Genomic DNA, 55205 nt, shown 5'->3' with positions numbered 1-55205 from the left:
CGGCGGTGAAGAACGGGCGCGTCATCTATGTCGGCGACGAATGGGTGGAAACCAACGGCCCGATCGCCCGGGAACTCGTGCTGCGCGAGGCCGCCCATTACCTCTACCCGCAGACCTTCCCGGCCGTCGACATCAGGGCCGAGGCGAGCAAGCTCATTCCCGCCAGCCTGCAGCAATGACAGCCATGTCCGGCGTCGGCCCCTTGAGGGCCGACAGCGCGCGCGCGGTGGTGCTGATATCGGCCCTCCTGGCCGTCTCCGCCGCCGTCATCGCCGCCGGCCTGACCTTCGGCACAAAGCCGCTTTCGACCGAGGCAGCGCTTGCTGCGCTGCTTCGGCCTGATGGCAAGCTCGACTCCATCCTGGTCTGGACGCTGCGGCTGCCGCGCAGCCTTGCAGCCTTCACCGGCGGCGCCGGCCTGGCTGTCTCGGGCTATCTGCTGCAAACCCTGACGCGCAACCCGTTGGCCGGCCCCGGCCTGACCGGCGTCAGTGCCGGCGCGGTCGCGCCCATCGTGGCCTGTTTCGTCTTCCTGCCGGCGCTCTCCTCCGTCTTCTATCCGCTGATCGGGCTTGCCGGCGGTCTGTCTGCCGCCGCCGTCACGTTCTGGATCGCCCGTGGCGGCACTGTCCGGCTCTTGCATCTGGCGCTGGCCGGCATCAGCGTGTCGTTGTTTCTCGGCGCGATCACCACCTACATCCTTCTCTTAAGCGGGCCGCAGGTGCCCTCCCTGCTGTTCTGGCTTTCGGGCGGCTTCCAGGGCCGAAGCTGGCCACAGCTCCTGCAGATGTTGCCCTGGGTTCTGGGCGGAACGGTCCTGGCGCTCTGCTGTCATCGCGTGCTGCAGATCATGGCGCTCAGCGATCAGGCCGCCAGCGGCATGGGCCTCAATCTGGCGCTGTGGAAACCGCTGCTGCTCATCATCGCCGCCCTGCCCGTGGCCGGGGTCGCGCCCGTTGCGGGCCCGGTCGCTTTTGTCGGACTGGCAACCCCGCATATCGTGCGCCTCATGCGGCCCGTTGGGCCGGCATGGTCGATCGCGCTCAACCTCGCCATGGGCGGGTTGATCACCGTCACGGCCGATCTTGTGGCCCGCAGCATCGCGCTGCCCAAGGAAATTCCGGTGGGCATTGTCACCGCGCTGATCGGCGGACCGATCTTCATCTATCTCGTCCAGCGGCGCACATCGGCCTTTGCGGGGGAAGCATGAGCACGGTTCCAAGCAGGCCCGGCACGGCGCGGCAGGCCTATCTGCTGCCGCTTCTCGCAGCGCTCGTCCTCCTCTCGCTGGCGCTTGCCATTTTCCTCGGCGTGGTCGATCTCGACCCGTCAGACACGCTATCTGCGCTTCTGGGCCACGGTTCGCCGGAAGCGCGCGCCATCATCCTCGATATCCGCCTGCCGCGCATCCTGACCGGCATGCTGGCGGGCATCCACTTCGCGCTGGCTGGCCTGCTCCTGCAGTCGATCACCCGCAATCCGCTGGCCGATCCCTCGCTGATGGGCGTGTCGCAGGGCGCGATGTTGGCCGTCAGCGCGTTCCTGGTATTCTCGGTCTATATCCATGACACCGGCTCCACAACCTTGCAGGAACTGCCTGTGCATTGGCTGCCTCTGGTCGGGACCGCAGGCGGCCTTGCGGCTGGCGGTTTCATCTATCTCATCGCCTTCCGCCGCGATCTCGGGCCGCTGCGGATCACGCTCTGCGGCATTGCTGTCGGTGCGGTCTTGCATGCCATCGGCATCGGCCTCATGGCCGGCTGGGGCTCCGGCCGCCTCGAAGTGCTGCTCGAATGGTTCGCCGGTAGCCTTTATGCCAGAGGCTGGCAGCATGCGCTGTTCCTGGCGCCCTTCACTGTGGCGGGGCTAGCCATCCTGCCGGTCATCCGCCGGCCGCTCGAACTGCTGCGCTTTGATGCGACCGTCGCCCGCTCCTTCGGACTTTCCTACCGGACGCAGTTTTCCGTCGTGCTGCTGATTGCCTGCGCGCTGGCCGCCAGTGCCGTGGGCGTTGTCGGGCCTGTCGTCTTCGTCGGCCTGATCGTGCCGCATATGGCGCGGTTTCTGGCCGGGCGGCATACCCCTCTCGTCCTGCCGCTGACCATCGCGCTCGGGGCAATCACCATGACGCTTGCCGATCTCGCTGGTCGTCTGGCGGGCGGAGCGGAAGAAATTCCGATCGGCGTCGTCACCGCGATCTGCGGCGTTCCCCTTCTCGTTGCGCTGTTGCGCAAAACGCCATGAGGCCCGCCATGCTTTCCTGTTCCAACCTGTCGATCGCCTATGGCTCGCGCAAGGCGCTCGATGGCTTCAATATTTCGCTTGCCCCCGGCGAGATCCGCGCCCTGATCGGCCCCAACGGTTCCGGCAAGAGCACGGCGCTGCAAGGCCTTTCCGGCCTCGTTAAGCCCATCGAAGGGACCGTGCTGATCGACGGGGCGCCGATCTCCGCCATGACGCGGCGCGAGATTGCCCATCGTCTATCCTTCCTGCCGCAGCAGCCCACGGCGCCGGACGAAATGACGGTGGAGCAACTGGTGCGGCAGGGCCGCTTTGCCCATGTCGGGCTGTTTCGCCGCTATGTCCGGCGCGACGAAGAGGCAATCGGCTGGGCGCTGGAAAGCACCGGCCTGGCGGGACTGGCCCAGCGCAGCCTCAGCGCGCTCTCAGGCGGCGAACGCCAGCGAGCCTGGATTTCGGCAGCGCTGGCGCAGGAAGCGAAGATCCTGCTGCTCGACGAGCCGACGACCTTTCTCGATATCGGCTACCAGATCGAGGTGCTCGATCTCGTCCACATCTTGAGCCGCGAACGCGGAGTCACCGTGATCATGGCGATCCACGACCTCAACCAGGCCATGTCGATTTGCGACCGCATCTCGCTGCTGGAAAAGGGCCGCGTGGTGTTCGACGGCGTCGCTGCCGATCTGGCCGCAAGCGGCCTGATCGAGCGGGTGTTCCGGGTGGAAGGACAGTTCGTGCAGATCTCTCCCGATGGCCCTCCGCATTTCGACGTGCACCTGCAGCGCCGTCAGGAGCGGCACACGTCCACCGCTACGGCCTGACCAGCCGGAAGACGATCTTCGTCTGCGTGTAATAGTCGAGCGCAGTGGCATAGTCAGGCGTCCAGCCGCCCGGCTGATAGGGAACGAAGCCGTCGAATTCGAGCTTGCGGGCGGAGACGGAGAAACCGGCCTGGGCAAAGACGCGGGCATAATCCGTCACCGAGCGGTCCTGAACCACGGTATTCGTGCGCTCGGCCACCAGCTTGCGCCAGGCCGGCCACAGCGGATTGTCGGTATGGCAACCCGTGACCGCATAATAGACGCCACCGGGCTTCAGCACCCGCATCATATCGGCGGCATGGCCGGCAATATCCTCGACGAGATAGACCACCTCATGGCTGAATGCGATGTCGAACTCGTCCGCCCAGCCGACAAGGGCCGTATCGGTCTGATACTGGATCGGCAGATTGCCCTTCAGCGCATTGGCCTTGTCGATCGATTGGCGCGCTATATCCACGCCCAGCGCCTTCCGGAATGGACGCAGCGCATGAAGATGGCGCAGGAAGCCGCCCTGGTTGCAGCCGAAATCGAGCACGGCCTGGCGGGAGAGATCGATCTCCGGGACGAGCCCGATCAGATGCCGCCAGATCGGGGCATGGCCATCGGCCATCGCATCCTCGGCATCCGGATCGATATACCAGGTGGAAATGGTGGCTGCCTGCTTCATTTCGGAAACACTCATCACGACGCCTTTTCATGAGTGGAAAATCAAGTTTGTAGGGTTTAGCCTGTCTTGCTGATGGTTTCCATCCCAAAGAGATATGCCGCAGCAATCCATTTGATCCTCCCTGTTGATTTTCCGTTGGCCTTCTCCGCAGACAGCGACATGAACTGATAGGGTGGAGGCGACCTCGCATCTTGACACGGCGAGCGAATCCCATGTGCGGGCGGCCTTCGACGAGCTTATCGTCGACCGCACCACTCTCATCATTGCTGACCGCCTCTCGACCATCCGGCCTGCAGACCAGATCCTCGTCATGCGGGATGGGCGGATCGTCGAACGGGAATACACCGTGATCCGATGAGCCTGGGCGGATTTTTCGCTGAGTTGATTGGTCATCAATCGGCAGGAGCGGCTCCGGCCGAACAAACTATGGTAGCGGGCCAATGACATCTTTGAGAGATCCTGCGCCCAGCTACGGGGGTAGTTCACACACAGCGGGAAACCAGCTTAAGATTTGATCTGGAGCGTTACTCCCTTGAGGAGCCAACCCCACGTCCGATCGAAATGTGCATCGACAGCCTCCCTCGTGTCGAAGTCGCCGCTACCCATCATTGCTGATGACGTCGGCAGCGCGACCAGACAGTGGATCAGATGGCTGGCGATTGCGTCAGCGTCACCATCGGCAATCATTCGCGCATCTTGTGCCTCACCTACTGCGTGGACCAATCGGGACATGATCGGATCCGGTTGGGGTGGGATTGGTGCATTCTTCTCGAACACTACAGCTTCGCTGAACGTGATGCGCTTCAAGGCGATCAGATCGGCCTCCATGTTGATGTGCAGGAGTTCCCGCAAGAGGGCCTGCAGGCGCTCTAGTGCATCTCCTTCCATGGGTGGCAAGTCCTCAAGCCGCGCCACCGCGCGCTTGTGTGCGTGTTCAACAACGGCCTCGAACAAAGCGACTTTTGAGGGAAAGCGCCTGTAGACCGTGTCCTTTCCTGCCCCGCATTGCGAAGCGACCTGCTCCATCGATGTGCCGGCAAACCCCCTGCTGGCAAAAAGCACCGTCGCTGTCTCTATGATCCGTTCAGCCGCCGCATTCTGCATTTCTTTGGGAGGGCGGCCTGATCTGGCGAGCGTCTCCGATTTCCGCAATGTCATTGTTTCTCCCTTACCGTTCTCCCGGCGACTCCTTTGGAGTTTGTCGCCGAAATTACCAATATAAAAGTCGAGAATCCTACTCATATTATCTAGACAGGACGGTCCCGTTTGATTTAATAGCCTACTAGATACTGCAAGCTTCGACCATGGGGGCGTTTCGTGAAGCACAGCATTTCTTTAAAACAGATACTGACAGCATCGACCTTTCTCCTCGTCGTCAACCAAGCCTGGGCTCAAGACCAGAGCACACAGTTGGCGCCTATTACAATCTACGGTGATCGAGCGGCCGACAACACGTCTGGTAGCATTGTCGTAAAGTCGGCCCGGTCCGCGACCAAGACCGTGACACCTGTCGCAGAGACACCGCAATCCATAACGACCATCACGCGCAAGCAGATCGACGACCAGAACCCTCAAACAGTCAGCGAGGCGCTGCGTTATACGGCCGGCGTCCTTTCCGATCGAGATACAGTTTCCCGCTATGATTCCGTGTTTCTTCGCGGTTTCGGCGGTTTTGGTACAGCTACCAACGCCGTCAACTACCTAGATGGCCTGAAATTGCCGCGCGGACAGGGTTTCGCTATACCGTCCATCGATCCGTTCTTTCTCGATCATATTGACGTGCTGAAGGGACCAGCGGCGCTTCTCTACGGTCAAATCAGCCCTGGAGGTCTCGTCAATCAGGTGAGCCGAGAACCATCAGACGTCCAATCAAACGAGGTGAGGCTTGAGGCTGGAACCCACGGGCGGCTTCAGAGCGGTATTTACTCGACCGGGCCGATTACAACCGATGGAACATGGCAATATGGCATCGGGGTCGTTGGCCGCTCCTCCGGCACGCGCTATGATGATGTCGATGAGAAACGTATCGGAATTGCACCCTCTTTGAAGTGGCAGCCGGATGCAGATACATCGCTCGTCATGTCCGGCTATTACCAGCGGGACCCGGATGGCGGCTATTTCAACTCTCTTTATCCGAAATTCCTGGCACCCGCAGGCTATGCAAGTTATTTGAGCCGTCATCTCAATGTCGGCGATCCGAATTACGACGCTTACGAGAGCATCCAATATGGCGTCGGTTATCGGTTCGAGCATAGGTTCGATGAACAGATAACGATTAGATCGAACTTCCGTTACTCCGGTATGGATCTCGACATGCAATCACTTCAAATGAACGGCGCGATGTCGAGCACCGGCATCATTCCCCGCTGGGCCGTTCATTCGATCGAAGACGTTTCAGGTTTTTCCTTCGACAACCAGGCCGAGTTCAAGTTCGAAACAGGTGCTGTCCAACATACACTCCTCACAGGCCTGGACATTCAGCATTCAGATAGCAGTTGGCAATATCTGATTGGTAGCGCTTCCTCTCTCGACGTCACGAACCCAGTTTATGATGGTGGGTCCGTGGGTTCATTCGTAACTTACTATAATAACGACCAATCCCTTCGCCAAACTGGCGTCTATGTGCAGGATCAGATCGAGTTCGGTGCTCTTCGAGGCGTTTTTGGGGTACGTCATGACTGGGCAGACCAGGACACCCACAGTTTCGTCTCCGGAACGTCGGCTGAACGGTCTGACAACGCAACGAGCTATCGCGCAGGGCTGCTATATCTGTTCGATAACGGTATCGCTCCCTACGCCAGTTACTCCACCTCGTTCGAGCCGTCCACCACCACGAGCGCGGATGGTAATCCGTTCAAGCCAACGGAAGCGCAGCAATATGAAATTGGCATCAAGTACCAGCCACCTGGGCTGGATGTACTCCTGACCCTCTCAGCCTTCGATATTCGCCAACAGAACGTGGTCTATTACGATTCCACGCTGGTCTCGTATACACAGCAGGGAGAAATTCATTCTCGTGGGATAGAATTCGAAGCGAGAGGAAATCTCACCAGCAATCTTGAACTTATTGGCGCAATCTCTCTGCTCGACACGGAAGTTTCTAAATCCAGCGATGCGTCGATCATTGGCAACCGTCCGCAGGCCGTCCCGCGCTACTACGGTTCGCTCTGGGCAAACTACACCATCGACACCGGCGCGCTGGATGGTTTGAGCATTGGCGGGGGGCTACGCTTCGTCGGATCCAGCTACAGCAATGACGCGAATACGGTGAAGGCGGATGGCTACACGCTGCTCGACGCAGCGCTCCGCTACGATTTTGGAGCGAGGAACCCAAGCCTGAAAGGGCTTCAGGCAACGCTCAACGTCACCAACCTGCTCGATAAGGAATATTATTCCTCCTGCAGTTCCGAATATTATTGCCAGTACGGGAACGGCAGGACGGTGCTGGCCGGCCTGAGATACAAGTGGTGAGGCGACAGTGACTTTAACAAGACGCCGTTTTTGTACCTCCATCGCGGCGGCCGGCATCCTTTCGGGGACCCGGCCGGCGGCAGCGGAGCAACCACTGACAGTGACGGATATGGCTGGGCGCGAAGTGCGCCTTCCGGCGTTGCCAAGACGGATCATCCTTCTTGAGGCACACGATCTCCTCACCATGTCCCTCCTGCATGCTGATCCCGCCTCGCTCGTCGTCGGCTGGGCGGCTGTCGATCGGATCGACAGCGAGCGGCTGCAAGAGCGCCTGCTGAACGGCCATCCGGTGAGCACCGTCGGCAAGCAGTCTCCCGATACCGTTTCACTTGAAGGGTTGATTGGCCTCGCGCCAGACCTCATTGTCACGACCGCCTTTATGACGCCGCAGGGTGGCGCCGACCCAATGGTAGAAAGGCTGAAGCAAGTCGGCATTCCCGTGGTCTTCAGTGATGCATCGAGCAATACCATTGCCGGCGCGCAGACCGCCGATCCTGCTTCCGAACTCAAGAACTCGATGAAAATGTGGAGCGTACTCCTCGGCGCATCGGCAAAGGCAGATGCGTTTGTCTCGTTCTTTGAACGAGAATTGGCAGGGATAACGGCACGCTTTGCAGGCACGACACCGGTCACGACCTATCTGGAGGTCCAGTCCACCCTTGACGATTGCTGCTGGGCGGCAGGGCGGAAGGTCTGGAGCGATCTTCTGGCACTTGCCGGCGGGCAACCCTTGCCAGGCGTGACCGCGCCCTGGTTCGAAAAGCTCTCGCTCGAATATCTGCTGTCCACGCCCCACGACGTCTACATCGCATCCGGCGGTGGATGGGCCTCGGGAAGCCGCCCCGCGATCGGGCCTGGTATCGACCCCGCCCTGGGCCGGCAAGGCTTACAGCGCCTGATCGACGGAAGGCCTGCGTTCGACCATTTGCCAAGCGTTCGCGCGAAGCGCGTTCATGGGATATGGACCGGGCTGATCACCAATCTTCCGCTCAACATCCTGTTCGTAGCCCAAACCGCAAAATGGCTGCACCCCGAGCAATGCGTCGATCTCGACCCTGCGGCCATCCTCGACCGCATAAACCGCGAATTCGCGGCATTCCCCATCGAGGGACCGTTATGGGCCTCGATCTGAGTTCAACGAGCAATCCGGATGTCACTGGTCATGAACACACGATATCGCGCAAGCGCAACGGTACAATTTGCGAACATCAGCAAATACGTGGAGCCGATCGTCGAATCGATCGCGACCCACGACATGACTGTTGAAGAAGCCGCTGGAGTTCATCATATCCGCTCACCGTTCGGCACTGCCACGTTCGAAGCGACCGGAAACGGCTTCAAACTGACGGCCGAAGCAACGGATCCAGGCGGTCTCAATCGGCTAAAGCATGCGCTCGTCGGGCCGATTGGCTTCATCGCCGCCCGTGAAAAGCTGGAAATTCAGTGGGAAGGGGATCATGCCGAACCGGCCCTACCCGCCGATCTGCGCATCCTGAATGTGAAATCCGTCGAAGACATTGCTCCCCGCTTCCGCCGCATCGTGTTCCGGGGGGAGAACCTCGAGCGGTACGATCGAAACGACCAGTTCCACTGTCGACTCATATTCCAGCCGCGTGGCACAGCCAAACCCCGATGGCCGATGCTCGATCATCGCGGCCATGTCATCTGGCCGGATGACAAAGCTGTTCCGACACGGGTCTACACGATCCGGCATATCGATGCAGCAGCCCAAGAAATCACAATCGACTTTGCCCTTCACGCCAACCCCGGCCCAGCAACCCGTTGGGCCATTAACGCGCGGCCGGGTGATCTTGCCGGCATCCTCGGTCCCGCCGCCAATGGTCCCAAACACGCAGAATTCTATGTTTTGGTCGGAGATGAAACCGCTTTGCCGGGTATCGCCAGGATCCTTCAAACCCTGCCCGCCACCGCGACCGGTCATGCGTTCATTGAGGTGGACACGAAAACAGACGAGTTACCACTTCACTGTCCGGCAGGCATGGCGGTCGTCTGGCTGCACCGCAACGGCGCTGACGCCGGCACGACGGCGTTGCTGGAGGATAGCATCCGCACGATAAAATGGCCCGAGGCGCTCGATACGGTCTTTGTCTGGGGCGGATGCGAGCACCGGGCGTTCAGCGCTATTCATCGGCACCTGAAGAAGGATATCGCGCTTTCCCGCGATCGCTTCGTGCTCTACTCGCACTGGCATAGGCACCTCAGCGAAGAAGAAATCATCGCCACGGGGGCGAACGCATATCTGCCGCAATGAAGATCATGCGGTGGCGCATCGGCCTGACAGCATGGGGATAGCGCGTATTTCGTTCTTACGATCCAGACGGACATGCAGTTGAGGTTGGAGACCCCGCAAAGTACAATGCTGATGAGCACGGCGCTGATGTTCTGATGCTTGTATTCGATCGAGCCGCGAGGCCGATCGATCACCGGCTGGAGGAGGCGGTTATGCTCAGACTTGCTGTAGGGTCGCCCGGCGATGTCGTCAGCGAGCATCGCGAAATAATCCGCCACGATCGCGTCGTTCTGCTCGTCGGACCAGTCACTGGCCATGGCGGCTCCCCAACGGACTGGCCAAGCTGGAGAAGGCCCGGATCATGCCCGCAACTGCGCGGGGACACCAAGCACTGGCCCGGCCTCAGCCAGCCGCTGGTCAAGCGTATACACTGTGGCGCCCTGCTCCGACGCGATGGCGAGATGCAGCGCGTCTCCCGCACGCAGCCCAAGAGCATGCTGATCAGCGAACCTCGCCGCCGCCCGGAACTGACCGCCCGTCACGGGCAGCATGGTGAAACTCTCGGCGACGAGCTTGTTGAACATGGCGAGCGCCGCGGCGCGCGGCTCGAGGGCGATCTGTCCGGTCCGCAGCTTGATTGCCAAAGCCGACGACATCTCGGTAAAGGTCCAGTCGCTGTTCAGGAGCCGCGCCGGGTCCTGTTCCGCCAGCCAGGCCTGAACGCGCGGCGTCATTGCTTCGTTGGAGAGCGCCGCAACGATCAGCGACGTATCGAGATAAAGCTTCAGTAGCGATCAACATCCCGCATCGAACGCACGAGATCGGCAGCACTCTGGGATTGGGGCGGCATCGCTGCCGTCAGCAACTGAAGCAGTGCCGCATCGATCGGCTTGCGGGGCCTTTCCACCGCAGTGAGCCGAGCGACTGGCTTACCGCGACGGGTGATGTCGATCGAATCGCCCGCTTCGACCAGTTCGACCAGTTCGACCAGTTCGCTCAGATGGGCTTTGGCATCCGCCAGATTGATCACATGCCTGTCACACTCCTGACCATGTAGATAGTCATGTAGCAGATCGAGCTTAAGAATTCCAGCAGGAGGTTTGCCGATGCGGCATATTGATTTCGTCGATTTTGACGGTACTTTATCAGGTGAAAAAAGATGCGAGGTTTGAGGTCTATGTCTCACCGCGAAGCGGTCGATAGATACCGATAGCTCACAGAATTTTTTCCACACTGAGCTTCCAAAAAAATCCAACAAAATCAACATGATATATTTGGACGACCCCGGTCACGGCGCTGCGGACCGAAACGGAATCTTTCCGCAGTAAAATCAATTCCTTACGACGGAAAAATATCCAATAACAACGGGGCTGTCCAAGGCAGCCTCATTGTCGCTTGACCTTCAGCTTTCCACAGGCTCGCCAGAATTCTTCGCCAGCCTGACCGCCAACAGTTCCGGCCCGAGCGCTTCCAACAGCGGCGAAGAGGCAAGGATACGGGCCCGTAGCGCTTCGCCCTCGGGATGATCGGCCAGGATGGCCGCGGCGGCTTCGTCCAGAACCAGGAGATCTGCGGAATAGACGACGGTCCGCTTGCGCGTGGCGATCGTCTCCACCTGCAGGCGGCTGGCCCAGCCGAAGGCATCACCGGGCGAGATATGGCGGAGCGGACGGTCGGGCGCGTTGGAGAGGAAGCGCTGCCGGTCGAGCGCATCGGGAATGCGCGAGGCGAGCGCGTGGTAGAGCAGGTAGGGATCCGTCGTCAGGCTGCCATAGTGATCAGCGAGCGTGAAGGCGACGGGGCCAAGGAACAGCGCAGCCTGCCGGGCGATGTGGCGGATCGCAGTGGGCGGAATGAGCGGTAGCCGGTTGGGTCCAAAAACCGCACCCAGGATTGGCGCCAGTTCCGCATCGAGATCGATCTCGTGGCTCAGCACCTCCTCATGGAGGCCCCCGTCGACGACGAAGCCAGCCAGTTGCGGCGGCACGGTTTCGCCGGGGCCGAAGCGCAGAAGCCGGCCAAGTCCGGCCAGGTTGCCAAGGAAGGCCGGCGACTGCGGCAGCGCGGGTGCGATCGCGTCACGGCTCTCGCCGGTCATCGGGATGTCCTGGCGGTCGAAGGCGTACCACAGCGCCGTCAGAACCCGGGAGGCAAGCGATGTCGTATCGATGGGCTTCGTCGTGTAGCACCGCAGTGCGTAACGCATCGTGCCGGTCTCCGGCTCCGGGCCGATCAAGACGACGGACGACAGCGGATCCTCGGCGACGCCGGGAACGCCGCGGTCGAGCACCTCCTCCGCCACCTTGAACACGCGCATCGGCGGGATCCGGTCCGGCACCAGGAAGGATACCGCCGTGCGCACCGACTGGCCGCGCCGGACCACCTCCACCGCATCCGTCGCCAAGGTGCTGTTGGGCAAGACAATGGAACTGCCATTGGGCGTGCGCAGGAAGATCGAGCGCCATTTGAGCGCCACCACCTCGCCCTCGACCGTGCCCTTACGGATGAAGTCTCCTACCCGGAGCGGCCGCTCCAGCTCCAGCGACAATCCGGAAAACAGGTTTCCGAGCGTGTTCTGCAGGGCAAAGCCGAGCACGAGGGAGACGATGGCCGATGTGGCCAGCAGGCTGGTGATGTCGAAGGCCATGCCGTAATGCAGCCAGACCAGCATGGCGGCAATGTAGATCACGATCGAACTCATGACCTTGACGAGATCCGTCGTACGGCTGTTGCCGTCGGAATCGTCGACCAGGGTGCTGACCAGCACTTCGACAAAGCGTGCGACGCTGAGCGCCGTTAGGAAAGAGGCGGCGTCGCGCAGCACCGGCGCCCAATCGGCGCTGTCGGGCGCCAGCGTGACGAAGAGCAGCCAGACCAGGGCGGTCGCGGCGACCAGCAGCGCCGAAAGGAGATAGCTCATGGCTCTTTCTTCCTGCCGCCGAGATCCGGGAAAAGCCGCAGGGCCTCGTTGAGGCTGATGCGCAGGCGCGAGATCGACTGCTCCAGATCATAGAACTGGCCGTTCATCCGAACGCGCGGTTCGGCACCTTGCCAATCGGCACCGAGGCTGGTCTCTATGGTCTGGCGGGTGATGGATTCAAGCGGATGGGTGACATAGCGCCGCAGAAGCAGGAGGAAGATCGCCAGCGACAGGGTAAAGACGCAGGTGAGCGCACCGATGGTGACCGCCAGGCTCTTGGCCGCCTGGCCGTTCGGTCCCGCCACCGGTACCTCGATCAGCTGCATGCCGATCACATCGCCCATCTTCCAGCCGAAACCGTTGTTGCCGTATTTGGCCACCATCGAGGCAGGAGCCACCTCCGGCGTGGAATGACATTGCAGGCAGGCTTCGTTCGGCATGCGCAGGGGCCTTGCGAGATAAAAGCGGCGTTCACCCGCCTGGCCCACTTCGCCGGACAGTTCCTTCAGCTCGGCATCGTCCTGGAAATTCTGCAGCAGTGTGACTTCCCAATCATTGGCCCGGTCATCGATATTGGTCGGGTTGAGCGAGGCCTCGCGGTAGCGATAATCGGGGAACCTCTCCCGCAGAATGCCAAGCGTGGTCTGAGCGCCGTAGGAAGGCACCATCTGCGGGTGGAACTCATCGTATCCCAGCGCCTTGACCAGCGGCGCCACCTGGCTGCTCGTGTAGTTGCGCATGGCGATGCCCATTTCCAAGAGGACACGGGATTTTTCGTTCACCTCGCTGCGCGCCTGGCGAAATTCCAGCGTGTAGGAGATATAGCCGGCAATCAGCAGGCCGAAAACGAAACAGACGGCCAGGATCAGGCCGAGACGAAATTCTATGCGCATTGTGCCTCCGGAAGCCGCGCGTGCGACTGGCATACCGACAAGACATGTCGTTGCGATGCAGCATAGCTGTTGACTGGCCCGTGGCAATCTGTGGCGCCGTCCAAATGTGGGCATTTTTAAAAGAGGCAGGCGGTCCGCAAACCAGGTTCAAGGAAACCCCACGTTCGATGCGCCAATCCTTCACTTTCGGACGCGGCGGACACCACCGTGACAGTGTGCCGCTTGCGAACATTCCGTGGTTTGATATTTCAGTCTCTGTGCGTCGGAGCTTCCCGCCGCGTTATCCGCCCCGTATCGACAAGGACCGATCCCATGGCCGCCATGATCTACGGCATTAAGAATTGCGACACGATGAAGAAGGCCTTGGCGTGGCTGAACGATCATGGGGTCGCCTACCGGTTTCATGACTACAAGGCGTCGGGCATCGACCGCGCGCATCTGGAAGCCTGGACCGCCAAGGCCGGCTGGGAAACGGTGCTGAACCGCGCCGGCACGACCTTCAAGAAACTGCCCGATGAGGCGAAGGTCGACCTCGACCAGGCCAAAGCGATCGAGCTGATGCTGGCCCAGCCGTCGATGATCAAGCGTCCGGTGCTCGAGGCAGACGGCACGCTGCTGATCGGCTTCAAGCCGGAGATCTATGCCGCCGAGTTCGGGGCGTAGCGATGTCGAAGACCACGCGCGCCACGCAAGCTCTCACCAAAGCCGGTATTGCCTTCACCGTCCATACCTATGACTACGATCCCCATGCCGAGCGGATCGGCATGCAGGCGGCGGAAGCGCTTGGCGAAGATCCGGCCCGGGTGCTGAAGACGCTGATGGCCGAACTGGACGGCAAGCCGGTCTGCGTCGTGCTGCCTTCGGACCAAGAGGTCAGCATGAAGAAGCTGGCGGCGGCGCTCGGCGGCAAATCGGCGGCGATGATGAAACCGGCGCTGGCCGAGAAGCTGACCGGCTTCGTGGTCGGCGGCATCAGCCCGTTCGGCCAGAAGAAACAGGTGCCCACAGTTATCGAGATCGCCGCGCTCAGCGAAGAGTATGTCTACATGAACGGCGGGCAGCGCGGCCTGCAGGTGCGGCTCGATCCCAAGGATGCATTGAAGGCACTAGGGGCTATTGCCACGGCAATCGTCGCCTGAACAGTTACGGCGGTGTTTTCCCGTCTTCAATCTTCATTTTCGCCGCAAAGCCCATTAAGTCTATGCGCACCATAACCAAGATAGTGGCAGATCCCCATGACAATTGCGCCCGATTTCTCCAAGATCGTCGATCCCGTCAAACTCGAAAAACTCGGTGAAGTGGCCGTGAAGGTCGGACTGCAATTGCAGAAGGGCCAGGATCTGGTGATCACCGCGCCGCTGGCCGCCTTGCCGCTGGTTCGTCACATCACCAAACATGCCTATATGGCCGGTGCCGGCATCGTCACCACCTTCTATTCCGACGAGGAAACAACGCTGTCGCGGTATGCCCATGCGCCGGACGAGAGTTTCGACAAGGCATCCGGCTGGCTCTACGAGGGCATGGCGAAGGCCTATGCCGGCGGGGCGGCGCGGCTGGCGATTGCCGGCGATAATCCGATGCTGCTGGCCGGCCAGGACGCAGCCAAGGTGGCGCGCGCCAACAAGGCCAACTCGATCGCCTACAAGCCGGCGCTCGAATATATCTCCAACTTCGACATCAACTGGAACATCTGCTCCTATCCCAATCCGTCCTGGGCAAAGCTGGTCTTCCCGGATGTGCCGGTGGAGATGGCTGTCGCCAAGCTCGCCGATGCGATCTTTGCGGCCTCGCGCGTCGACCGGGCCGATCCGATCGCTGCCTGGCAAGAGCACAATGCCAATCTGCGCAAACGCTCCAGCTGGTTGAATGGCGAGCGCTTCGAGGCCCTGCATTTCACCGGCCCCGGCACCGATCTGACGGTGGGGCTCGCCGACGGCCACGAATGGCATGGCGGCGCGTCGATGGCCAAGAACGGCGTGACCTGCAATCCGAATATCCCGACCGAAGAGGTTTTTACAACGCCGCATGCTCTGCGGGTCGAAGGCACGGTCTCCAGCACCAAGCCGCTGTCGCACCAGGGCACGCTGATCGACAATATCCAGGTGCGGTTCGAAGCCGGCCGGATCGTCCAGGCCAAGGCATCGCGCGGCGAGGAAGTGCTGCTGAAGGTTCTCGACACGGATGAGGGCGCACGGCGGCTCGGCGAAGTGGCGCTGGTGCCGCATTCCTCCCCGATCTCGGCGTCCGGCATCCTGTTCTACAACACGCTGTTTGACGAAAATGCCTCGTGCCACATCGCGCTCGGCCAGTGCTATTCGAAATGCTTCCTGGACGGGGCATCGCTCAGCCAGGAGCAGATTGCCGCGCAGGGCGGCAATTCCAGCCTGATCCATATCGACTGGATGATCGGCTCCGACAAGGTGGATATCGACGGCGTGCGGGCCGACGGGTCAAAGGTGCCGGTGATGCGCAAGGGTGAATGGGCCTGACTGCTGTCGAGGTGGCCGGCGGATATCCGCCGGCGTCGGAGCACGCTTCAAGGTCGGATCAACGATAGTAGACGACCTTGCCCCCGCTTGCGGCCGTCTGCACCCAGATGACATTGTGGATGGCGATCTTGCGCTGAGCAAGCGCTTCGCGCAGGGACGGATCCTGGCTTGCTTCGGCTTGAGCCTGCGTGATGCGGGCCGTCGACGGATAGAGAGCGGCCGACGGCAAGACACCGTCGTCATCATGGCGCGACATGCGGATCTGATGGGTCGTGACATTGTCGTTGTAGATCTTGCCGAACAGGATGGTCGACAGCTGCGACTGCTCGGCAAGGACAGGCGCAGCGGTAAACGTTGCCGTCAGAACGCCGGCCATCACCGCAATGGTGGTTCGTCTCATGATGAAATCTCCTTCATAGGGTGGGCAAGGCCCGCACGCCTTCACATGACATGGGAATTGGGTCCAAACTTTGAAAGGGCGGATCCTTCAACTGTCGATGATGAGAAATGCGCGCAAACAACCCGGCCAGATCATCAGTAGGCCGAGCGACCGGTTGCTGCCTACCTATTTTGCGCATTTCCAACAGGTCAGCGACAAGCCATTCCTCGTCACAAGGACGTGGCGCCCGCCCGTCAGAACAGGCTCCCCTGCCCGGCCGGCGGATCGGCTTTTTTCGGAGGTCTTGCGGCTGTGAAGGCCTTGGCAGCGCTGGGCATGCTGCCGGCAAGTTGAGCGCCATCGCCCGCCCCCGTTACGGCCGCGATGCGTCCGTCGGCGAATTCGATGGCGACGGCCGCGCCACTCTCCAAGGCGGCGGCGCGCGATACCGGACGATCCTCGGCATCGCGCACCACGGCATAGCCGCGCATCAGCACATTCTTGTAGGACAGCGACTGCAGCATGCGGTCATGGGCCGTCACCATCTGGCGGCGCTGGCGGGTTTCGCCGGCCATGGCGGCATCGGCGCGTTGCGCCAGGCTCGACAGCCGGTCGCGGGCCCGGCCAAGCTGCGAGGAAAGCCGCGACGGCAGGGCGCGAAGGGCTGCATCGGCGCCGTCGACGCGGGCGCGAAGCCGGCCGATCTGCCGTTCGATGATGCGCTCGGCCGTCGCCGCACGCTCGTTCAGCCTTTGGCGACGCTCGATGATACGTCTCGCCAGCATGTCGGGCGAGAGGCGCGCTGACGCCCGCTCGAAGCTGCGGCGCTTGTTCATGGTGTTGAGTTCGAGGCTGCGCCCGAGTCCGCCGGCCGCCTCATCGAAGCGACGGCGGGGCAAAGCCAGCAACTGGTCGAGCGACGGCAAGGCGCGGGCCAGCGCCCGCAGATTCTGGCGGCGCTGATCCATCTGCCGGTTTGAGGCACCCGACAGGCGGGCCGACAGATTGGCAATCTGCGCTTCGAGGTCGGCTTTGACCGGCACCGCCATTTCGGCTGCCCCCGTCGGCGTCGGAGCGCGCACATCGGCGGCGTAGTCGATCAGCGTCCAGTCGGTCTCGTGGCCGACGGCCGAGATCAGCGGAATGGCGCTGGCCGCTGCTGCCCTCACCACAGCTTCGTCGTTGAAGCTCCACAGGTCTTCGAGACTGCCGCCGCCGCGCGCCACGATCAGCACATCCGGACGGGCGATCGGACCGCCCGGCTGAAGCGCATTGAAGCCGTTGATGGCATTGGCCACCTCATCGCCCGAGCCCTCGCCCTGCACCTTGACCGGCCAGACCACGACATGCACGGGAAAACGATCGGCGATGCGGTGCAGGATGTCGCGGATGACGGCGCCGGTCGGCGAGGTTACGACGCCGATGACGCGGGGCATGAAAGGCAGCAATTGCTTGCGCGCCGGATCGAACAGGCCCTCGGCGGTGAAGCGGCGCTTGCGCTCCTCGATCAGCGCCATCAGCGCGCCGGCGCCGGCCGGCTCGATGGTGTCGATGACGATCTGGTATTTCGAAGATCCTGGGAAGGTGGTGATACGGCCTGTGGCGATCACCTCCATGCCCTCTTCCGGGCGATGCTTCAGCTTGGAGAAGCTGCCCTTCCAGATCACCGCGTCAATGCGCGACTTGTCGTCCTTCAGCGCAAAATAGGCATGGCCCGAGGAATGCGGACCGCGATAGCCGGAGATTTCGCCGCGCACCCGCACATGGTCGAACGCCGTCTCGATCGTCCGCTTGATGGAGCCGGACAGTTCCGAGACGGTGAATTCGGCGACATTGGTGGGCGAATCATCGCTGAAGAAATTAGCCATGGGAGTTTGTAGCCGATCCATCGCATTCGTGCAGCAGGGGGCTCGCCGTTCGGAAAATTTTCAACGGGGTTTTCCCCCTTGACTTGGGCTGCGCGATAATCGGCGGATGCAGACGTTCACCCCCAATGGAGTTGTCCATGACAGACCGATTTTCCAATGTTCAGCCATCGCTTGCCGGCCCGGCCTTTTCCGGCTTTCCGATCACGCCTGACGATGATCTCGACCTGGCGGAAACCACGCGCGCCATCTATGTCGGCCAGGGCGGTGACCTCGCCGTCACGATGGTGTCCGGCGCATCCCTGATTTTCAGCGATGTTCCGTCCGGCAGCCTGCTGCCGCTTCGGGTCAGCCGCGTGCTTTCGATCGGCACGACCGCCAGTTCTCTGGCAGGTCTGGTGTGAGCCTAAAGGCGTGTCATTGCGGGACAGTCGCGGGTCCGCCAGGCTGGCCGGACTGTCCCAAAGGCCCTCGCCGAATAAGCGATGCGTTAATAAAAGTGGCCTATTGTGCACGCTCAAGGTTACAGAGGAGCCGATCGAGTGGTTTTTGTTACGGCTATGACAATTGGAATTGCTGCGGCATCGATGCGCAGCGCTCTCGCCATTGCCCTCGTTGCGGTGCTGATCGGCGCGACCTTTGCGCTGGCGGCCTTCCTGTCGACCGGACCTATAAGCTTCTCGCCCCTGCTGATCGCCATTGCCGGCTATAATGTCGGATTGCTCGACCTCGTCGTGGCACTGTATTTCTTCGAGCGGCAGCGCATGGCCTGACAGGCCAGAACCACAGCCCAAACTCCCAAGACCGCTCCCGCCGCCCAGCCTATTGGCTTGCCGGCGGCTTGACCGTGAAGAGTGTCAGGCCGGAATCATCGACCGCCGGCAATGGCTGGAGATAGGCAGGCACCTCTCCCCGCTTCAAGGTCGCATAAAGCCCATCCGGCTTCAGATTGACGAGACGGCCGGTCTGCGGATCCGACGGGCAGAAGGCGATGATCGACACGCCACCGCCGCGGATGAAGGCCTCGGCCTCCGTAGGCGTGGCCAGGCCGATATGCAGTTCGGTCAGCATGCCGCCCTGGTTGCGGTGATATGGGGCAGACAGGACACGATGACCTGTAAAGCGCAGGATCGGTGAACCGCTGCCGGAGGGAGCCGCCACCGTTCCGGGCGGCAGGAGAGCCAGTTGCCGAAGCGCCTGCCCCGAGATGCAGTCGGCCTTGGTGGAACCGGAACCAAGAACCCGACTTTCGCGGGCCCGATTGGTAAGACCGGCCGTGCCTTCCGACAGGAAGACCCCACCCAGCGCCCAGACCGCGGGGACCGCCAGCAGCACGCTCATCACATAGGTAAACCCGGCGCTCAGATCGTCGGGATCCTCGGCCGCGCGTCCCCTGAGGTCGATGATCAGCAAGGACAGCGGCAGGACGGCCAGTAGATTGGCAAATACCGCGCCGCGGACCTGGACAAGGGCGATGATCCAGCACACCGAAATCAGCGCCAGCAGAATGGCATGCAGTTCGGCGCGATCCTTGCTAAGGGCGCGAAACAGGCAGATCGCCATGGCAAACAATCCGACCGCATAAAAGCCGCCGAGCGAACCGGGATCACGGTGGGCCTGACCGGCAATGTTCTGCGCTTCGGTGACACCGTTCAGCCACAGGGACACCAGCATCGGATCGAGATCGCTGAGCGGATTGCGCAGGCAATGCGGGGCAAGGACCAAAGCGGAAACGACGAGCACCGCGCCATCCGCCAGCAGAATGGCAAACCGCATGTTGCGCCCGAGGCGGCTGGCGAAGATCGACGAGAGAAACAGCAGCGAACCGCCGATCGCCGTCATGCCGTAATAGCCAAGAGAGAGGCTGTCGCAGGTGATGAAGGTGTAGAGCCGCGGCGGCACGGTTGAAAAGAAGATCAACGAGACGACCAGCGACACCGTCAGCGCAAAGGCGGCGGCGGCGGCGCGGAATGTCTCGCCATGCCAGGCCCATAACACGGCAACGACCAGGCAGACGGCTGCCACCAGCGGCGTCGTCTCCGCGCCGATGGCCAGCGCCAGGGCACAGGCCGCCCCGGCCAGCGCAAAACTGGCAACGCGATAGGCAGTGTCAACCAGCATGGCCGCGATGAAGGCGACCAGCACGAGCTGCACATTGTGATGATCGATGGCGCCCGGCAGAAAGCGATTGCTGGTGAGGATCAACAGCGCCGTCATGCCCAGCGAGACATGCATGACCTTGGGCCCGCCGATGCGAAACCCAGCCAGCGCCATGCTGGCCATGAGCGGCACGATGAGGAACAATGGCCAGACCAGCAGCGCCGCCGCTTCGGCGCGCTCGGGCGGCAGGACAAGGCCGAAGCCTGTAATCAAGCCGGCAATCGGCAGGTCGATCAGCCGCGACCAGTGCATCAGCACGCCGCCGTCGAGGCCAAGCCGATACTGGGTCATATCGAACCAGTTCTGGCCGGCCAGGAAGTCGCGCACCTCCACCAGCCGCATCGCATCGTCGTTGTCGGCTCCGACATAGTCGGTTGCAAAGGGCAGGTTGAAGAGCGCAATCGCCAGGATGACGGCAAGGCAATAGAGCGGCACGGCCAGTTGCGGGCGCGACCACAGGGGCTTGCTGCGCATCGGATGCGCCAGTTGTTCCACCATAGACCCAGCTCCCGAACGTCACGCGGATAGTGCCGAAACATCCCGTGGCGATATTTTTTCCAATCCGGTCGGCCCCCGAAACCTAGCCTTAACCTTATCAAGAAATAGTAAAGCCTCTCCGGCTTACGTGATGGGTCGGCCTGTCACCATTGTTTCGAGTAAAGATCATGAGCGCAGCTGACTATCCTGATGTGGCCGTACTTCTGCCGTGCTTCAACGAAGCTTCGACGGTCGGTGCGGTGGTGCGCAGCTTTCGTGAAACGCTGCCGAATGCGCGGGTCTATGTCTATGACAACAACTCCACGGACGGAACGGCGCTGCAGGCCATGCTGGCTGGCGCAACGGTGGTGCGCGAACGCCGCCAGGGCAAGGGTCATGTGGTGCGTCGGATGTTTGCCGATATCGAGGCCGACATCTACCTGATGGCCGATGGCGACGGCACCTATGCGCCGGAGGACGCCGAAGACCTGATCCGCACATTGCTGACCGAGCGGGCCGACATGGTGGTGGGCACGCGGCGCGGCGTGCGCGACGATGCCGGACGCAACGGCCACGCCTTTGGAAACCGGCTGTTCAATCGACTCTATCGCTTTCTGTTCGGTGCCGATTTCACCGATATCCTGTCCGGCTACCGCGCCTTTTCCCGTCGCTTCGTGAAGAGCTTTCCGGCCGTGTCCGGCGGTTTCGAGATCGAGACGGAAATGTCGGTGCATGCCTCGCGCCTCAAGCTTCCGGTCTGCGAGCTGGAACTCGATTACGGACGGCGGCCGGAAGGCTCCCATTCCAAGCTTTCGACCTTCAAGGATGGCGCAAAGATCTTGTGGATGTTCGCCATGCTGATGAAGGAAACACGGCCTTTCGCATTTTTTGGCGTGTTCGCAGCCGGCCTTCTTGCCGCCAGCCTGGTCTTCATGGCGCCGGTGCTGTTTGAATATTTCACCACGGGCCTCGTCAGCCGCATGCCGACATGGGTGTTCTCGATGGCGCTGATGATGATGTCGTTCCTGTTCTTCACGGCGGGAACGATTCTTGATTCGGTGGCGCGCTCGCGGGCCGAGCAGCTTCGCATTCACTATATGGCCCAGGCGCCGGCCAAAAAGCCCGTCGCGGCCAGAACTGCCGTCAGCAAATCGCCAAAGCGCCCCAAGGCTGACGCCGCCTGAGAGCATTTCCGATGCTGCGGTTCGCACTCTTTCTGTGCTTCGGCTTTGCCCTTGATGCAGGGCTGCTCCGCGGCCTGCTGTCGCTGAAACCTTTCGGGCCGATCACCGCCTGCCTTTTGTCGATGGCGGCCACGGTCGGCCTTTGCTGGCTGTTCTTTGGCCTGCTGCGCGCCGGACAGGTCGCCGCCATCAGGGGGCAGGGCTTTCGCTACGCATCGGCGGGGTCGATCTCGGCGATCGTCAGCGTGCTGCTGTCGGTCGCACTGCTGACATCGCTGCCGACGATAAACCCGCTGACGGCCCAGGCCCTGTCGGGCCTGGCGGCGATTGCGTTCGGCCTGTTTGCCTATTCGCGCTTTCTGCGCAACCGCTGAAAGCGCACGATCTCAGACCGGCTCCCAGCCGTCCTTGTCGCTCGCCCTGTAGATGGCGTCGATGAAAGCCTGGTTGGCCTTGGAGTTTTCCAGCGTGACGATCTCCTGCACTTCCCCCTGCGCCGCGCGCGCAAAGGCCTCGGCCTCGCGCTTGTACTGGCGGCTGTCCTGGAAGCGGAAAATCTGCGATTCCGTATGGGAGCGGTTGGACAGTTCCAGCTCTTCCGCACCCCAGCGGTCGGCATTGAAGGGCGAGCGCACCTCAATGAAACCTTCGGTGCCGTGGAACACCATGGACTGGCGGTTGGCCATCTGGGTGGAGATGTAGAAGCTCATTTCGAAATCGCCGAAATCCGCCTTGACGCTCGAATAGATGTCCGTGCCGAATTCCGGATCGCGCTCGGTGACGGCCTGAACCCGCAGCGGCTCCTGGCCGGTGGCAAAACGCGTTGTGATGGCCGGGTAGACGCCGATATCCGGCAGTCCGCCGCCGCCCAGTTCCGGCACATTGCGCATATTGCCGGGATCGCGGTTGAAATAGGTAAAGACGCCCTGCACATGGCGCAAACGGCCAACGGCACCGGCCTGCAGCAATTCCCGCACCTTGTGCCAGACGGGGGTGTAGGTGACCATAAAGGCCTCCGAGACCAGCACCTTGTTGCGGTCGCGTGCCGCGATCACCTGGTCGATATCGGAAGCCTTGAGCGCAATCGGCTTTTCGCAGAGCACATGCTTGCCGGCATCGGCGGCCTTGATCGACCACTCGATATGCTGCGAGGTCGGCAGCGGGATATAGACAGCGTCGATCAGATCGGACGCCAGCATGTCCTCGTAGGAGCCGAAGGCATGCGGCACGCCGAAGCGGTCGGCCATGGCGCGGGCCTTGGCGATGTCGCGGCTGGCCACGGCGGTGACGACGCAGTTCTCCGCATCCTGAATGGCCGGAACGACGAGTTCACGACCGATCTTGGCGGTCGACAGAATTCCAAAACGCAGCATTGGCTTCCTCCTACAGATTTTGGCCGGACATTAGGCGAAGGAATTGAGGCGTGCAATGCGCCGCCGTTCCGGCACTTTACGAATGCTGCCTCGTGTTTGGCCTAAAATGTCCTCTCTTCGTCCGAAGACCTGCTTTTGCGCTTTGAATGAAGGGATACATTGCGATATCGTTCCAACCCAACGGAGAGCTCAAAATGTCCGCAGACAAATCCGCACTGATCGTCATCGACGTGCAGGAATCCTTTCGCCAATGCCCGTTCTGGACCAATGACGACCTTTCAGGCTTCGTCGAGAAACAGCAGGCGCTGATCGACGGGGCACGGGCCGCCGGCATCCCGGTCGTGCAGGTCTTCCATGTCGACAGTGACGGTCCCTTCACGCTGGAAAGTGGTTTCGTGCGCACCCTGGCTGAACTTTCGGTGCCGGCGGATGTCACCTTCCAGAAGAACGTGCACTCGGCCCTGATCGGCACCGGCCTTGAGGACTGGCTGCGCGAAAGAGGTATCGGCCACCTGATCATCTCCGGGATCCGCACCGAACAATGCTGCGAGACAACCACCCGCAATGCGGCGGATATCGGCTTTAGCGTGGATTTCGTCAGCGAGGCCATGCTGACCTTCCCGATGACCCACGCGTCGGGCGTGACATTTTCGCCGAGCGACATCCGCACCCGGACAGAGCTGGTGCTGGAGGGCCGCTTTGCCCGCATCGCCACCGTCGAGGAGGCACTGGCCGCCGGAAAGCTGGCCGCTTGACGAAACCGGATGACCCCATGCCGGAGGTCATTCCGGTCTATACCCTCCTACCTCCGCAGACCCTGCTGATCGACGTGGCGGGGCCGATGGAAGTGTTGCGCTATGCCAATGCCGAGCAGCAGGCGATCCGGTTCGAGTGCCGCTACATTTCCGCGCAACCCCGCCAGACAACCTCGATCGGGCTGATGCTGGACGGTCTGGAGCCGCTGCCGGATACCCTGCCGCACGGCGCCATGCTGGTGATATCCGGCAGCCTGTCGGTGGGAGAAAAGGAACTCGGCACCGATCCGGAATTGCGCGGCCTCACCGCCTGGCTGTCGCGAGCGGTGACGGCGGACATGCGGCTGGTGACGATCTGCTCGGGCGCGCTGCTGGCGGGTGCGGCCGGTCTGCTGGAGGGGCATGCCTGCACCACCCATGCCGAATGCATCGACGAGTTGAAGGCGCTCGCCCCGACCGCGCAGGTTCTGGAAAACCGGCTCTATGTCGAGGACGGCAATCGGCTGTCCAGCGCCGGCATCTCTACCGGCATCGACCTGATGCTGCACATCGTCGCGCGGCTGACCAGCGCCCAAGTGGCGCTGGCGATCGCCCGCAAGATGGTCATCTATCTGAGGCGCAGCGGTTCCGATCCGCAACTGTCGCCCTGGCTGTCGGGCCGCAACCATATCCATCCGGCCATCCACCGGGTGCAGGATGCCGTGATGGGCGATCCGGCGCGCGACTGGAGCCTTGGCGAACTGTCGCGCATCGCTGCACTCAGCGAGCGGCACATGACGCGGCTGTTCCGCGAGCATAGCGGCTTTGCGGTGACGGCCTATATCAACACGATCCGGATTGCGCTTGCCCGCGATCTGTTGTCGCAGAGCCGTTTTGACATGGAGAGTGTGGCCGAGCGCGCAGGCTTTTCGTCAACCCGGCATTTGCGACGCGTGTGGTCCGAGCATCATGCGGCACCGCCGAGCCAGTACCGGCGCGACCATCGCCATGAGGCCTGAACCTATTCAAGGATTTGAATGGTCTATCACGAAACGGATTGCTAGGGTCGGCCATCAATCGTCCCGTGACAGGCATTGCAAAAAGGAAACAATCCCATGCAGATGCGCGCCCTTGGCCGGACCGGCCTTTCCATTTCGCCTGTCGTGTTCGGCGGCAATGTGTTCGGCTGGACCGCCGACGAGAAGACCTCGTTTGCGTTGCTCGACGCGTTTTTCGATGCCGGCTACAACGCCATCGATACGGCAGACGTCTATTCGGCCTGGGTCGACGGCCATGAAGGCGGCGAAAGCGAAACGATCATCGGCAAATGGCTGAAGCAGGGTTCGGTGGCGCGCGACAAGGCGGTGATCGTCACCAAGGTCGGCTTCGACAACAGAGGCAAGGTGACCGGGCTTGGCAAGGACTGGGTCGCCACGGCGGTCGAAGCGTCGCTGCGCCGCCTGCAGACCGACTATATCGACCTTTACCTGGCTCACAAGCCCGACCCGAATACGCCGCATGAGGACACGCTGGCCGCCTTTGCCAAGCTCAAAGAACAGGGCAAGGTGCGCGCCGTCGGCTGCTCCAACTACGGGGCCGACCTTTTAGCCGACAGTTTGACCGCCGCCGCCCATGCCGGCCTGCCGCGCTACGATGTCATTCAGCCGGAATACAATCTTTACACCCGCGGCACATTCGAAGGCCCGCTGCGCGACCTGTGCATAAAGGAAGAGATCGGCGTGATCAGCTATTACGCCCTGGCGGCCGGCTTCCTGACCGGCAAATACCGCGAGATTGGCGATGCCGAGGGCAAGGCGCGCGGTTACCGGGTCGGCGACTACCTGAACGACAAGGGCCGCCGCATCCTCGCCGCCCTCGATCTGATTGCCGCCGAGACCGGCACGACGCCTGCCGCCGTTGCCATCGCCTGGGTGGCCGCCCGCCCCGGCATCACCGCACCGATTGCCAGCGCCACCAGCCTTGGCCAACTCGACGCGATGATCAAGGCGGGAACGCTGGAACTGTCGCCGCAGGCCATGACGCTTCTCAATGAAGCCGGAGCGTGAGGATAGCATGACCCTGGACATTCGCGACCCCCTGCCCGGCGACGAGGCCGACTGGCGTCACCTCTGGGCCGGTTATCTCGCCTTCTACAAGGTGGATCTGGCCGAGCATATTACCGCCCATACCTGGTCGCGCATTCTCGACCCGCAGTCGCGCGTCGCCATGCGGCTGGCCTTTGTCGATGGCGAGATGGCCGGCTTTGCCATCCACCACTGGCACGATTCCACCTGGGAGATCACGCCGGACTGCTATCTGGAAGACCTCTATCTCGACGCGCGCTTCCGCGGCCAGGGCGTCGGCCGGGCGTTGATCGACGACCTCATCGCGCTTGGCAAGGCAAAAGGCTGGACACGGCTCTACTGGCACACCAACCACGACAATGCCACCGCCCGCAAACTCTACGACCGCTACACGCCGGCTGACGGATATGTGCGCTATCGGGTGGCACTCGCCTGACGGATCAGCCCCGATAACGGAAGAAATCCACAAAGGCCCGCAGTGCCGGGCGCATCTGGCGGCGTGACGGGTAGTAGATATGGAAGCCGTCGAAGGGTGCGCACCAGTCGTCTAGCACCCGAACCAGGCGTCCGGTCTCCAGCTCGTCTGCGATCCGCTGATCGAACAGATAGGCGAGGCCGGCGCCGTTCAGGGTGGCTGCCAGGATCAGCCGATCGTCGGACAGCACCAGCGGCCCGCCGACATCGACCACCAGCGCCTTGCCGTCCTTCTCGAATTCCCAGCGGTAGATCCGGCCGCTTGAAAAGCGCCGGCGAATGCAACGGTGACCGATCAGTTCGCGCGGATGGACGGGGCGCGGGCGTTGCTCGAAATAGCCGGGTGCGGCCACCACCGCGCCGCGCCAGGGACCGCTCGCCTTGACCGCAATCATGTCGGCCTCCAGGTGCTCGCCCAGCCGCAGACCGGCATCGAAGCCCTGCGCGACGATATCGTCGAAGCTGTCGTTGGCGACCAATTCCAGCTCGATGTCCGGATAGAGAGTGAGAAAATCGCCGAGCCTTGGTGCGATCAGATGCTCGACGGCGAGCCTTGGCAGAGTAATCCGCAAGGCGCCGGCCGGATGATCCCGGCTTTCGGCAAGGGCTGCCAGTGCATCGTCGATATCGGCGAGCGCCGGCGACAGGGCATCGAGCAGGCGCCGGCCTTCCTCGGTCGGCGCGACGCTGCGCGTGGTGCGGGCCAGCAGCCGCACGCCGAGGCTGGTCTCCAGCGAGGTCACGGCATGGCTGACGGCGGACGGGGCTATGCCCAGTTCCTCGGCGGCCTTGCGAAAGCTGCGGCCCTCGGCAACGGCGGCCAGAACGGCGAGCTGCGAAAGTTGAATCCGGTTCATTGTTCTATCTGATAGAACAAGCCAAGACCGGTTGCACCTATTATCGACGAACTCCTGCCGCGCTATCTTGCCCTCATCGCCGCGGCCTATCAATAGTGGCAAGTGGCGATCGATAATGAGAGGTATGATTTCATGAAGACACGCAAACTCGGTTCAGAACTCACCGTTTCCGCCCTTGGCCTTGGCTGCATGGGCATGAGCCACGGCTATACGCCGACCGGTGACGAGGCCAGCTCACTGGCGACGCTCGCCCGTGCCGTCGAGCTTGGCGTTACCCTGTTCGACACCGCCGAAATCTACGGACCCTTCACCAACGAGATCCTGGTCGGCAAGGGTTTGAAGGCCTATCGCGACAAGGTGCAGATCGCCACCAAGTTCGGCTTCCGAATCAATGCGGCCAACCCGAATGATGCCAGCGGCGCCGGCACGGATTCACGCCCCGAACATGTGCTAGAAGTGGCAGAGGCTTCGCTGAAGCGGCTTGGCATCGAGGTTATCGATCTGTTCTACCAGCACCGCGTCGATCCCGCCGTGCCGATCGAGGACACGGTCGGTGCCATGGCCGATCTGGTGCGCCAGGGCAAGGTGCGGGCGATCGGCCTTTCGGAGGCCAGTGCCGCAACGCTTCGGCGCGCCCATGCAGTGCATCCGATTGCCGCCATCCAGAGCGAATATTCGCTGTGGACCCGCGATCCGGAAGAAAACGGCGTGCTTGCGACCTGCCGCGAACTCGGCATCGGCTTCGTGCCCTTTTCGCCGCTTGGCCGCGGCGTGCTGACCGGCGCCCTGAAGACGCTCGACGGCATGGCCGACAACGACTTCCGCCGCTCGCTGCCGCGTTTTCAGGCCGAGAATTTCGACGCTAACCTGGCGCTGATCACCGCTCTGGAACAGATGGCAGCCGACAAGGGCGTCACGCCGGGTCAACTGGCGCTGGCCTGGGTGCTGGCCCAGGGCGACTTCATCGTGCCGATCCCCGGCACCACCAAAATCGCCAATCTGGAAAAGAACGTCGCCGCCGCCGATATCGTGCTGTCGGCGGAGGAAGTCCAGGCGCTCGGCGATCTGTTGTCGCCGGCCAAGGTGGCGGGGGCGCGCTATCCGGAACGCATGGCGAAAATGGCGGAGCGCTGATACCAGGCTGATCCGACCTCAGCCTTTGGCGCGCCGTGCCTCCAGGGCAATGTGTTTGCTGGCATAATGCGAGCGCTTGTTTTCGTACATCAGGTCGTCGGCGCGCTTCATTAAAGCTTCCATGCTCTCGCCCGGCTCGCTTGTGGCCATACCGATCGAGACGCTGAGAAGGGCATCGGAATAGAACTGGTTGTTGATCTTCAGGATCTCGTTGATGGTATCAACCATGCCTTGCGCGGCCTGCCGGTCCGCGCCGGGCATCAGAACCGCGAACTCGTCGCCACCGATGCGCGTCGCATGGTGGGGCGCCTTGACGACGCTGTTGAGCACTTCGCCGAAGCGCCGAAGAAGCGCATCGCCGGCATCGTGGCCGCGCTGGTCGTTGGCCTCTTTCAGACCATTCAAGTCGATGACGATGGCCGAAACCGGTCGCAGCGACTTGCGCTCCAGCCGGTTGAGCTCATCGGTAAAGAAGGCGCGGTTGTGGAGCTTGGTCAGGATATCGTGCTTGCCGAGATATTCGAGATAGGCCTCGGCCTTCTTGCGGGCGGTGATATCAGTCAGCGACACCTGGACCCGTGACCAATCGTGTTCGTGGCCGGGGAAGACCGCGAAGTTGAGCAGGATATGCCGCACGCTGCCGTCGAGCGCGTAATTCACCACCTCGCGGCTGTGATAGAGGCGGTTTTCCCAGAGGTCGTTCAACTGCTCGCGGAACGGCTTTTCCATCTCGTCGCGGAAGACCTCGCCCTGGCGGAGCAGCAGCGTCTGGCGATCGGGTGCGCAAAACAGGTCGAGCGTCGCCTGGTTGACATCGAGCACCCTGATTTCCGACATGCACTGCCGGACAAATTCGGGATGCACGTCGGTGAACACGCGGAAGTCGACGATGCCGCGCGAGCGGACATCATCGAGAAGCGCGTGAATTCCGCTGAAATCCTCAATCCACAGCGAGATCGGCGAATGCATGAAAACGCCTTCTGCGTAGCGCCGGTTTTCCAGCTCGGCGCGCCTGGCATCTTCCCGGGCCGTAACGTCCTCGGTGGTGATCAGCAATTGTGCCAATGTCTGTTCATAACCGGGCAGGACGGAGCCGCGCAGCTGGATGTCGAGCCTGCGACCCGACAGGGTATAATTCACGGCCGTACCGGCAAATTCCGTCTTGCCGTCCCACAGCGCCGCCAACTCGTTGATGTGGGTTTCCAGCATGTCATCGCGGAAAATCCGGCCCAGGTTGCCGGTCAGGTGATCGAGATCGGACGCCTCGAACAGGTCCAGCGTCCGCCGATTGACCTGGAGAATGCGGATTTTCGAGGAGCACTGGGCGACGCGGGTCAAATCCTGCTTCAGGAAGGTGCGGATATCGATCACACCGTCGGCACGCCAGGCCTCGAACTGGGCTTTGACGCCGCTGAAGTCCTCGATCCACATCGCAATTGGTGCGAGTTCGAAAATGTTCGCGTCCACAGAACCGATCATGAAAATATCGCCCGCCTGAGAAAAATCGAGTTGAAAAGCTTTTGGCCATCGGGATGTCGGCGCAGCCTATTCACTATTGATTAAATCTCTGTTGACCGGCGATCGTCGCAATTTGGGCCAAACGAGAGCGGCGCTTGTGCCGCTCTCGTCGTGTTTTCTCCGGTCAGGCGCGCAGACTGCCGCCCGTGGACTTTTCGACATTGCCGACGATCTTCTTGGTCAGAATGTCGAAATCCTCGTCGGTCAGCGTCTTGTCGGCGGGCTGGATCAGCACCTCGATCGCCACCGATTTCTTGCCTTCGCCGACGGAGGGGCCTTCGAAAATGTCGAAGACGTTGACGCCGGTCACCAGCTTGCGGTCGGCGGTGGTGGCCGCCTTGATGAGGCTGCCTGCCTCGACCGTCTTGTCGACGACGAAGGCGAAATCGCGCTTGACCATCTGGAACGGCGAAAGCTCCAGCGCCGGCTTGGTGCGGGTTGCCTTCTTCTTCGGCTCCTGCATCGCATCGAGATAGATCTCGAAGCCGCACAGCACACCGCTCACATCCAGCGTTTCGAGGGTTTTCGGATGGAATTCACCGAACGTGCCAAGCACGACCTTCGGACCCATCTTGATCGTGCCGGAGCGGCCGGGGTGATACCAGGCAGGCCCGCCCTGTTCGACCTGCACATTGGCCATCGGCAGTCCGCAGGCTTCGAGAACGGCCAGCGCATCGGCCTTGGCGTCATAGACATCGACCGGCTTGCCGCCGCCCTTGGTGGCATTGGACCACAGGCGGCCGGCACCGTTGATCGAGGCCGTGCCACGGCGGATGCCGCCGGCAACGCGACGCTGGCCTTCCGGCCTGTCGCTCTCATAGGTGCCGGACACTTCGAAGATCGCCACATCGCCAAAGCCGCGGTCGGCATTGCGCTGGGCGGCCGTCAGCAGGCCGGGCAGCAGCGACGGACGCATGTCGGACATATCGGCGGCAATCGGATTGGCGAGCTTCAGCTCGGGCTTGCCGCCGCCGAACAGTTTTGCATGCGGCTCAGAAATAAAGGACCAGGTGACAGCTTCCAGCATGCCGCGGCTGGCGAGCGCTCGCTTGGCGCTGCGCGTGCGGATCTGCAGCGTCGTCAGGATCTTGCCATTGACCGTGCCCATGGCGGCCAGCGGTTCCGGCTTGATATGGTCAACGCCGTGAATGCGCATGACCTCTTCCACCAGGTCGGCCTTGCCGTCCACATCCGGGCGCCAGGACGGCACCGAGACCGAGACGCGTTCCCCGTCGCCGCTGACACCGAAGCCGAGGCCGGTCAGGATCTGACGGCTCTCCTCGTTGGAAACGGTCAGGCCGGTCAGGCGCTTGACTTCTGAAAAGGGGAAGTCGACGACCTTCGGCTCATAGCCTTCGTAGCCGACGACTTTCGCTTCCGCCGCCGTGCCGCCGCACATCTCCAGCACCAGCTCGGTGGTGCGCTCCAGGCCCGGCATCATATATTCCGGATCGACACCGCGCTCGAAGCGATAGCGCGCATCGGTGATAATGCCGTGGCTGCGGCCCGTCTTGGCGATGTTGATCGGATCCCAGAGTGCGGATTCGATCAGCACGTCGGTGGTGGTCTCGTCACAGCCGGAATGCTCGCCGCCCATGATGCCGCCGATCGATTCCACGCCGTTATCGTCGGCAATGACGACATTGGCCGGGTTCAGCGTGTAGGTGCGGCTGTCGAGCGCCAGAATGGTCTCGCCGTCCTGCGCGCGCCGCACCACCAGATCGCCCTTGACCTTGTTGGCGTCGAAGACATGCATCGGCCGGCCCTGGTCGAAGGTCATGTAATTGGTGACGTCGACCAGCGCCGAAATCGGCCGAAGGCCGATGGCGAGCAGCCGAGCCTGCATCCATTTCGGGCTCGGACCGTTCTTGACGCCGCGCACCAGGCGATAGGCAAAGCCCGGGCAGAGCTTTTCGTCGTCCAGCACGATCTTGACCGTGACCGACGTATCGCCTTCGACCTTGAAGGACGGCGCCTTCGCGACTTTCAACCGGCCTAGGCCGGAGGCGGCCAGATCGCGGGCGATGCCGTAGATCGAGGTGCAGTCCGGGCGATTGGGCGTCAGGTTGATCTCGATGACGGGATCGTCAAGGCCGGCATAGGACGCGAAGCTCGTGCCGACCGGCGCATCGGCGGGCAGGTCGATGATGCCGTCGTGATTGTCCGACATGTCGAGCTCTTTTTCCGAGCACATCATGCCATGGCTTTCGACACCGCGGATCTTGCCGACCGCGAGCGTCACGTCGATGCCCGGCACATAGGTGCCCGGACGGGCAAGCGCCCCGACCAGACCGGCACGGGCATTGGGCGCGCCGCAGACGATCTGCACCGGCTTGCCGTCACCGGCATCGACCATCAGAACCTTGAGGCGATCCGCCTCCGGATGCTTTTCGGCGGAGAGCACCTTGGCGATCACGAAAGGCTTATAGGCCGCCTTGTCATCGACATGCTCGACCTCAAGGCCGATCGCGGTCAGCCGCATGCAGATCTCGTCGAGCGTGGCGTCGGTATCAAGGTGATCCTTGAGCCAGGAGAGTGTGAATTTCATTTTTTTACCCTTGTAAAATCAACTGGGTTTTCCGGCAGGCTCCGAGCAACCTCGAAGAGTTTTGCCAGAAGGAATGCATAGCCGCGCGCATCATCTATGGCCCGATGCGTGTGTGGTTGGTGACCAAGCCAATCCGCCGGCACATTAACACCGGCATCATGCGGACTTGTTCTACCGAAAACACCAGATGTGTAGGTGCCTATATCAAGCGGACTTGCATTGAAAATGCATCGTCCCCAGTAGCCGACATCCAGCACAAAACAGCCTGCAAAGGCGCGCAGGTAGGTATCGATCCAGACGCCATCGAACATAAGCGGCCGAGCGGCGAAAGCCCTAATGCCGGAATAGGCCTCAACCCAGTCCGCATATCGGCTCATCACGATTTCAGGTTCTTGCGGATTGGTAGTGGCGGCAGACCAGGCCTCTGGCTGACCAGACCACCATTTCATGGTCCGTTCATCTGCAACCCGATCAGGTCTCGGCTTCAGAACACCCTCAAACTCACCACAAAGAGCACCGTCGTCTCGCAGCACAACGGTTGCGAAACTCAGCATCGAATGCTGTGCCGGGTCGGGGCCATCTGTTTCAATGTCAGTGACGAAGTAAAAGGCTGGTGATGTCGTCATTGATTAAGCCGCCTTCTCCGGCGCCTGCGCACCCGGCATCTTCAACCCCAAGAACATGCTCTTGACCGAAATGCCCTCGTCAACCCGCGACCACCAGATGCCCTCATACATGAGGTCGATATCGTTGAGTGCGTCCTTGTCGAGACCGCGCAGAAACGGATACCACCAGAGCGGGGCGGAAATAGTGCGGCCGTCCGCAAGCATGACATGCACTTCGTCTTGCGTGCACCACGCCTTTACGGGCCGCATCTCTTCGGTTTCAAACTCCAAAGAAGTCATTCCACGCCTCAATCCATTCGTTTCGGTGTTCCGCAATCACCGCCAGCAAGCGCTCGATCTCTCGATCATTGTATCCAACGTTCCTCGCAACAGCCACCGCCTGCAGCCAGACCTTCAGCGACTTGCCATCCTTCACCACGTGCACATGCGCTGGCTCGTCGCGATCGAGCGCATAGAACCTGAACTTGTAACCATGCCAGACAAGCAAGGTTGGCATCGCTACTCGATCCCACTCGCCTTCACATAGTCCGCCAGCACATCATTGATCCGGCTCTGCCAGCCGGGACCGGTCTTGCGAAAATGCTCGACCACTTCCTGGTTCAGCCTCAGCCCGACACGCTCCTTGACCGGCGCTTTCTGCGGGCCGCGCTGGCCTCTGGCTTTTTCCCAGGCCGCCAGCCCATCAGGCACGACGTCTCGCGTCGGACGAAAATGGCTGAAGTCTTCCTCAGTCATCTCGCGGACCTCGCCCTCCGCATCAGTCAGAGGCAGGAGGTGGTCCGAAGGATGCTGCAAACGCTTTTTGTTCTCGGTCATTTGCTTTCCTCAAAGAAATAATCCGCAGCCGATCGCCCCTTTGGGTCCAACATAGAACATGGAGCCGGCCATCCAATGGACCCAAGCTGATGAAGCGTCTTTCTCCGTAGTCGTTACGGTCATCGATGCGGGTGAACGAAGCGTCCATGTCAAACCGGACCGCATCGGCAAAATCCAGCCCGCGCTCCCGCAGGGTCCTCTGCCTTTTCTCCTCGTCCCATTCCAGATCCATCTCTACCACACATATTTAATTGTGGCCACAAATAAATCAGGCGCTCAGGCCTCCGAACAGTGTCGGCATGTCGAGCGGACGGAAACCGTAGTGGCTCATCCAGCGGACATCGGCGTTGAAGAAATCGCGCAAGTCCGGCATGCCGTATTTCAGCATGGCGATGCGGTCGAGGCCCATGCCCCAGGCAAAGCCCTGGTATTCGTCGGGGTCGAGGCCGCCGGCGCGCAACACGTTCGGGTGGACCATGCCGCAGCCGAGGATTTCCATCCAGTCGGTGCCTTCGCCGAACTTGACGATCGGGCCTGACGAGCGATCGCACTGGATGTCGACCTCGAAGCTCGGCTCGGTGAAGGGGAAGAAGGACGGGCGGAAGCGCATCACGACATTGTCGACCTCGAAGAAGGCCTTGCAGAACTCTTCCAGGATCCAGCGCAGATGGCCGACATTGGCCGTCTTGTCGATGACAAGGCCTTCGACCTGGTGGAACATCGGCGAATGGGTGGCGTCACTGTCCTGGCGATAGGTCTTGCCGGGAATGACGATGCGGATCGGCGGCTTCTGCGCTTCCATAGTGCGCACCTGCACCGGCGAGGTGTGGGTGCGCAGCACCTTGCGCTCGCCGTTTGCGTCGGGCGCGAGGAAGAACGTGTCGTGCATTTCGCGGGCGGGATGGCCCTCCGGGAAATTCAGCGCGGTGAAATTGTAGTAGTCGGTCTCGATGTCAGGACCTTCGGCGATCGAGAAGCCCATGTCGGCGAAGATGGCGGTGATCTCGTCGACGATCTGGCTGATCGGATGGATGCGGCCACGCTCGGCCGGCGAGGAGCGGACCGGCAGGCTGACATCCAGCGTCTCGGCCTTCAGGCGCGCGGTGATCGCGGCATCCTTGAGATCGGCCTTGCGCGCCGTAATCACCTCGGTGATCTCGGTCTTCAGGGCGTTGATGGCGGCACCGCGGGTCTGGCGCTCTTCGGCGCTCATCGAGCCGAGCGTCTTCAGGAGTTCGGAGACCGAACCCTTCTTGCCGAGGGCGGCGAGGCGGACCGCTTCGATGCCGGCTTCATCCGCGGCTGCCGTAATGTCGGCGAGGAGCGCCGTCTTCAATTGATCCAGATCGGACATGTTCGTCTTTCCTGCCCTTGTTCCGCAACCGGATCTAATGCCCGGCTCATGACGCTGCAATGAAAAAACCCGCGCCAGTTCTCCCAGCGCGGGTTTCCCAATACCAAATTCAGTTTGGGACGCGCTGATTACCTTACAGCGGTTTCAAACTCGTTGGCGGTGCCGGCATCCTTGAGATACACGAGAGCCTTCTTGGAGGCAGCCACCAGGGCGCCGAAAGCTTCCGGCTCATGGATGGCCATGTCGGACAGGACCTTGCGGTCAACTTCGATGCCGGACTTGTTCAGGCCGTCGATGAAGCGGCCATAGGTCAGGCCGTGCTCGCGGACAGCCGCGTTGATACGCTGGATCCACAGAGCGCGGAAGTTGCGCTTGTTGACCTTGCGGTCGCGGTAGGCGAATGCCTTCGAGCGATCCACGGCAGCCTTGGCGGCCCGGATGGTGTTCTTGCGGCGGCCGTAGAAGCCCTTGGCTGCCTTGAATACTTTGTTGTGCTTGGCGCGGGAAGTTACGCCACGTTTTACGCGTGCCATGTCATGATCTCCTTAATGATCCAAATGTGCCGAGTCTCAGAGACCGTTGGGCAGGTAGTTCTTGATGACCTTCTTGCCATCTGGTTCGGCGAGAACCATCGTGCCGCGAGCGTCACGAATGAACTTGTTGGACCGCTTGATCATGCCGTGGCGCTTGCCAGCGGCGGCTGCGAGGACTTTGCCGGTCGCGGTGATCTTGAACCGCTTCTTGGCAGCCGATTTCGTCTTCATCTTGGGCATTTTGCTACTCCATTTTTCTTGTATCGAAACAGGCAGACGAATGCCCATTTTCAAGCATAAAGAACGGCCACGGCATGCCCTGCCGGACCGTTCGGACGGGCGCTTATAACCGCAGCCGGTTAAAAGCGCAACGGGTATTGCGGGAATCTTGCCTCGAAAGGCAGGTGTTCCGGGTCAATGCCCCATCGCCGGCGACAGAAGTCGTCCTGCGAAGACCCGACTGGCGTCACTTGGGCGCCAGTACCATCATCATCTGGCGGCCTTCGAGCTTGGGCTCGGCTTCCACCTTGGCAATTTCTACCGTGTCTTCCTTGACCTGCAGCAGCAGTTTCATGCCGAGTTCCTGGTGCGCCATTTCGCGACCACGGAACTTCAACGTGACCTTGACCTTGTCGCCGTCTTCGAAGAAGCGGTTCATCGCCTTCATCTTCACCTCATAGTCATGGGTGTCGATATTGGGTCGCATCTTGATTTCTTTGACTTCGACGATCTTCTGCTTCTTGCGGGCTTCGGCAGCCTTTTTCTGGGTGGCGTATTTCAGCTTGCCCAGGTCCAGGATCTTGCAAACCGGCGGCTCGGCATTCGGCGAGATTTCAACCAGATCCAGGCCCGCGTCCTCGGCCATTTTCAGGGCCTCGTCGGTCGCGATCACACCGATATTCTGGCCTTCTGCATCGATAAGCTGAACTCTGGGAATCCTGATTTCCCGGTTGGAGCGCGGCCCGTCCTTGGTGGGGGCGTCGGCTTTAAAAGGTCTGCGAATGGTCGTATTCTCCTCAATTGTTTCGAATGGCCGCAAGGGTCGGCGGCCCTGACTTAGGCAATTTTCCGGCAATGTGGCTATTGCTGCGGCGTAGTCAATAGCATGTCTATTTGAAAAAATCACCTGCTGTGCGTACTCGAACGAATCTGTTTTATAAAAAACGTCCCCTCTCGGAGTGTTCTATGTCCGCAAATCCATCCGAAACGTCGCCGAACTTCCTTTCCGTCGGCGAAAATGCCGAAAGCCGGGAGATCGCCGTGCTGCTGCGCACGGACATGTCGGGGCAGACGCGGCCAGCGCTGATGTGGCTCGGCGGTTACCGGTCCGACATGAGCGGCACCAAGGCCGTCGAGATGGAGGCGCTCGCTGCCGAGCTTGGTTGTGCGTCGATCCGCTTTGATTATTCCGGTCATGGCGTATCGGGGGGCGAATTTCGACTCGGCACCATTTCGCGCTGGCTGGAGGAGGCCATGGCCGTGCTCGTTCATGCGAGCCCCAGCCGCGTCGTCCTCGTCGGCTCGTCCATGGGCGGCTGGGTGGCGCTGCGGCTTATCCAGGAACTGAAACGGCGCGGCACGGGACCCGAAGTGGCCGGTCTGGTGCTGATCGCCCCCGCGCCCGATTTTACCTGCGACCTGATCGAACCGCATCTGACCGAAGTCGAACGGGCCTCGCTTGACGAGCGCGGCTATTTCGAAGAGCCGTCGGAATACAGTTCCGATCCCAATATCTTCACGCGCGCGCTGATCGAGGACGGTCGACAGAACCGTGTTCTCACCGGCATTATCGACACCGGCTGCCCGGTGCATATCCTGCAGGGCATGGTGGACAGGGACGTGCCCTTCGCCCACGCCTTGAAACTGATGGAGCATCTGCCGGTCGACGACGTGACCCTGACCCTCATTCGCGACGGCGACCACCGCCTGTCGCGACCGCAGGATATCGAACGGATGCGGGCGGCAATCACAGCGCTCGCTGCGGCCTGATCGGGCGCATCTTAACCATAGCGGACAATTGAACGGTGACCCGGCACGCTGAAGATTGACTCTCGTCCCCGATAGATCTTAACTCTTTGTTAAGGATATAGGGGACGAGTTCATGATGAACAGGTCACGCGTGCTGGCTTTGGTGCTGGCCGGATTTGCGCTTTTTGCGCCTGAGACGGGCGCAATGTCAGCGCAGAATGGGCCACAGGCCATGGTGACCGGCAGCGTGACGTCGCAGCCTATCGGCCATTACGAATTCTGCCGCGTCTACAAAGACGAATGCGCCGTGCGCACCAAGCTGCAGCCGGCGCCACGGCTGACCCCGCATGGCTGGACCACGGTCCAGGTCATCAACGGCGACGTCAACCGGGCCATCATGCCGATGACGGACCGCGAAATCTTCGGCCGCGAAGAGGTCTGGGCCTATCCGACCGAGGTCGGCGATTGCGAGGACTTCGTCCTGTTGAAGCGCAAGAAGCTGATGGAAGCCGGCTTTTCGCCTGCAGACCTGCTGATCACCGTCGTTCGCAAGCCGGATGGCGAGGGCCATGCCGTCCTGACGCTGCGCACCTCCCAGGGCGACTTCATCCTCGACAATCTGGTTGACGACCTGAAGCTGTGGGTCGACACCCCGTATACTTATCTCAAGCGCCAGGCGAGCTTCGACAGCGGCCGCTGGGTCACGATCGAAAATGGCCGCGACGTTCTGGTCGGCGCCTTGAAGTAATCCCGTTGTCCAGCCTATCCTGATCAGCCATTGCCGATCAGGATACCGGCTGCCAGCACCAGCGAGCCACCCAGCACGACCTGCATGGCGGCGCGCAGGAACGGCGTATCCATGTAGCGGTTCTGGATGAAGGCGATGGCCCAGAGTTCGACGAAGACCACCACGGCCGCCGTCGCCGTCGCCGTCCAGAAATGCGGGATCAGATAAGGTAGGGCATGACCAAGGCCGCCGAGCGCGGTCATGATGCCTGAGGCAAGGCCCCGTTTGATCGGCGAGCCACGACCCGACAGTTTTCCATCATCATGAGCTGCTTCCGTGAAGCCCATGGAAATGCCGGCGCCGACAGAGGCCGAAAGGCCGACCAGGAAGGTCTGCCAGGTGTCGCCGGTGGCAAAGGCCGCAGCAAAGATCGGTGCCAGTGTCGAGACCGACCCGTCCATCAATCCGGCCAGGCCGGGCTGCACATAGGTCAGCACGAATTGCCGTCGCGCCGTTTCGCTCTCCTCGGCCTTGACATCTTCCGGGGTATGCTTGTCGCCCAGCATCTGGGCAATTTCCTCGTGGCCCTGCTCGGCCAGCGCCAGATCGCCCAGAAGCTTGCGCGTCGAGGCATCGGTGGTCATGCGGGCGGCCTCGGTATAGAACCTGAACGCACCCTGCTCCATCAATTCCGCTTCGGCGCGGATCTGGTCCAGCGTCTGGTTGGCGCGCAGCCAATCGGGCTTGCGATCGTAGAAATCCCGGACATGCTCGCGCCGCACAAGCGGAATACGCTCGCCGAAGCGCTGGCGATGCATCTCGATTAGCATGTTGCGATGGGTATGCTCGACCTCCGCCATATCCTCGAAAACCTTGGCCGATTGCGGATATTGCGCCCGCAACTGATCGGCATAGGCCAGATAGATGCGCGCATCATCTTCTTCCGATGAAATTGCAAGGCCGAGCACTTCCTGTTCGCTCAGGCTCTTGAACGGTCGTTTCGAAGATGGAAGGAAATGGCGGAACATGAGATTCTCCGTTTAGAATAATTCTAATTTACGTCGCCATCCGCTGCCGGTCAAGGCTGCGCAATGTCCTGCGTCGCCGTGACGCTTATGTCCGCACTGGTAAACCTCGACGGTATCATCCATTTGACCGATGAGCCGTTGTCGATCAAAAGGAAATGCGCCGCGATGACAAGGGGCGGAAGTGCAAGGAGAAAAGCCATGGCTGCAGACCTGTCCGGCCGAGCCGCCCATCTGGCGGAGATCCGCCTGCGGGCCGAAGCCGAGATGGCACAGATCGGCGTCGACGAGGCTTTTATCGACCGGCTTGTCGAGACCTTTTATGGCCGTATCCAGGCCCACGAGAGGCTGGGACCGGTATTCGACGCGCGGCTTGCCGGACGCTGGCCGGGGCATCTCGCCAAGATGAAGAGTTTCTGGTCGGCGATTGCCTTCAAGAGCGGCGCCTATGGCGGCAAGCCGGTTCAGGCCCATCACGGCGTCGCCGGTATGGAGGAAGGATTGTTTATCGAATGGCTGGCGCTGTTTGCCGCAACGCTCGACGACATCGCCCCGACGCCGCAGGCCAAGGCCTGGTTCATGACCTCGGCCGAGCGGATTGCCAAGAGCCTCGTCCTTGCCCTGTTCTACAACCCCGCCCTCGACGACCCCGCTCGCCGGCCTGCGTAATTTTCCATCTGCGGACAAGAATCGTGCGCAATTTTCGCCAAGCGTTCGACGCTGCGACGAAATGTTATCGCGTTTTAGGTTGCATCCTGCCTTTTGCCATGGTTAGACCCCGCCGGAGCCGCAGGCGTATCCAGAGGACATAACCCAAGGTAAAAGTCATGAATCGTCGTTCATTCTTCCAAAAAGCTGGCACAACCGGTCTGGGTGCTGCCGCCACTGTTGCATTGGCCGCCCCGGCCATCGCCCAGGAAAACCCCAAGGTCACCTGGCGCCTGACCTCGTCTTTCCCGAAAAGCCTGGATATCATTTTTGGTGCGGCGACGGATATTGCCAAGAGCGTGGCTGAGGCCTCCGGCGGCAATTTCACCATTCAGACCTATGCCGCCGGCGAGATCGTGCCGCCGCTGCAGGCCGCCGATGCCGTCGAGTCCGGAACGGTCGAAATGGCCCATACCTGCTGCTATTACTATATCGGCAAGGACAAGACCTTTGCGCTCGGCACAGCCATCCCGTTCGGTCTCAATGCGCGCATGACCAATTCCTGGTTCACCGCCGGCGGCGGCACGGAGCTGATCAACGAATTTCTCGCCGGCTACAATCTTCATGCCCTGCCGGCCGGCAATACCGGCGCCCAGATGGGTGGCTGGTTCCGCAAGGAAATCAACACGATCGACGACCTCAAGGGCCTGAAGATGCGCATTGCGGGCCTGGCCGGCGAAGTCATGGCCAAGGTCGGCGTGACGCCGCAGCAGATTGCCGGCTCGGACGTCTATCCGGCGCTTGAAAAGGGCACCATCGACGCCACCGAATTCGTCGGTCCCTATGACGACCTGAAGCTCGGCTTCTACAAGGTCGCCAAGTACTACTACTACCCGGCCTGGTGGGAAGGCGGCCCGGCGGTGCACGCTTTCTTCAATCTGGAGAAGTTCAACGCCCTGCCGGAAAACTACAAGCGCATGCTGACCGATGCCTGCGCGGCGGCCAATGCCCGCATGCTCGCCCGCTATGACGCGGCCAATGCCGGTGCCCTGCGCACGCTGGTGGCCGAAGGCGCGCAACTGCGGCCGTTCAACTCGGACATCCTCGATGCCTGCCACAAGGCAGCCGTCGAGACCTATGCCGAGCTCAGCGCCAGCAACCCGGCCTTCAAGAAGATCTACGACAGCCAGCAGGCCTTCAAGCAGGATGCCTATCTCTGGGCACAGGTCGCCGAATACAGCTTCGACACCTACATGATGATGCAGCAGCGCGCCGGCACACTGTAAATCGCATCACGACACCATCGACAGACTGAAGACGCCCCGGACATTGCTGACCGGGGCGTCTGCCGTTTGGCGTCAGGGCTTGTCGTTCAAAGCCAGCCCCGCCGTTTGAAATAGTAAAAGGGCAAGGCTGCGGAGAGGATCATCACGGCAACCGCCCAGGGGTATCCCAGCGACCACTGCAGTTCCGGCATCAGGTTGAAATTCATCCCGTAGATCGAGGCTACCAGGGTGGGCGGCAGAAAGACCACCGAGGCCACGGTGAAGATCTTGATGATCTGGTTCTGCTCCAGATTGATCAGCCCAAGCGTCGCATCCAGCAGGAAATTGATCTTGCCGGAGAGAAACGTCGCATGGTCGCCAAGGGACGATGCATCCCGTTGCAGGAGCTTCACCATCTGGCGGATTTCCTTGGCCGGTTTGCGCGTCTGGGTCTCCAGCGCGGCATGATAGGCCACCACGCGCGAGATGCTGACCAGGCTTTCACGCACGCCGCTCAAAAAGTCGCCCTTCTGACCAAGTTGTTCGATCAGCGACTGCAGATCCTTGGTCTTCTTGGTCGACGACGCCGACTTGCCGCGAAAAACCTCACGCGAAATACCGTCAATTTCGTTGCCGATCCGCTCCAGCACATCCGCCATGCGGTCGATGATCGCCTCCAAGATGCCAAACATCAGCTCTTCGCCGGCCAGGTAGACCTGACCATTGGCGCGCATGGCCCGGTTGGCGAACACGACAAAGGGCTTTGGCTCTGCATAGCGGATGGTCACGAGGGCCGACCCCTTCAAGATGAAGGTCACCGGCGTCTTGAGCGGCGCACCATTGTCGAGATTGGTGAGCGCGGTAATGGTCATGAACTCCGCGCCGTCCTCCTGATAGAGCCGTGAGGAAAGTTCGATCTCTTCCATCTCGTCGCGCGTGGGAATGGAAACGCCAAGCGCCTCTTCGACCGACCGGCCCTCCGGTGATGTCGGATTGACAAGATCGTACCACAGAACAGTCGGTGCCATGGTGTTTTCGGATGAAACGAGTGGATCGCGCAGAACGAGACGCTCTGCCTCGCGAGAGTACTTGTGCAGCATGACGATGCTCCTTCTGGGAGAATGCCCATCCGGAGCGGGAACACGGGTCCTTTACCGGATCGAACAGAAAGATTGAGTCGATCTTCGACTGTCGGGGTCCATTGGTGTGTTCCTTGCAAAAGGTGGCCAAGATCGCCACCACCGCCCGAATGAGCCGGAAGTCGCCGTTCGTCAAGCCCTTTTTCCCGTATCGCACATCCCGTCCGATGATCGGCTGGACATGCCCGTCCGCCTCATCTGTGAACCGGAATCGCACGCCCCGCCAACTAGGCGGAGGCGCTTTGCGTTTATTGCGCGGACGCAGGCGACAGGCCACCTCCGGATGCCACCTCGGTCCATCGCGCCACAACGCCTTCGGTTCGTGCCCGGACGTCGGGTGACGCAAGGCATGTGGCAACCGCTTCATAACCGGGCGCACCGGGATAGGGTGCCACGCGCGTCGGCGGGCTGTGATTGGCCGGGCAGAGAATGATCGCTTCATCGGCACCCAGCGCCGCCAGATCGAGGATCGAGGAGGAGCGCGTCAGCATCAGGAGCCGCGGTCCGCTGGCGCCGCGCCGGCGCAAATAGGCAGCAAACGCCTCCTGCGAGGCGGCATCAAGCCCCTGCTCCACCATATCGATTACCAGCGTCCCCGGTCCTTTTGCCTCCAGCGCCACCAGCAGCGCGGTCAGTGCCGGAGAGAGTGTCGCCCCATCTTCCACCAACCAGGCACTGGCGTCCTCGACGCGCGCTTCTAACTCCGGATCGCCCCACAACTGCGCTTCGGTCGCGCCGTCTGTCAGCCGCTCCAATCCGAGGAAACACGCATCAGCCAGGGACGTGGCAATGGCGCGAGCCAGCCTCGTCTTGCCGCTTCCCAGCGGACCGATGATGTAGGTGAGCCGGGGAAGCCCGCGCAATTCGAAATGCTCTCCGCCCCAGGGCCAGGGCAGGTCGAAGGCGACGTCGATCTCGGCAGCCTGACGCGTCAACCCCTTGAGTTCGGCAACGGAGGGAGCTTTTCCTTCGGCCAGATCGCCTCTGATCGCACGGATCCGCTCCACCGTTTGCGCCATCGATCGCATTTCCAGTTCCAGCGCGGCCTGGCGGTTTGCAAGCGCCGTTTCCAGACTTGCCGCCTCGCCACCCAGCACGCGCGCCACCTGGGCAAGGCTCAGCCCCAAGCCTCGCAACGCGGCAATCTCACCCGCACGGGCCATCTCTTCAGGTCCATAGACGCGCCATCCGGCAGCGGTGCGCAAGGGCGATATCAGACCGCGCCGTTCATAGAGGCGCAAGGCTTTGGCGGACACCCCGAGCGTTCGGGCCGCATCGGCCGGATTGAGAAATTGATCGGACATGGGCATGGAATCACCTCGCTGGTTGTTGGTGCCCAGTTCTATCGAGGCTGCCCCTAGGTCCGGGTCAAGTCTCTTTTTTTCATGCTTGCAGCCCCTCCAGCACATTGGCGACATTCAAGCCGATCTGCGGGACGCCGTAGCCGCCTTCCATGCAGGTGAGGATGGGCAGGCCACTGGCCGCAATCATCTCGCCCATGCGCCGGAAATCCGGTGTCTTCAGCTTGAAGAAGCTGATCGGGTCCTCTTCGAACGTGTCGACGCCGAGCGAGACGACGATGGCCTCTGCCCCATAGGCCTTGATGCGGGCCAGCGCGTCGGCAAGGGCTGCGGACCAGACATGCCAGGGGGTGCCGGCCGGCATCGGGTAGTTGACGTTGCAGCCCTCGCCCCTGCCCTCGCCGGTCTCGTCGGCATAACCGAGGAAGTAGGGAAAGGCGTCGAGTGGATCGCCATGCAGCGAGGCGAAGAAGATGTCATCGCGCCGGTAGGTGATATCCTGCGTACCATTGCCGTGGTGGAAATCGACGTCGAGGATGGCAACTTTGGCAGCGCCATGCTCCAGCAGGCGCTCGGCGGCAACGGCTGCGTTGTTGATGAAACAATAGCCGCCGAACAGGTCGACGCCGGCATGGTGGCCGGGCGGGCGGCAGAGCGAGAAGGCAAAGCGGTTGCCGGCGTTCAGCCAGTCGGCACCCGACAGCGCGACGTTCATCGAGGACAGGGCGGCCTCATAGGTACCCTTGGAAATCGAGGTTTCGACGGAATTGGCATAATAGCCGACCGCACCGTCGATATGGTTGGGAACCCTTTGGCGCGAACGGCGATAGGCAAAGGCGGTGGGAATGGCCTCGCCTTCGAAACCCTGCGCCACCCAGCGCTCCCAGCAGGTGTGCAGGAATTCCAGATAGCGGGCATCGTGGATCTTCAGGGCCGTGGCGAGCCCGTGATCGGCGGGCGCCACCACATCGGCAAAGCCTGCCTTGCGAACCGCTTCCAGTATCCATTCGGCGCGGAACGGTCCTTCAAACGGCTTGACCAGCAGGCCGCCATGCAGCTCCGTCTTGGCGTCCCTGAGTCTGTGGTCTTCGGAATAGAATACGCGCATGAGGTTTCACTTTCCCGGGCCGATATCGATCCGGGAAAGGTAGCGTCGAAGCGATCGGCTTTACAAGATTGCGACGACCAGATTTCGGTCGGGCGACCAAAAATCGCGACGCCCCAGGTCAGGCGATCCGCTTGTAGAAGATCGTCGTGTCGCAGAAGCGGCCGTCGGGAAACAGCGCGTAGTCGGGCACGACGCCGGCCCGGATCCAGCCGAGCTTCTCATAGATCGCTTCGGCCGGCTCGCCGGTCGCGGTGTCGAGTACCAGCAGGGTCTTGCGGTTGCGGGCCGCCTCGCGTTCGGCAAACGCCATCAGCTGGCGCGCCAGGCCGAGACCGCGATTGTCCGAATGCACCAGCAGCTTCTTCAGGTCGGCGCGGTGCGGCTGGTTGGGCATGGCCGCAAAGCCTATCTGCACGGTGCCGACCACACGGCCCTCGATCTCCGCCACGATCAAAAGCACATCACCGGCCCCCACCGCCCGCGCCACAGCCTGCCAGAACGGTCTGGCATCCGACGGCTGATAGGGCTCCATGAAACCGACCGAGGCGCCGCCGTTGACGCAATCGGACAGGATTTCGCAGAGGTCGGGCAGTGCTTTCAGGGTTTCGGCTTCGGTGAGCAGGCGGATGGTCGTCATTGGGAACTCCATGGGGCAAAAATGAACCGCTCACCGGCCGCCGAGATCGATGATCACGGCATAGCGGGAGGGCATGGGTGTCGGATTGTGGAAGGAATGGACTTCACCGATGTTCATGTGCAGGCAATCGCCGGGGGTGAGCCGATAGGTCTCATCGCCGACCGCGAGCTCCATCTCGCCCTCGAACAGCCAGACATGCTGCCACTGGTTGCGGCTGGCAGGCTGGGCGGCAAAGCGCACCGTGGCGCCGGGCGGAAACTCGACCTCGACGACATCGACCCGCGCGCCGGTACCGGGCGGCGAGACGGAGCGACGGCGATAGCCGGTCTCAGGATCGCGCCACACCGCCTGGGTTTCGCGCCTGGCCAATGGCGAACCCGTCGTCTCGGTTTCCTCGAAAAATGCCGATAGCGAGAGGCCGAGAGCCGAGCACAGCCTGGCGAGCAGGGCTGCCGTCGGGCTGGCCTGGGAGCGCTCGATGCGCGAGATCATCGCCCGGCTGACGCCCGAGAGGTCGGCCAGATCCTCGATCGTCATGGCCCGGGCCATCCGCAGAGCCTTGACCTGGGCTGCAATGTTTCGAGTGAAATGCTCTTCGGATCTTTCCATTATCATAGAATTCATGGATACGATAATGGAGTCAAGAGCCTATCGCCGGGCGCGTTAAAATCCTATTGTGCGGTGGCGGGAATTTATCCGGATTTGCCCTCTTGCGCTTCTGCCCATTCCCGGCCTTTTTCCCGTGCCAGATGGCAAGGCATGATTCGCATGCGGCTCCCTCACAGAATGCCGTCCCGAAGACCCAGGCTGGAACCGGCGTCAATTGCCCAAGGAGAGTGGCATGAACGAACTGAAGAGATCGAAAATCGAGGAAATGCGGCCGAAAATCACCGTGATCGGGGTTGGCGGCGGCGGCGGCAATGCGGTCAACAACATGATCGCCGAAGGCCTGGAAGGTGCGGAATTCGTGGCGGCGAACACCGATGCCCAGGCGCTGACCATGTCGAAGGCGTCGCGAATCATCCAGCTCGGCGCAGAAATGACCGAGGGTCTGGGCGCCGGTTCCATTCCCGAGACCGGACGGGCAGCCGCCGAGGAATCCCTGCATGAGGTGATGGACCACCTGGCCGGCACGCATATGTGCTTCGTGACGGCCGGCATGGGCGGCGGCACCGGCACCGGTGCAGCGCCTGTCATCGCGCGTGCGGCCCGCGAGGCCGGCATCCTGACGGTCGGCGTCGTGACGAAACCCTTCACCTTTGAAGGCCAGCGCCGCATGAAGGCCGCCGAGGAAGGCATCGAGCGGCTTCGCGAAGCGGCCGATACGGTCATCGTCATTCCCAACCAGAACCTGTTTCGCATAGCCGACGCCAAGACGACCTTTGCCGATGCTTTCGTGATCGCCGACCGGGTGCTCTATTCGGGCGTCAGCTGCATCACCGACCTGATCGTTCAGGAAGGCCTGATCAATCTCGACTTCGCCGATGTCAAATCGGTGATGAAGGGCATGGGCCGGGCGATGATGGGCACCGGCGAGGCGACCGGCGAAGGCCGGGCCATGCGGGCCGCCGAAGCGGCGATCGCCAATCCGCTGCTTGACGAAGTCTCGATGCGCGGTGCGCGCGGCGTGCTGATCTCGATTTCCGGCGGCATGGACATGACGCTGTTCGAGGTCGACGAGGCCGCCGCCCGTATCCGCGACGAGGTCTATGACGATGCGGATATCGTCGTCGGTGCGATCTTCGACAAGCGTCTCGATGGCGTGTTCCGGGTCTCTGTGGTGGCCACCGGGCTTGGCGAACGCTGACAAACGCTGTTTGCCTCTAAGACGGATGCGGCGGCCCTCAAGCGACCGCCGCATTCAAAGGATCGGCCTGCGGCAGGATCCAGGTCTCAAAGGCCAGCATGGCCGGTGTCGGCGTGGCCGATTTCAGGCGCGTCAGCCAATAGCTGCCCATCGAGGTGGTGAGTTCGAACGGCTGCGTGACGGCGCCTGACGACAGCAGACGGGTAAACATCATCGGCGGCGCCAGCGTCGAATCAAACACGATGCCTTTCGGCAGGCTGGCCGGGCGCAATCAAGAATAGGGATTGACCATGTCCATCATCCTGACACGGCGGCGCTTTTCGATGGCCGCCAGCTCGCTTCTTGCAGCGGGAGTCCTGGCGCCAGCCGGTCTTGCCACAGGGGCAATCGCTGCTGAAGACCCCATGGCAGCAACTCTGCAGCAGATCGAACGCCGCATCACTGCGCGTCTCGGCGTCGCCATCCTCGATACGCAAACCGGCCGGCAATGGAGCCATCGCGGCGACGAGCGCTTTGCGATGTGCAGCACCTTCAAGGCGATTGCCAGCGCCGCGGTTCTTGCCCGGGTCGACGCCGGCGAGGAGGATCTTAGCCGCCGTATCAAGATCAGCGCCGACGACATCATCGACCATGCGCCCGCGGCTGAAAAACGGATTGGCGGCTTCATGACCATGAGAGAGCTTTGCGCGGCGGCTGTGACCCTCAGCGACAATACTGCCGCCAACCTGATCCTCAAAAGCCTCGGCGGACCGGAAGGCCAGACCCGGTTTTTCCGGTCGATCGGCGATGAAACAACCCGGCTTGATCGATGGGAACCTGAACTCAACGAGGCCCAGCCCGGCGATCCGCGTGACACCACGACGCCGGCTGCCATGGCCAAAACCCTGCAGACACTTATCACCGGTGATGTCCTGACCCCACAGTCGCGCCAGCAACTGTCGGCCTGGATGATTGCCAATACCACGGGCGGGGGAAAACTCCGGGCCGGCCTTCCACGCGACTGGGTGGTGGGCGACAAGACCGGCAGCGGCCGGCTCGGCACCGCCAACGACATTGCCGTGATCTGGCCGCCGGCGCGCAAGCCGGTCTTCATCGCGGTCTATATCACCGAGACCAAGGCATCCATGGACGACCGCAATGCGGCCTTGGCCGAGATTGCCCGCACGATGGTGACGGCGCTGCAGGGCTGATGCCGCATCTTTTCAGCCCCGGTGGCGCGGCCCCCAGGCCTGCCCACCGGGGCGTCGCATGCCCGACTTGCGACGCGGGAATGGTCGTTGACGGCTCTTTTCCGTCACCCCCGATCGGATAGACTGGCGCTTTCATAGGCGATTCGCCGCGTCCGGCGCCCCCTCCAGATCTTCGAAAGCAATCCCGATGGCCGACACCGCGTCCAAGCCGGCATCGCCGCTCTCCATCGTCAGCATCGTCGCCTCCATGACGGCGGTGGCGGTCGGCAACGGCATGATGTTCGCCTATGTGCCTTTCGTGCTGGCGACCGAGAAGGCGCCGACCTGGATTTCCGGCGCGGCGGTCACCGCGGTTGCTCTCGGCGGGCTGATCGGCTGCGTCATCGCCGGACCGCTGATCCGCCGTGTCGGCCATGCCCGGCTGTTTGCCTGCTCGATGGCGCTGGTCATTCTGGCCGCCGTGATCATCGCGTTCGGCGTGCATCCGCTGGCCTGGGTCTTGGCCCGTGGCCTCTATGGCTGTGCCGGCAATGCCAATTTCATCATCTCGCAGAGCTGGCTCAACCATGCCGCTGCCAATTCCTGGCGCGGCAAGGCCATGTCGACCTTTTACATGGCCTATGTGTTCGGCATGGGTTTCGGCGCCTGGCTGTTCGGCGAGATCCCGGCAGCCGGCAATATTGCCCCGCTGGTCACCGTCGCCTTTACCGCGCTGGCCATTCTGCCGATCGGCCTCACACGCCTGCCGACACCTCCGGCACCGGCCAGGGTCAGCATCGACCTTCGGCTCGCCTGGAAGAATTCGCCCGTCGGCCTGGTGGGCGTGCTCGCCGCCGGGGGACTGTCGATGGCGGTTCAGGGTTTTACGCCGATCTATGCGGCCGCCGACGGCGCCAGCCAGAAAGACGTCGCGCTTTTGATGTTCGTCATGCAGTTCGGCCTGATCGCCATCCAGTACCCGATGGGCACCCTGTCCGACCGTATCGACCGGCGCATCGTGCTGATCGCTACCTGCCTGATCATCGCGGCGATTTCCGTCGTTGCGCTGGGCGTGCCGTTCAGCCAGTTGCCGCTGTTGATGCTGGTCTTTGCGATCTTTGCCGGGTCGGTCGAAACGGTCTATTCGATCGCCAATGCCCATGCCAATGACCGAACGGAACCCGGCGATTTCGTCTCGCTGTCCTCGACCCTGCTGGTGGCGTGGTCGACGGCGGCCACCCTCGTCCCGCTCGGCATTACCCTGCTGACGCCGGTGTTCGGACCGCAAACCTTCATCTATGCCGCCATGGCGGTGTCGCTGGCCTATGCGGGGTTCGTCGCCTTCCGGCTCTACGGACGGCCGGAAAGTGCGAGCGGCCAGGGCGAGGGCTTCGAACTGATGAGCGCTCAGGTGCCGAATGCCGGCGCCTTGGTGGACGACGACAAGGCTGACGACGCCACTCGCTGAATTCGACGCTTCGCGCGGCAAATTCGCTGTGTTTCGCCCTTCCGCAGTTCCGGGCAAGAGTTCATTTAGGCTGTTGGCATAGTCTGGCTATCCCTCAGGCAGGGAAATCGTCTATTCACCTTGCCTGACACAGGAAAGCGGGATCGCATCATGCTCCAGTTCAAGACCTCTACCGGCGTGGTGACTGTCGACAACTGGGGCTACCAGCTGCAGGGACTGAACGGCGATCCGCAGAACGTCAGCCTGCTGATCTCGGCCACCCATGATCTGCTCGTCATCGATTCCTCGCGCGACGGCACCAATGCCGGTCGCTTTAGCGAGGCCGAGGTGACCCGCATGAAGGACGGCATGGGCGGGCGATCGGTGGTGGTCTCCTATATCTCGATCGGCGAGGCTTCAGATTTCCGCGATTACTGGGACAGCGACTGGACGACGACCGGCAAGGCCACCGGCCGATTGACCGACGAGGCGCCGGACTGGCTGGGGCCTCTCAATCCCGACTGGCCGGAATCACGCAAGGTGCGCTACTGGGACCAGGACTGGCAGGACACCATGTTCAACGACAGCAAGACCGGGGATCTCGACGCTATCGTCAAGGCCGGCTTCGACGCCGCCTATCTGGATATCGTCGACGCCTATTATTTCTGGGGCGCCGAAGTCAAACCGGCCGACCGCCAGGCCGGCGATCCGGCCAATGCCAAACAGGCCGCCCAGCGTATGGTCGACTTTGTGGTGGCCATGACCGAACATGCCCGCGAGACCAATCCAGACTTCTTCGTCATTCCGCAGAACGGCGCCTGGATCCTCGACGATCTCGGCACCGATACGGCGCGCAAACGGGCCTATCTCAATGCCATCGGCGGCATTGCGGTCGAGGATCTCTACTATCGCGGCGACAAGGACGAGAACAATGCGCTGCGGCCTGATGAGGAGACGATCGCCGTGCTGAAGCGCGATTTCGTCGACAAGGGCATCCCCGTCTTCGTCGTCGACTATATCAGCGGCGCCAGTCGCGTCGCGGCGTTCAACGAGATGGTGCTGGCCGACGGCTTCATACCGTTCGCCGCGCCTGAACGCGATCTCGACCGGCTGGTCGGCACCTATGATGGCGATCCCGCCTATATCCGGCCCACGGCGCAGGCGGATGTGCTGCGCGGCTCGACACTCACCGACCGGATCGATGGCCTGGCCGGCAACGATAGGATCTCCGGACGCAGCGGCCATGATACGCTGTTCGGGCGCGACGGCGATGATCGGTTGTGGGGCAGCACTGGCAATGACAAACTGTCCGGCGGCACCGGCAATGACAAGCTCTTCGGGGGCGCAGGACACGACACGCTGACCGGTGGGAGCGGCAAGGATCAGTTTATCTTCGACACCCGACTTGGCACAACGAATAGCGATACGGTGGCCGATTTCAGCGTGACCGACGACCGGATCCTGCTGGACCAGGATATCTTTACGCGACTGCCGACGGGGTCCCTGAAAGCGACCGCCTTCGTCATCGGCACAAAGGCGGCCGATGCCAGCGATCGGATCATCTATAACAGCAAGACGGGCGATCTGTTCTACGATACCGACAGCTCCGGCAAGGGTGCGGCGATCCAGTTCGCCGAACTCGACGCGCACCTCAAACTGACGGCAGGTGATTTCCTGATCTTCTGAAAACCTCACCCGGACATTCGCGACTGGTCGGCATTTGCCACGTCCTTGATCGCAAATGGCCGGCATTCATTGCATTTCGCCGGGCACGATCGGTAAAATTCTTTGCAGTTTAGGAGGTTCCATTGTATGCGGGCGCATGAGCACAAATTCGACCCGCACGCCCCTTGACCATATCCGCAACTTCTCGATCGTGGCCCATATCGACCACGGCAAGTCGACGCTGGCCGATCGCCTGATCCAGACGACCGGCGGCCTTGCCGAACGCGACATGTCCGAGCAGGTGCTGGATTCGATGGATATCGAGCGCGAGCGCGGCATTACCATCAAGGCCCAGACGGTGCGGTTGCACTACAAGGCCAACAATGGCGAGACCTATATCCTCAATCTGATCGACACACCCGGCCATGTCGACTTCGCCTATGAAGTGTCGCGGTCGCTGTCGGCCTGCGAAGGCTCACTGCTTGTGGTTGACGCCTCCCAAGGTGTGGAAGCGCAGACGCTGGCCAATGTCTATCAGGCGATCGACAACAACCACGAGATCGTCACCGTCCTCAACAAGATCGACCTGCCGGCCGCGGAACCCGACCGCATCCGCGAGCAGATCGAGGAAGTGATCGGCATCGACGCCTCCCAGGCCGTGCTGATTTCGGCCAAGACGGGCCTTGGCATTCCCGACGTGCTGGAAGCCATCGTCCACCAATTGCCGGCGCCGAAAAGCGAAATGGGCGAAAAGGGCCCGCTGAAGGCGCTGCTGGTCGACAGCTGGTACGACACCTATCTCGGCGTCATGGTTCTGGTGCGCATTCTCGATGGTGTCCTGACCAAGGGCCAGACCATCCGCATGATGGGCACCGATGCCAAATACCAGGTCGAGCGCGTCGGCGTTCTGACGCCGAAGATGCTGGCCGTCGACAGCCTCGGCCCCGGCGAGATCGGCTTCTTCACCGGCTCGATCAAGGAAGTGGCCGATACGCGCGTCGGCGATACGATTACCGAAGACAAGAAGCCGACGGCCCAGGCCCTGCCGGGCTTCAAACCGGCCCAGCCGGTGGTGTTCTGTGGCCTGTTTCCGGTCGATGCCGCCGATTTCGAGGATCTGCGCGCCGCCATGGGCAAGCTGCGGCTCAACGATGCCTCCTTCTCGTTCGAAATGGAAAGTTCGGCCGCGCTCGGCTTCGGCTTCCGCTGCGGCTTCCTCGGCCTATTGCATCTGGAAATCATCCAGGAGCGGCTGGAACGCGAATTCGATCTGGATCTGATCGCCACCGCGCCGAGCGTTGTCTACAAGCTGTCGATGACCGACGGCACGGAGCGCGAGCTGCACAATCCGGCCGACATGCCCGATGTGGTGAAGATTTCCGAGATCCACGAGCCGTGGATCAAGGCGACGATCCTCACGCCGGACGACTATCTCGGCGGCATTCTGAAGCTCTGCCAGGACCGCCGCGGCATCCAGACGGAACTCACCTATGTCGGCAAGCGCGCCATGCTGACCTATGAACTGCCGCTCAACGAAGTGGTGTTCGATTTCTACGACCGCCTGAAGTCGATCTCCAAGGGCTATGCCTCGTTCGACTATCATCTCGACGGCTATCGCGAAGGCAATCTGGTAAAAATGTCGATCATGGTCAATGGCGAGCCGGTCGATGCGCTCTCCATGCTGGTGCACCGCTCGGCGGCCGAAAAGCGCGGCCGCGACATGTGCGAGAAGCTGAAGGACCTGATCCCGCGGCACATGTTCAAGATCCCGATCCAGGCGGCCATCGGCGGCAACGTCATTGCCCGCGAAACCATCTCGGCCATGCGCAAGGACGTCACCGCCAAATGCTACGGCGGCGACGCCACCCGCAAGCGCAAGCTCTTGGACAAGCAGAAGGCCGGCAAGAAGCGCATGCGCCAGTTCGGCAAGGTGGACATTCCCCAGGAAGCGTTCATCGCGGCGCTGAAGATGAGCGACGAGTGATCAAGAGGCCTTCGGGCCTCTTTTTATTATCCGGGGTCAGAGAGAACCTGCGCCCAATTTTGACGATTGTGCAGAATGCGAACCACGAACACGCCGGTTTGGTCGCTTGTATAGATAATAAGATGGCTCGCGTGAGGATGGATTCTCACCGGTGGATTGAACCTATTTCGTTCATGAGCGATGAGAGGCGTTGACTCGATCAATTCCAAGGTCATCCTGAGGTCGGCGTTGTAGCGCTCCGCCTGAGCAGACCCGAAGGCTGCGGCGCCGTAAACATAGATCGTAATCAGATCCTCTTCAGCCTCGACGCTGAGCCGCAACGTCATTTTGTCGCCCGACGACGCGCTTCACTCAAGAGTTCATCCAGGCTGCGCGTTCCGATACCGCTCGCGATCCCTTCGTCGATGAGACGTTGAAGCTCACTGAGACCAATCACACGCTCCTGATCGCGACGAATCAAGTCGCGCACATAGTCGCTCGCGTTGCCGTAACGCCCGCCTTCGGTCTGCCTTTCGACCCATTGCTTCATCTGATCGGGCAGGGAAATATTCATCGTGACCATGCAAATCTCCTTTGGCATATAATGGCAAGGTTTGCCAAACCGAGCAAGATCACTGCTCAGAAGGCGCGTCTGAAGCGTGACTGAGCCAAGGACCGCGCAAGACCTTTGCCCTTGCCTGCAAGACGCGGTATACTTGGCTGTCGCGATGGAGACCCTGATGAGCCCTAAGGCAAAAAAGGCCACTGAACTCTCTCTCAATGATGCGCTGATTGCCGAGGCGATAGCGCTCGGCCTCGACGTGTCGAATGCGGCCGAGGACGGCATCGCGCGTGCGGTGAAGGCGGAGAAGGAACGGCGCTGGAAGATCGAGAATGCCGAGGCCATACAAGCCGCGAACGACTACGTCGCCAAACATGGCCTGCCGTTCGCCAAATATCGGAACTGGTAGCGACCTATGGCCCGCTTCCATGTTCACCGCACGGAAGCGACGGCAGTCTTGCGATCGATCTGCAATCGAACCTGCTGGATGCGCTGGACACCCGCGTCGTTGCCCCCTTGTTTCCGGTCGACACTCTAGCCAAACTGGTCTTGCGGCTCAATCCTCGCTTTGAAGTTGATGGTCAGGCATTAGTGATGCTGACGGAGTTCCTGACGACCATCCCAGCGTCCGCGCTCGGCCCGTCCATCGCCGACCTGTCCTCACGATCCGACGAGATCACCGCGGCGACGGATTTCCTCTTCCAGGGTTTTTGAGCCCCGCTTGCCGAGCCGCATCGAGCGCGCTAGCATTCGAATGCAATCATAAGCGCAGAAAGCGCTGGCATTTCGCGAAAGGGAGACGGCATGCACAAGTTCAAGATTCTGAAGACCGAGAAGGGCGAGTTCCGCGTTCAGTTCGTCTACAATGCCGAAGTGATGGTCTGGTCGGAAAACTATACCGCCAA

Annotated in this window: 62 protein-coding genes and 1 pseudogene (2 of these 63 only partly in view); 32 read left to right on the top strand and 31 right to left on the bottom strand. The window is 61.6% G+C overall.

From position 1 onward, the window contains the following. The 4 genes in view from HGO38_RS09705 to HGO38_RS09690 are tightly spaced (at most 8 nt apart) and all read left to right on the top strand, a layout consistent with a single transcriptional unit that may run on beyond the window. Nucleotides 1-179, top strand: the 3' end of a protein-coding gene (locus HGO38_RS09705; RefSeq protein WP_250955669.1) for an ABC transporter substrate-binding protein. 790 nt of this gene lie to the left of the window's left edge; the window shows 179 of its 969 coding nt (coding positions 791-969); its start codon lies off the left edge, out of view; its stop codon occupies nt 177-179. Beyond that, nucleotides 176-1210: a FecCD family ABC transporter permease gene (locus HGO38_RS09700; RefSeq protein ID WP_502941527.1), complete on the top strand. Its 1035-nt coding sequence runs from the start codon at nt 176-178 to the stop codon at nt 1208-1210. The genes HGO38_RS09705 and HGO38_RS09700 overlap by 4 nt, the downstream gene beginning before the upstream one ends. Further along, a complete protein-coding gene (locus HGO38_RS09695) occupies nt 1207-2244 on the top strand; it encodes a FecCD family ABC transporter permease (protein WP_250955668.1) in 1038 nt (345 codons plus the stop codon). Before HGO38_RS09700 ends, HGO38_RS09695 begins: the two co-directional genes overlap by 4 nt. Before the next feature lie 8 nt (nt 2245-2252). After that, complete coding sequence (locus HGO38_RS09690) at nt 2253-3062, top strand: ABC transporter ATP-binding protein (RefSeq protein WP_250955667.1); 810 nt, start codon at nt 2253-2255, stop codon at nt 3060-3062. Here the strand turns inward: HGO38_RS09690 and HGO38_RS09685 are convergent. After that, a complete protein-coding gene (locus tag HGO38_RS09685; RefSeq protein ID WP_250955666.1) occupies nt 3052-3744 on the bottom strand; it encodes a class I SAM-dependent methyltransferase in 693 nt (230 codons plus the stop codon). The two genes, HGO38_RS09690 and HGO38_RS09685, sit on opposite strands and share 11 nt — an antisense overlap. Nucleotides 3745-3901: 157 nt before the next feature. On the opposite strand from HGO38_RS09685, the gene HGO38_RS09680 reads away from it, so the two are divergent. After that, complete coding sequence (locus HGO38_RS09680) at nt 3902-4087, top strand: hypothetical protein (protein WP_250955665.1); 186 nt, start codon at nt 3902-3904, stop codon at nt 4085-4087. A gap of 146 nt (nt 4088-4233) precedes the next feature. On the opposite strand, the gene HGO38_RS09675 is transcribed toward HGO38_RS09680, so the two are convergent. Further along, complete coding sequence (locus tag HGO38_RS09675) at nt 4234-4887, bottom strand: TetR/AcrR family transcriptional regulator (protein ID WP_250955664.1); 654 nt, start codon at nt 4885-4887, stop codon at nt 4234-4236. A 159-nt stretch (nt 4888-5046) separates the two neighbouring features. On the opposite strand from HGO38_RS09675, the gene HGO38_RS09670 reads away from it, so the two are divergent. The 3 genes from HGO38_RS09670 (at nt 5047) to HGO38_RS09660 (ending at nt 9472) form a co-directional block, all read left to right on the top strand. Continuing rightward, nucleotides 5047-7200, top strand: coding sequence for a TonB-dependent siderophore receptor (locus tag HGO38_RS09670; RefSeq protein WP_250955663.1), 2154 nt, complete (start codon nt 5047-5049; stop codon nt 7198-7200). 109 nt (nt 7201-7309) lie between these two features. Further along, nucleotides 7310-8332, top strand: a complete 1023-nt coding sequence (locus tag HGO38_RS09665; protein ID WP_250955694.1) for an ABC transporter substrate-binding protein — start codon at nt 7310-7312, stop codon at nt 8330-8332. Nucleotides 8333-8362: 30 nt separating this feature from the next. Then, on the top strand, nt 8363-9472 hold the full coding sequence (locus HGO38_RS09660) for a siderophore-interacting protein (protein ID WP_250955662.1): 1110 nt from the start codon (nt 8363-8365) through the stop codon (nt 9470-9472). 338 nt (nt 9473-9810) lie between these two features. Here HGO38_RS09660 and HGO38_RS09655 read toward each other — a convergent pair whose 3' ends face one another. The 4 genes from HGO38_RS09655 to HGO38_RS09640 all read right to left on the bottom strand — a co-directional run bounded on the left by HGO38_RS09655 (nt 9811) and on the right by HGO38_RS09640 (nt 13264). Continuing rightward, nucleotides 9811-10239 (bottom strand): type II toxin-antitoxin system VapC family toxin, encoded by a 429-nt coding sequence (locus HGO38_RS09655; RefSeq protein WP_284739372.1) that lies wholly within the window; start codon nt 10237-10239, stop codon nt 9811-9813. After that, nucleotides 10236-10481, bottom strand: a complete 246-nt coding sequence (locus HGO38_RS09650) for a type II toxin-antitoxin system Phd/YefM family antitoxin (RefSeq protein WP_250955693.1) — start codon at nt 10479-10481, stop codon at nt 10236-10238. Before HGO38_RS09650 ends, HGO38_RS09655 begins: the two co-directional genes overlap by 4 nt. Nucleotides 10482-10853: 372 nt before the next feature. After that, nucleotides 10854-12371, bottom strand: a complete 1518-nt coding sequence (locus tag HGO38_RS09645) for a mechanosensitive ion channel family protein (protein WP_250955660.1) — start codon at nt 12369-12371, stop codon at nt 10854-10856. After that, nucleotides 12368-13264 (bottom strand): Tll0287-like domain-containing protein, encoded by an 897-nt coding sequence (locus tag HGO38_RS09640; RefSeq protein WP_250955659.1) that lies wholly within the window; start codon nt 13262-13264, stop codon nt 12368-12370. Before HGO38_RS09640 ends, HGO38_RS09645 begins: the two co-directional genes overlap by 4 nt. Before the next feature lie 312 nt (nt 13265-13576). On the opposite strand from HGO38_RS09640, the gene HGO38_RS09635 reads away from it, so the two are divergent. The 3 genes from HGO38_RS09635 to HGO38_RS09625 all read left to right on the top strand — a co-directional run bounded on the left by HGO38_RS09635 (nt 13577) and on the right by HGO38_RS09625 (nt 15753). Beyond that, a complete protein-coding gene (locus HGO38_RS09635; RefSeq protein ID WP_250955658.1) occupies nt 13577-13927 on the top strand; it encodes an ArsC family reductase in 351 nt (116 codons plus the stop codon). A gap of 2 nt (nt 13928-13929) precedes the next feature. Beyond that, nucleotides 13930-14403: a Cys-tRNA(Pro) deacylase gene (gene ybaK, locus HGO38_RS09630; protein WP_250955657.1), complete on the top strand. Its 474-nt coding sequence runs from the start codon at nt 13930-13932 to the stop codon at nt 14401-14403. 96 nt (nt 14404-14499) lie between these two features. Further along, entirely contained in the window at nt 14500-15753 is a 1254-nt protein-coding gene (locus tag HGO38_RS09625) for an aminopeptidase (RefSeq protein ID WP_250955656.1), read from the top strand. A gap of 58 nt (nt 15754-15811) precedes the next feature. On the opposite strand, the gene HGO38_RS09620 is transcribed toward HGO38_RS09625, so the two are convergent. Both HGO38_RS09620 and xseA read right to left on the bottom strand, forming a co-directional pair. Beyond that, entirely contained in the window at nt 15812-16153 is a 342-nt protein-coding gene (locus tag HGO38_RS09620; protein ID WP_250955655.1) for a hypothetical protein, read from the bottom strand. A 233-nt stretch (nt 16154-16386) separates the two neighbouring features. Then, on the bottom strand, nt 16387-18000 hold the full coding sequence (gene xseA, locus HGO38_RS09615) for an exodeoxyribonuclease VII large subunit (RefSeq protein WP_250955654.1): 1614 nt from the start codon (nt 17998-18000) through the stop codon (nt 16387-16389). Nucleotides 18001-18137: 137 nt separating this feature from the next. On the opposite strand from xseA, the gene HGO38_RS09610 reads away from it, so the two are divergent. After that, nucleotides 18138-18401 (top strand): spike base protein, RCAP_Rcc01079 family, encoded by a 264-nt coding sequence (locus tag HGO38_RS09610; RefSeq protein ID WP_250955653.1) that lies wholly within the window; start codon nt 18138-18140, stop codon nt 18399-18401. 156 nt (nt 18402-18557) lie between these two features. Continuing rightward, on the top strand, nt 18558-18770 hold the full coding sequence (locus HGO38_RS09605; protein WP_284739363.1) for a hypothetical protein: 213 nt from the start codon (nt 18558-18560) through the stop codon (nt 18768-18770). A gap of 49 nt (nt 18771-18819) precedes the next feature. On the opposite strand, the gene HGO38_RS09600 is transcribed toward HGO38_RS09605, so the two are convergent. Beyond that, entirely contained in the window at nt 18820-20655 is a 1836-nt protein-coding gene (locus HGO38_RS09600) for a hypothetical protein (RefSeq protein WP_250955651.1), read from the bottom strand. Between the two features lie 167 nt (nt 20656-20822). On the opposite strand from HGO38_RS09600, the gene HGO38_RS09595 reads away from it, so the two are divergent. Both HGO38_RS09595 and HGO38_RS09590 read left to right on the top strand, forming a co-directional pair. Next, the gene (locus tag HGO38_RS09595; RefSeq protein WP_250955650.1) at nt 20823-21818 is read left to right on the top strand and encodes a glycosyltransferase; all 996 of its coding nucleotides are present in this window, start codon (nt 20823-20825) and stop codon (nt 21816-21818) included. A gap of 11 nt (nt 21819-21829) precedes the next feature. Then, on the top strand, nt 21830-22192 hold the full coding sequence (locus HGO38_RS09590) for a GtrA family protein (RefSeq protein ID WP_250955649.1): 363 nt from the start codon (nt 21830-21832) through the stop codon (nt 22190-22192). Nucleotides 22193-22204: 12 nt separating this feature from the next. On the opposite strand, the gene HGO38_RS09585 is transcribed toward HGO38_RS09590, so the two are convergent. After that, nucleotides 22205-23191 (bottom strand): Gfo/Idh/MocA family protein, encoded by a 987-nt coding sequence (locus HGO38_RS09585; protein WP_250955648.1) that lies wholly within the window; start codon nt 23189-23191, stop codon nt 22205-22207. A gap of 194 nt (nt 23192-23385) precedes the next feature. On the opposite strand from HGO38_RS09585, the gene HGO38_RS09580 reads away from it, so the two are divergent. The 4 genes from HGO38_RS09580 (at nt 23386) to HGO38_RS09565 (ending at nt 26445) form a co-directional block, all read left to right on the top strand. After that, a complete protein-coding gene (locus HGO38_RS09580; protein ID WP_250955647.1) occupies nt 23386-23946 on the top strand; it encodes an isochorismatase family protein in 561 nt (186 codons plus the stop codon). Between the two features lie 17 nt (nt 23947-23963). Continuing rightward, complete coding sequence (locus HGO38_RS09575) at nt 23964-24944, top strand: GlxA family transcriptional regulator (RefSeq protein WP_250955692.1); 981 nt, start codon at nt 23964-23966, stop codon at nt 24942-24944. A gap of 96 nt (nt 24945-25040) precedes the next feature. Continuing rightward, the gene (locus HGO38_RS09570) at nt 25041-25991 is read left to right on the top strand and encodes an aldo/keto reductase (RefSeq protein WP_250955646.1); all 951 of its coding nucleotides are present in this window, start codon (nt 25041-25043) and stop codon (nt 25989-25991) included. A 7-nt stretch (nt 25992-25998) separates the two neighbouring features. Continuing rightward, a complete protein-coding gene (locus HGO38_RS09565) occupies nt 25999-26445 on the top strand; it encodes a GNAT family N-acetyltransferase (protein ID WP_250955645.1) in 447 nt (148 codons plus the stop codon). A 4-nt stretch (nt 26446-26449) separates the two neighbouring features. Here the strand turns inward: HGO38_RS09565 and HGO38_RS09560 are convergent, their stop codons facing one another. After that, complete coding sequence (locus HGO38_RS09560) at nt 26450-27340, bottom strand: LysR family transcriptional regulator (protein WP_250955644.1); 891 nt, start codon at nt 27338-27340, stop codon at nt 26450-26452. 132 nt (nt 27341-27472) lie between these two features. Here HGO38_RS09560 and HGO38_RS09555 point away from each other — a divergent pair, with 132 nt between their 5' ends. Then, nucleotides 27473-28474: an aldo/keto reductase gene (locus HGO38_RS09555; protein ID WP_250955643.1), complete on the top strand. Its 1002-nt coding sequence runs from the start codon at nt 27473-27475 to the stop codon at nt 28472-28474. Nucleotides 28475-28492: 18 nt separating this feature from the next. On the opposite strand, the gene HGO38_RS09550 is transcribed toward HGO38_RS09555, so the two are convergent. From HGO38_RS09550 to infC, 11 genes are all read right to left on the bottom strand, one after another. After that, nucleotides 28493-29953 (bottom strand): sensor domain-containing diguanylate cyclase, encoded by a 1461-nt coding sequence (locus HGO38_RS09550; RefSeq protein ID WP_250955642.1) that lies wholly within the window; start codon nt 29951-29953, stop codon nt 28493-28495. A 163-nt stretch (nt 29954-30116) separates the two neighbouring features. Next, on the bottom strand, nt 30117-32540 hold the full coding sequence (gene pheT, locus HGO38_RS09545) for a phenylalanine--tRNA ligase subunit beta (protein ID WP_250955641.1): 2424 nt from the start codon (nt 32538-32540) through the stop codon (nt 30117-30119). Next, entirely contained in the window at nt 32537-33166 is a 630-nt protein-coding gene (locus HGO38_RS09540) for a 3'-5' exoribonuclease domain-containing protein (protein ID WP_250955640.1), read from the bottom strand. Before HGO38_RS09540 ends, pheT begins: the two co-directional genes overlap by 4 nt. Before the next feature lie 3 nt (nt 33167-33169). Beyond that, nucleotides 33170-33445 carry a DUF2442 domain-containing protein gene (locus HGO38_RS09535; protein ID WP_250955639.1) on the bottom strand — a complete coding sequence of 92 codons (276 nt, stop codon included), beginning with the start codon at nt 33443-33445 and terminating at the stop codon, nt 33170-33172. Then, nucleotides 33426-33662 carry a DUF4160 domain-containing protein gene (locus tag HGO38_RS09530; RefSeq protein WP_250955638.1) on the bottom strand — a complete coding sequence of 79 codons (237 nt, stop codon included), beginning with the start codon at nt 33660-33662 and terminating at the stop codon, nt 33426-33428. Before HGO38_RS09530 ends, HGO38_RS09535 begins: the two co-directional genes overlap by 20 nt. Before the next feature lie 2 nt (nt 33663-33664). After that, nucleotides 33665-33982 carry a BrnA antitoxin family protein gene (locus HGO38_RS09525; RefSeq protein WP_250955637.1) on the bottom strand — a complete coding sequence of 106 codons (318 nt, stop codon included), beginning with the start codon at nt 33980-33982 and terminating at the stop codon, nt 33665-33667. Then, nucleotides 33924-34214, bottom strand: a complete 291-nt coding sequence (locus HGO38_RS31125; RefSeq protein ID WP_352230467.1) for a BrnT family toxin — start codon at nt 34212-34214, stop codon at nt 33924-33926. The genes HGO38_RS09525 and HGO38_RS31125 overlap by 59 nt, the downstream gene beginning before the upstream one ends. Before the next feature lie 36 nt (nt 34215-34250). Continuing rightward, entirely contained in the window at nt 34251-35336 is a 1086-nt protein-coding gene (pheS, locus tag HGO38_RS09520; RefSeq protein ID WP_250955636.1) for a phenylalanine--tRNA ligase subunit alpha, read from the bottom strand. Between the two features lie 128 nt (nt 35337-35464). Next, nucleotides 35465-35869 carry a 50S ribosomal protein L20 gene (gene rplT, locus HGO38_RS09515; RefSeq protein WP_168473903.1) on the bottom strand — a complete coding sequence of 135 codons (405 nt, stop codon included), beginning with the start codon at nt 35867-35869 and terminating at the stop codon, nt 35465-35467. A gap of 36 nt (nt 35870-35905) precedes the next feature. Then, nucleotides 35906-36109, bottom strand: coding sequence for a 50S ribosomal protein L35 (gene rpmI, locus HGO38_RS09510; protein WP_054151415.1), 204 nt, complete (start codon nt 36107-36109; stop codon nt 35906-35908). Between the two features lie 226 nt (nt 36110-36335). Next, a complete protein-coding gene (infC, locus tag HGO38_RS09505) occupies nt 36336-36872 on the bottom strand; it encodes a translation initiation factor IF-3 (protein WP_168474028.1) in 537 nt (178 codons plus the stop codon). Nucleotides 36873-37054: 182 nt separating this feature from the next. Between infC and HGO38_RS09500 the strand changes: the two genes are divergently transcribed. Both HGO38_RS09500 and HGO38_RS09495 read left to right on the top strand, forming a co-directional pair. Continuing rightward, on the top strand, nt 37055-37858 hold the full coding sequence (locus HGO38_RS09500) for an alpha/beta hydrolase (RefSeq protein WP_250955635.1): 804 nt from the start codon (nt 37055-37057) through the stop codon (nt 37856-37858). A gap of 184 nt (nt 37859-38042) precedes the next feature. After that, nucleotides 38043-38585, top strand: a complete 543-nt coding sequence (locus tag HGO38_RS09495; RefSeq protein WP_250955691.1) for a transglutaminase-like cysteine peptidase — start codon at nt 38043-38045, stop codon at nt 38583-38585. Between the two features lie 23 nt (nt 38586-38608). On the opposite strand, the gene mbfA is transcribed toward HGO38_RS09495, so the two are convergent. Continuing rightward, complete coding sequence (gene mbfA / locus HGO38_RS09490) at nt 38609-39592, bottom strand: iron exporter MbfA (protein WP_250955634.1); 984 nt, start codon at nt 39590-39592, stop codon at nt 38609-38611. A gap of 198 nt (nt 39593-39790) precedes the next feature. Here mbfA and HGO38_RS09485 point away from each other — a divergent pair, with 198 nt between their 5' ends. Beyond that, nucleotides 39791-40258, top strand: coding sequence for a group III truncated hemoglobin (locus HGO38_RS09485; RefSeq protein ID WP_250955633.1), 468 nt, complete (start codon nt 39791-39793; stop codon nt 40256-40258). A gap of 158 nt (nt 40259-40416) precedes the next feature. Next, the gene (locus tag HGO38_RS09480; RefSeq protein ID WP_250955632.1) at nt 40417-41523 is read left to right on the top strand and encodes a TRAP transporter substrate-binding protein; all 1107 of its coding nucleotides are present in this window, start codon (nt 40417-40419) and stop codon (nt 41521-41523) included. A gap of 86 nt (nt 41524-41609) precedes the next feature. Here the strand turns inward: HGO38_RS09480 and corA are convergent, their stop codons facing one another. The 5 genes from corA to HGO38_RS09455 all read right to left on the bottom strand — a co-directional run bounded on the left by corA (nt 41610) and on the right by HGO38_RS09455 (nt 46296). Then, on the bottom strand, nt 41610-42602 hold the full coding sequence (gene corA, locus HGO38_RS09475) for a magnesium/cobalt transporter CorA (protein ID WP_250955631.1): 993 nt from the start codon (nt 42600-42602) through the stop codon (nt 41610-41612). 287 nt (nt 42603-42889) lie between these two features. Continuing rightward, nucleotides 42890-43945, bottom strand: a complete 1056-nt coding sequence (locus HGO38_RS09470; RefSeq protein ID WP_250955630.1) for a MerR family transcriptional regulator — start codon at nt 43943-43945, stop codon at nt 42890-42892. 79 nt (nt 43946-44024) lie between these two features. After that, a complete protein-coding gene (locus tag HGO38_RS09465; protein WP_250955629.1) occupies nt 44025-45050 on the bottom strand; it encodes a histone deacetylase family protein in 1026 nt (341 codons plus the stop codon). A 118-nt stretch (nt 45051-45168) separates the two neighbouring features. Then, nucleotides 45169-45687, bottom strand: a complete 519-nt coding sequence (locus HGO38_RS09460) for a GNAT family N-acetyltransferase (RefSeq protein ID WP_250955628.1) — start codon at nt 45685-45687, stop codon at nt 45169-45171. Nucleotides 45688-45717: 30 nt separating this feature from the next. Further along, nucleotides 45718-46296: a helix-turn-helix domain-containing protein gene (locus tag HGO38_RS09455; protein WP_250955627.1), complete on the bottom strand. Its 579-nt coding sequence runs from the start codon at nt 46294-46296 to the stop codon at nt 45718-45720. Between the two features lie 232 nt (nt 46297-46528). On the opposite strand from HGO38_RS09455, the gene ftsZ reads away from it, so the two are divergent. After that, complete coding sequence (gene ftsZ / locus HGO38_RS09450; RefSeq protein ID WP_250955626.1) at nt 46529-47494, top strand: cell division protein FtsZ; 966 nt, start codon at nt 46529-46531, stop codon at nt 47492-47494. Nucleotides 47495-47531: 37 nt separating this feature from the next. Here ftsZ and HGO38_RS09445 read toward each other — a convergent pair. Continuing rightward, nucleotides 47532-47756: pseudogene (locus tag HGO38_RS09445) on the bottom strand (LysR family transcriptional regulator); the annotation flags it as partial. Nucleotides 47757-47817: 61 nt separating this feature from the next. On the opposite strand from HGO38_RS09445, the gene bla reads away from it, so the two are divergent. The 4 genes from bla to lepA all read left to right on the top strand — a co-directional run bounded on the left by bla (nt 47818) and on the right by lepA (nt 53759). Beyond that, the gene (gene bla, locus HGO38_RS09440; RefSeq protein ID WP_502941529.1) at nt 47818-48684 is read left to right on the top strand and encodes a class A beta-lactamase; all 867 of its coding nucleotides are present in this window, start codon (nt 47818-47820) and stop codon (nt 48682-48684) included. Between the two features lie 187 nt (nt 48685-48871). After that, entirely contained in the window at nt 48872-50131 is a 1260-nt protein-coding gene (locus HGO38_RS09435) for an MFS transporter (protein ID WP_250955624.1), read from the top strand. 150 nt (nt 50132-50281) lie between these two features. After that, a complete protein-coding gene (locus HGO38_RS09430) occupies nt 50282-51796 on the top strand; it encodes an MJ1477/TM1410 family putative glycoside hydrolase (protein ID WP_250955623.1) in 1515 nt (504 codons plus the stop codon). Nucleotides 51797-51932: 136 nt separating this feature from the next. After that, a complete protein-coding gene (gene lepA / locus HGO38_RS09425; protein ID WP_250955622.1) occupies nt 51933-53759 on the top strand; it encodes a translation elongation factor 4 in 1827 nt (608 codons plus the stop codon). 26 nt (nt 53760-53785) lie between these two features. Here the strand turns inward: lepA and HGO38_RS09420 are convergent, their stop codons facing one another. Beyond that, complete coding sequence (locus HGO38_RS09420) at nt 53786-54085, bottom strand: type II toxin-antitoxin system RelE/ParE family toxin (protein ID WP_250955621.1); 300 nt, start codon at nt 54083-54085, stop codon at nt 53786-53788. After that, nucleotides 54082-54321 carry a type II toxin-antitoxin system ParD family antitoxin gene (locus HGO38_RS09415; protein ID WP_250955620.1) on the bottom strand — a complete coding sequence of 80 codons (240 nt, stop codon included), beginning with the start codon at nt 54319-54321 and terminating at the stop codon, nt 54082-54084. Before HGO38_RS09415 ends, HGO38_RS09420 begins: the two co-directional genes overlap by 4 nt. 157 nt (nt 54322-54478) lie before the next feature. Between HGO38_RS09415 and HGO38_RS09410 the strand changes: the two genes are divergently transcribed. The 3 genes from HGO38_RS09410 to HGO38_RS31250 form a co-directional block, all read left to right on the top strand. Beyond that, nucleotides 54479-54709: a type II toxin-antitoxin system CcdA family antitoxin gene (locus HGO38_RS09410; RefSeq protein ID WP_250955619.1), complete on the top strand. Its 231-nt coding sequence runs from the start codon at nt 54479-54481 to the stop codon at nt 54707-54709. Beyond that, nucleotides 54619-55014, top strand: coding sequence for a CcdB family protein (locus HGO38_RS09405; RefSeq protein ID WP_352230468.1), 396 nt, complete (start codon nt 54619-54621; stop codon nt 55012-55014). The genes HGO38_RS09410 and HGO38_RS09405 overlap by 91 nt, the downstream gene beginning before the upstream one ends. Before the next feature lie 90 nt (nt 55015-55104). Further along, nucleotides 55105-55205, top strand: the start of a protein-coding gene (locus HGO38_RS31250; protein WP_502941525.1) for a YegP family protein. 277 nt of this gene lie beyond the right edge of the window; the window shows 101 of its 378 coding nt (coding positions 1-101); the start codon lies at nt 55105-55107; its stop codon lies off the right edge, out of view.

The organism is Rhizobium sp. CG5, from assembly GCF_023701945.1.
Classification (GTDB): Bacteria; Pseudomonadota; Alphaproteobacteria; order Rhizobiales; family Rhizobiaceae; genus Allorhizobium.
The sequence above is the reverse complement of the archived record's forward strand: the minus strand, read 5'-3'. Positions and strand labels throughout refer to the sequence as shown.

Coding starts and splice junctions, on each gene's coding strand:
- HGO38_RS09620 (WP_250955655.1), bottom strand. CDS start 16,153: ATGAGACGAACCACCATTGCGGTGATGGCCGGCGTTCTGACGGCAACG.
- pheT (WP_250955641.1), bottom strand. CDS start 32,540: ATGAAATTCACACTCTCCTGGCTCAAGGATCACCTTGATACCGACGCC.
- HGO38_RS09645 (WP_250955660.1), bottom strand. CDS start 12,371: ATGAGCTATCTCCTTTCGGCGCTGCTGGTCGCCGCGACCGCCCTGGTC.
- rpmI (WP_054151415.1), bottom strand. CDS start 36,109: ATGCCCAAGATGAAGACGAAATCGGCTGCCAAGAAGCGGTTCAAGATC.
- HGO38_RS09550 (WP_250955642.1), bottom strand. CDS start 29,953: ATGATCGGTTCTGTGGACGCGAACATTTTCGAACTCGCACCAATTGCG.
- HGO38_RS09495 (WP_250955691.1), top strand. CDS start 38,043: ATGTCAGCGCAGAATGGGCCACAGGCCATGGTGACCGGCAGCGTGACG.
- ftsZ (WP_250955626.1), top strand. CDS start 46,529: ATGAACGAACTGAAGAGATCGAAAATCGAGGAAATGCGGCCGAAAATC.
- HGO38_RS09570 (WP_250955646.1), top strand. CDS start 25,041: ATGCAGATGCGCGCCCTTGGCCGGACCGGCCTTTCCATTTCGCCTGTC.
- xseA (WP_250955654.1), bottom strand. CDS start 18,000: ATGGCTAATTTCTTCAGCGATGATTCGCCCACCAATGTCGCCGAATTC.
- HGO38_RS09535 (WP_250955639.1), bottom strand. CDS start 33,445: ATGACTTCTTTGGAGTTTGAAACCGAAGAGATGCGGCCCGTAAAGGCG.
- HGO38_RS09415 (WP_250955620.1), bottom strand. CDS start 54,321: ATGGTCACGATGAATATTTCCCTGCCCGATCAGATGAAGCAATGGGTC.
- HGO38_RS09690 (WP_250955667.1), top strand. CDS start 2,253: ATGCTTTCCTGTTCCAACCTGTCGATCGCCTATGGCTCGCGCAAGGCG.
- HGO38_RS09530 (WP_250955638.1), bottom strand. CDS start 33,662: ATGCCAACCTTGCTTGTCTGGCATGGTTACAAGTTCAGGTTCTATGCG.
- HGO38_RS09470 (WP_250955630.1), bottom strand. CDS start 43,945: ATGTCCGATCAATTTCTCAATCCGGCCGATGCGGCCCGAACGCTCGGG.
- HGO38_RS09700 (WP_502941527.1), top strand. CDS start 176: ATGACAGCCATGTCCGGCGTCGGCCCCTTGAGGGCCGACAGCGCGCGC.
- HGO38_RS09625 (WP_250955656.1), top strand. CDS start 14,500: ATGACAATTGCGCCCGATTTCTCCAAGATCGTCGATCCCGTCAAACTC.
- HGO38_RS09635 (WP_250955658.1), top strand. CDS start 13,577: ATGGCCGCCATGATCTACGGCATTAAGAATTGCGACACGATGAAGAAG.
- HGO38_RS09455 (WP_250955627.1), bottom strand. CDS start 46,296: ATGGAAAGATCCGAAGAGCATTTCACTCGAAACATTGCAGCCCAGGTC.
- HGO38_RS09665 (WP_250955694.1), top strand. CDS start 7,310: ATGGCTGGGCGCGAAGTGCGCCTTCCGGCGTTGCCAAGACGGATCATC.
- HGO38_RS09435 (WP_250955624.1), top strand. CDS start 48,872: ATGGCCGACACCGCGTCCAAGCCGGCATCGCCGCTCTCCATCGTCAGC.
- HGO38_RS09575 (WP_250955692.1), top strand. CDS start 23,964: ATGCCGGAGGTCATTCCGGTCTATACCCTCCTACCTCCGCAGACCCTG.
- HGO38_RS09465 (WP_250955629.1), bottom strand. CDS start 45,050: ATGCGCGTATTCTATTCCGAAGACCACAGACTCAGGGACGCCAAGACG.
- HGO38_RS09610 (WP_250955653.1), top strand. CDS start 18,138: ATGACAGACCGATTTTCCAATGTTCAGCCATCGCTTGCCGGCCCGGCC.
- HGO38_RS09585 (WP_250955648.1), bottom strand. CDS start 23,191: ATGCTGCGTTTTGGAATTCTGTCGACCGCCAAGATCGGTCGTGAACTC.
- HGO38_RS09560 (WP_250955644.1), bottom strand. CDS start 27,340: ATGAACCGGATTCAACTTTCGCAGCTCGCCGTTCTGGCCGCCGTTGCC.
- HGO38_RS09410 (WP_250955619.1), top strand. CDS start 54,479: ATGAGCCCTAAGGCAAAAAAGGCCACTGAACTCTCTCTCAATGATGCG.
- HGO38_RS09420 (WP_250955621.1), bottom strand. CDS start 54,085: ATGACGTTGCGGCTCAGCGTCGAGGCTGAAGAGGATCTGATTACGATC.
- HGO38_RS09500 (WP_250955635.1), top strand. CDS start 37,055: ATGTCCGCAAATCCATCCGAAACGTCGCCGAACTTCCTTTCCGTCGGC.
- HGO38_RS09600 (WP_250955651.1), bottom strand. CDS start 20,655: ATGGTGGAACAACTGGCGCATCCGATGCGCAGCAAGCCCCTGTGGTCG.
- rplT (WP_168473903.1), bottom strand. CDS start 35,869: ATGGCACGCGTAAAACGTGGCGTAACTTCCCGCGCCAAGCACAACAAA.
- HGO38_RS09480 (WP_250955632.1), top strand. CDS start 40,417: ATGAATCGTCGTTCATTCTTCCAAAAAGCTGGCACAACCGGTCTGGGT.
- mbfA (WP_250955634.1), bottom strand. CDS start 39,592: ATGTTCCGCCATTTCCTTCCATCTTCGAAACGACCGTTCAAGAGCCTG.
- lepA (WP_250955622.1), top strand. CDS start 51,933: ATGAGCACAAATTCGACCCGCACGCCCCTTGACCATATCCGCAACTTC.
- pheS (WP_250955636.1), bottom strand. CDS start 35,336: ATGTCCGATCTGGATCAATTGAAGACGGCGCTCCTCGCCGACATTACG.
- HGO38_RS09460 (WP_250955628.1), bottom strand. CDS start 45,687: ATGACGACCATCCGCCTGCTCACCGAAGCCGAAACCCTGAAAGCACTG.
- HGO38_RS09590 (WP_250955649.1), top strand. CDS start 21,830: ATGCTGCGGTTCGCACTCTTTCTGTGCTTCGGCTTTGCCCTTGATGCA.
- HGO38_RS09525 (WP_250955637.1), bottom strand. CDS start 33,982: ATGACCGAGAACAAAAAGCGTTTGCAGCATCCTTCGGACCACCTCCTG.
- HGO38_RS09555 (WP_250955643.1), top strand. CDS start 27,473: ATGAAGACACGCAAACTCGGTTCAGAACTCACCGTTTCCGCCCTTGGC.
- HGO38_RS31125 (WP_352230467.1), bottom strand. CDS start 34,214: ATGGATCTGGAATGGGACGAGGAGAAAAGGCAGAGGACCCTGCGGGAG.
- HGO38_RS09675 (WP_250955664.1), bottom strand. CDS start 4,887: ATGACATTGCGGAAATCGGAGACGCTCGCCAGATCAGGCCGCCCTCCC.
- HGO38_RS09685 (WP_250955666.1), bottom strand. CDS start 3,744: ATGAGTGTTTCCGAAATGAAGCAGGCAGCCACCATTTCCACCTGGTAT.
- HGO38_RS09540 (WP_250955640.1), bottom strand. CDS start 33,166: ATGACGACATCACCAGCCTTTTACTTCGTCACTGACATTGAAACAGAT.
- HGO38_RS09605 (WP_284739363.1), top strand. CDS start 18,558: ATGACAATTGGAATTGCTGCGGCATCGATGCGCAGCGCTCTCGCCATT.
- corA (WP_250955631.1), bottom strand. CDS start 42,602: ATGCTGCACAAGTACTCTCGCGAGGCAGAGCGTCTCGTTCTGCGCGAT.
- HGO38_RS09580 (WP_250955647.1), top strand. CDS start 23,386: ATGTCCGCAGACAAATCCGCACTGATCGTCATCGACGTGCAGGAATCC.
- ybaK (WP_250955657.1), top strand. CDS start 13,930: ATGTCGAAGACCACGCGCGCCACGCAAGCTCTCACCAAAGCCGGTATT.
- HGO38_RS09640 (WP_250955659.1), bottom strand. CDS start 13,264: ATGCGCATAGAATTTCGTCTCGGCCTGATCCTGGCCGTCTGTTTCGTT.
- HGO38_RS09595 (WP_250955650.1), top strand. CDS start 20,823: ATGAGCGCAGCTGACTATCCTGATGTGGCCGTACTTCTGCCGTGCTTC.
- HGO38_RS09485 (WP_250955633.1), top strand. CDS start 39,791: ATGGCTGCAGACCTGTCCGGCCGAGCCGCCCATCTGGCGGAGATCCGC.
- HGO38_RS09695 (WP_250955668.1), top strand. CDS start 1,207: ATGAGCACGGTTCCAAGCAGGCCCGGCACGGCGCGGCAGGCCTATCTG.
- HGO38_RS09430 (WP_250955623.1), top strand. CDS start 50,282: ATGCTCCAGTTCAAGACCTCTACCGGCGTGGTGACTGTCGACAACTGG.
- bla (WP_502941529.1), top strand. CDS start 47,818: ATGGCCGCCAGCTCGCTTCTTGCAGCGGGAGTCCTGGCGCCAGCCGGT.
- HGO38_RS09660 (WP_250955662.1), top strand. CDS start 8,363: ATGAACACACGATATCGCGCAAGCGCAACGGTACAATTTGCGAACATC.
- HGO38_RS09565 (WP_250955645.1), top strand. CDS start 25,999: ATGACCCTGGACATTCGCGACCCCCTGCCCGGCGACGAGGCCGACTGG.